Here is a 57671-nt window from a genome sequence, read left to right as displayed (position 1 = left end):
GGAAACGGATCATTGCAGGAAGTAGAAATTCGGTTATCCCTGGGTGACTTCTCCAATCACCACGGGTTGCTCGCCCAGTTCTTGCAGCTTGGCAATCACCCGATCTGCGGCGTTTGGATGGGCCACAATCACAAGGCCAATCCCTAGGTTCATTGCCTGGCGAATATCGTCCTCCGGCACGTTCCCTTCCCGCTGAATCATCGTGAAGATTGCCGGGCGTTCCCATGCTCCCCAATCAATCCGTAGCTGCAACGGCTGGCGAACCACCCGCGCCGTGTTCCCAACAAGCCCCCCGCCGGTGATGTGGGAGTAGGCATGAACTCCATCAATATCACACGTCCCTTGAATGGCATTCAGATAGGAGCGGTGAACCGTTAGCAATGCCTCGCCAATCGTCTGGTCGCTGTCGTGAACGCGATCTTGGATGGTGAAACGGGGGAAAAGGACCGCCCGCGCAAGGGAATATCCGTTGGTGTGAAGCCCGGTGCTGGGCAATCCAATTAGCACATCGCCCGCCGCCGAGTTTTCCCCCACAATCATCTTGGAGCGTTCCACCACGCCAACGATCGTCCCCGCCAAATCGAACTCCCCTTCTTGGTACATCGAGGGCATCTCGGCCGTTTCGCCGCCGATCAACGCTGCGCCGTTTTGGCGGCAGGCGGTTGCAAATCCGGCAATCACATCGGCAGCAACGGAGGGGTTCAGCCGCCCTGTGGCGAAGTAATCCATAAAGAACAGTGGAACCGCGCCGCAGACGGCGATGTCGTTCACGCAGTGGTTCACAAGGTCCTGGCCAACGGTGTCGTAGCGTTCGGCCATGAAGGCAACTTTCAGCTTCGTCCCAACACCATCCACCGAGGAAACCAGCACCGGTTGGTCGTATTCTTTCAGGAAGCTGACATCGTACAGCCCGCCAAACCCGCCAATGTCGGCAAGCACGCGGCTGTTAAATGTGGAGCGAACCATCGGCTTTATCCGGCTGACGGTTTCTTCGCCGGCTTCAATATCAACGCCGGCGGTTTTGTAGGTGATTGCTGATTCGGTGGACATGGTTGTGCGAATATCTGCTGGTTGAATTGTCGGCAAAACTACATGGTTTGCTGGTTCTATCTTCATGCCGGCATTGCCGAACAATCGCTTATTGCTCGGTTGCCTTCAGCCGGATACGGAAGGTTGTTCCGGCGGGGGAGGAATCTTTGATGGTGATCTTCCCTTTGTGGTATTCCTCCACAATCCGCCGCGCCAACGACAACCCCAAGCCCCAACCACGCTGTTTGGTTGAGAAACCTGGGCGGAAAATATCCTTGCGGATTTTGGGATCAATGCCCCGCCCGTTGTCCTGCACGTCAATCACGGCGGACTCACGAACACGGCGCAGATGGAAATGGATGGTCCCCTCGGGCCGGTCAATCGCGTCGGCGGCGTTCCGGACAAGATTCTCCAGCACCCACTCGAATAGCTCCACATTGATTGCCGAATACACCGGCTCGGGAGCATCAAGGCTGATGGTGACCTTCCGCCCGATGTTCGGCAGCCGCCGCTCGAAGTAGGCCATGATGGTTTTCAGCACCTCGTTCAGATTCACCGGCTTCAGTTCGGCAGCCGATCCAATTTTACTGAAACGATGCGCCACCCGGTTCAGCCGCTCGATGTCCCGTTCCATTTCGGCGGCGGCTTCCAGAACTTGCGGCGGGTCGTCGGGCATGTAGCGGAGTAGCTCGATCCACCCCATCAGCGAGCTAAGGGGGGTGCCAAGCTGGTGGGCCGTTTCTTTTGCCATTCCAACCCAGATGTTTGATTGCTCGTTCCGCTTCACGTGGCTGAAGCCGATGTAGCCCACCACAATGAACATCGCCACAATGGTCAGCTCCACGTAGGGGAGCATGCTCAGCTGCTGCAACGCCTTGGAGTCATCGTAGAAGATGTAGTTGCTGATGATCGAGTCGCGCAGCTGGATGGTTTTGGTGATGAAAGGTGGGGCCGATGCTGTGCCGCTTGCTGTGTCGTTGATGGCCGCGTTCGCCGGGGTGGTGGCGGTGTCGGTTGCAAGGGGTGGCGGGGCCGGAACCCGGATAACGGTGTCGCGCAGGGAGAAGGTATAGACAATGATCGGGTCGTAGGCCTCCTCCATATCCTTCACCAACTCCTCGGCCTGCCGCAGTTGCTGCTCGGCAGAAGCGGTGGTGTCGTAGTCAAGGTATTTGCCAACAATCTCACTGCTTCCATCCGGCAGCGTTTGGATGGATGGCTTCTTCTCAGCATCGGTCAGCATCATCGGGAACTCGATGGTGGTGACTAAATCAACCGCAAGGTTCAGCGCGGGGGTGGAGCTTGGGTCGGCGTTCTCATCGTTGATAAGCTCTTGCAGCGTTTTCCCGTACAGCTCAATGGTTTTGCGTTCGGCCTGCCGAAGGTCGTTCACCAACTGCTGCGTGAACCACAGCGTCCCGGTGACAATGGCAAACGCCAGCACCACAAGCAGCAGCTTCAGGTTGGCGCTTGCCGGAAGGCGGATAGATTTCAGCGAGGACAATCGTTGGTCCTTTGGTTGACGGTTGTTAGCTGCACCGGTGGGGCAGTTTCCAAAAAAATTAACGCGCTGCGCGAAGCTCCATCACCACATTCAGCAGTTCGGCAATGGCCACCTCTTTCTGGTCGTGGCCCTGCATATCTTTTACTTGTGCGATTCCGGCGGCAAGCTCGTTTTCGCCGGCAATCACCACGTGGCGTGCGTTGCGGCGGTTTGCTTCGCGCATCTGGGCTTTCATGGAACGCCCAAGCAAATCGCAGTCGGCAGCAAGCCCGGCCTGGCGGAAGGTTCGCGTTGTTTGGGCGGCCCAGCCCCGTGCGGAATCGCCCAAGCCAACCACGAAAAGATCCAAATTGGCCTGCTGGTTCGGGATTGCCCCGGCGGCTTCGGCAGCGATAATCAGCCGGTCCATCCCGAACCCGAACCCAATGGCGGGCGTTGCTGGTCCGCCAATCTGTTCAATCAGCCCGTCGTATCGGCCCCCGCCGCCAAGTGCGTCCTGCGCCCCCAAGTCAAGGCCCTGGAACTCGAACGCCGTGCGGGTATAGTAGTCCAGCCCGCGCACCAGCCGGTGGTCAACAACGTACGGAACACCGGCGGTATCAAGCAATCCCCGCACGCGGTCGAAATGCGCCCGCGAATCATCGGAAAGGAACTCCAGAATCTTTGGCGCGTCGGCGGTTGTGGCAATGTCCTCCTCCTTCTTGGAATCCAACACCCGCATCGGATTGCTCCCCATCCGGCGGACGCTTTCTGGGCTAAGCTGGTCGCGCTTGACCGTAAGATATTCAAGGAGCGCGGTGCGGTAGGCGGCGCGTTCTTCCGGCATTCCCAGTGAGTTCAGCCGCAGCCGGTAGTTGCGGATTCCCAGCGATTCAATTAGGTCCACACCGGCAAGAATCACCTCGGCATCGGCCTCAGGCAGCGGGGACCCAATCAGCTCAATGCCGAACGTGGTGAACTGCCGATACCGCCCCGATTGCGGTTGCTCGTATCGGAACGCCGGGCCAAGGTAGTACCACTTCGTCAGCCCTTGATTCTTCCCAATCTCATGTTGCACCCAAGCGCGTGCCGCGCCGGCGGTAAGCTCTGGCCGAAGGGTAAGCGATTCCGGGGGATCGCTTTTGTCAAGGAAGGAGTACATCTCCTTGCTGACAACGTCGGTGCCTTCCCCCACGCCCCGTGCAAACAGTTCGGTGGCCTCAACCAACGGAAGCCGAAGTTCGCCGTAGCCGTAGCGGCGCATCAGGTCGCGAATGTTTTCTTCTAGCCACTGCCAGCGTAGCGATTCTTCTGGCAACATATCGCGGAAACCTTTCAACGATTGATAACGAGTGGACATTGCGTAGTGAGTTGATGAAGTTCGATTGCAAGGGAGCGCGCAGGCTTGTTCTGTCTTGGCATTCGGCGCAGCGGTTGACCGTTCACCGGTTCCAAATTCCAATTTTCCGCTGCATTCCATACACGCCGATCAGGATGGCGAAGGAGACACCCAGCAAGATCAGCGCGGTCTGGCTGGCGGCGGCGTAGTCCATGGCTTGGACGTTGTCATAAATGGCGATTGAGATGGTACGGGTTTGCCCGGGAAGATTCCCGCCAACCATCATCACCACGCCAAACTCCCCAAGCGTGTGCGCAAAACTAAGAACGATTCCGGCCACCACCCCGGGCGCGGCCAGCGGCAATGTGATTTGCAGAAACGTCCGCAGCCGCCCCGCGCCTTCGCACCACGCCGATTCGATAATGTTCCGGTCCACGCCAGCAAAGGCCGCCGCAAACGGCTGCACCGCGAACGGCAGGCTGTAAAGCACCGAAGCGATCAGCACCCCGTGGAAGGTGAACGGCAGGGTGCCGCCGAACAGGTTCTGCCAAACAACTCCCAGCGTTCCTTGCGGGCTGATTGCCGTCAGGATGTAGAACCCAAGAACCGTTGGCGGAAGGATCAGCGGAAGCGCCACCACCGCCTCAATCAAAAATTTCCAACGGAACCGCGTGGTGCTAAGCCACCATGCCAACGGCAAGCCGATCACCAGCAGGATAAGCGAAGTGAGCAACGATAATCGGACGCTGAGCCAGAACGCTTGCCAATCCATCGGGTCATCCTTCGGGGGCTGAGAAACCGTACTGATGCAAAATTTCCTTCCCGCGTGGACCGGTGATAAATGCCCGAAGCAGCTGCGCAGATTCTGGATCGGCGGCCCAATTCAGGATCACTCCCGCTTGCTCCAATCGTGGATACTGCTCCAGCGGAATCTTCACGTACTTCCCCGCGTTCCGCATTGCCGGGGCAACCACCAGCGACAAGGCAATGATCCCAACATCGGCAGCCCCGGTTTGCGCAAACTGCGCGGTTTGGGTGATGTTGTCGCCGTAGATCAGCCGTGGCTTCACTTGGGCGTAGATGCCGCTGTTGGTAAGGGCGGCAATGGCTGCGCGCCCGTAGGGGGCGTGTTCGGGATTGGCAACCGCAATGTGCCGCACCGATGAATCCAGCAGCGCACGAATCCCCAACGAAAGGTCCAACGGCGACCCGGTAGGAACCCAAATCACCAACTCCCCAACGGCATAAATGAACTGGCTTCCGGGAAGGATCAGCTTTTGCTCGGATAGCTTGTTCGGATATTCAATATCTGCCGACAGGAACAGGTCGAACGGAGCGCGGTTGGAAAGCTGGGCGTAGAAATTCCCGGACGATCCGTAGGATGCCGTGACGGTGATCCCGGGATGCTCCTTCTTGAACGCTGCGGTGATATCCTCGAACGCAAACTTCATGTTCGATGCCACCGCAACGGCGACGGCCTTGCCCCCCTGTTGCTCTTTTGGGGAGAACAGAAACCAAAGGGAAACAGCGGCAACGGCAATGGCAACCGCAGCAAGTGTCCAGCGTGTTCGTTGTTGCATGGCTACAGGTTCCGTGGGCAGATGGAATGGATAGCGCGCAATCCAACACCATACTCCAACCCCGTGATGGAAGTGGTGATGGAAACAGAAAAGCCCTTCGGCTGGAAGGGCGTGATCTTCTTCGGAAGAGCCTGTTGTTGGGGCGGCGGAACGGCACCGCTACCCACCGGCTACGTTGCGAAATATCGTCCTTCTTCTTGCCGGAACAACTCCAACACCTGTTCGGAGCTTGCGGCCTGAAGCAGTTGGCTGCGGAAGGAGTCGCTGTTCATCAGGCGGCTGACGCGACTTAGCAGCTTCAGATGGATTCCAACATGGGAGTCGTTCCCCACCAGCATAAAGATCAGCCGGACCGGTTGGTCATCCAGCGAATCGAAATCCAGAGGCTCGGCAGTGATTGCAAACGCGGCAGCAATGTCCGTGACGGCATCGGTCTTGCCGTGGGGGATCGCAAAACCGTGGCCCACCCCAGTGCTCATAATCTTTTCCCGCTCCAAAATGGCCGTGCGAACTTTCTCCAAGTTGATCACCTTCGGGGAGGACTCCAGCATATTGACCATGCTGTGCAAAGCCTCTTCCTTGGTTTCAGCTTCGAGTTTTGTTGCGATAAACGCGGTGTTCAGTATCGAGGAAATCTGCATATCGGTCCCTGAACAGATGGGAAAAGGGTTGCTTCTACCCGGGGTAGCGGGCTGACAACATACAAAAAAACGAAGGGGGGAAAGTGTGAAGAACAATGTGATGAAGAAAACAATTTTCCATGGCCGATTGCCACGCGGATTGCCACAACGATGGGCGCGTTTTGGGGGCTATCTACCCGTTGCGTTCTGGCCGGCCATCACCCACGATTTCCCTGATGCCGGTTACTGCCAAGGCCGTTGCCAAAATCGGGTCATCCTCCTTCATCAACACGCTGTGGCGGTTGCTGAAACTTCCATCCTGTTGCTGCTCGGCGGTGTAGATGGCTGCGGCTTGCTGGGGCCAATCTCCGCCAATCCCCAACGCGCGGTAGGCCTGGCAGCGGCCAGCAAGATGGTAGTAATGGAGTGCCAAGTGCCACGGCTCGGGGTCCCCTTCGGGGATTCCTTCGGGGCGGTCAAGGACCGGGTGGGCAATCAGCCAGTTGCGTGCGGCTGCAACCCGTTCATCGGTTTGTTGGATGCCGGCGGCCACCAACGCCAACGCGCCGTCGCAGGTTGCCGTGGCGTAGCTTCGGAACACTGGGCGGTGGGTCGCGTCGGCTGGTTCTTGCAGGCCCTTGTTCGCCCCCAACACAATCGGCGAAAAGTAGAACCCGCCGTCGTAGCGGACGCTTCCGGTGGGTTGTTCGTCCAACCGGTCGTGCGGCTGCTCCCGTTGCTCGGATGGATGTTTTTGAAGAAGCCGTAAAAAGGCTGCGGCGTGGTCGTACATCGCTTCGTTCCGCACCCCTGCTTCGCGCATCGCCTGAAGAACCATGCGGTGGTGCGAAAGATCAACATGGCCCGGGCTTCCTTCCGGCAAGTTGGGCGAACCAAACCCCCATGCTCCGTAGGCCAAATGCTCGGGGGGAAATCCGCGCTGCTCGGTTAGCTGTTGGCGTTGCAGGTATCCAATTGCTTGTTCAATCAACGGTCGGTCGGCCGGTTTTGCGGTGCTGGCCAAGCAGCGCAATCCGTAGCTGGTGGCGTAGTTGGGATACTCGGTGATGTCGGGGTCGCCCAGGCCAATGCAGCCATCAGCGTTGATGCTTCCGCGGATGAACTCCAACCCCTTCTCAATCTGCTGCTGCCGCCCCCGCAGAAGTTGCCCAGGAAGCCGAAGCAAAGCATGAAGCACAAATGGAGTGTAGGCCTGGCCGGAACGGAGCATGGCGTATTGCCCGCTTCGCCACGCTCCGTCGGTGGATTGCTGCGCCCAAAGGTAGTCGGCTGCGCGGCGCAAGGTTTGGGCTGGGTTGGCCACGCTGTTGCAGCCACTGCTCAGCAACGCCGGGACGCTTCCTCCAATCAGAAGAAGCGCCCCACCCTGCATTGCTTGCTTCAGAAATTCACGCCGGCTTCTGCCCGATTCTGAGCGGTGATTGATCATTGGACCGTTCCGGTTGTTCCCCCTTTGCCGCTGGTTAGGCGAAGCATCTCGGCATCGCGGTCCGCGGTTAAGCAAAGGATGACGGCGGCGGTGCAGAACACCGGGCTGGTGATGCAATGGTGCCCGCTCCAGCTGCCATCGCCGTTCTGAATCTTCTCCAATCGGGTGTGCATTTTATCGTTCCACTTCCGCCAATCTTCCCCTCCGGTCACCACCAACGATTCGCTGGAAAGCATGTAGCTCAGGAACTCCTCTCCCCCGTTGTTCCCAAATCCAGAAAGCATCTGCTCATCGTCCAGCTTCTCCACAGCAGCGCGGTTTTGGTCGAAGGCACGTGCCAGTTTGGAGGCTTCTTTTGGGCTAACTCCCGCTTTCACAAGATTCTCGGTGGTGACGTCATCTTCATCGCGGAGCTTCCCTTGCTGCTTGGCGGCAACCACAATGTCCTTTGCCCTTTTGGTCTCCTTTGCGGCGGCGCGTTGGCCGCTGGAGTTGGCGTACAGTTCAACCCCCGCACCAGCATCGGCACGGTATGATTTTGTGCTGGCATCGTAGTTCCCTTTTTGATACTCGCGTGAGCGTTCCAGAACGCTGTCGTTCACCGCGCGCCCGTTCTCCTGGGCAATCTCCAAAGCATTGTTGGCCATGGAGGATTGCAGCACCGGGGCCCATCCGCCGTGGTTCCAGCTTCCATCTTCCTTTTGGGAGTTTTCAATTTTCCGCACGCATTTGTCCAGTGCTTTCTCAACGCGTGCTTTCAGCGTTGGCGCGTCGGCCAATGTTGGAAGCACGCGACCAAAGAACTGGGCGCAGAGTGAGACGTCAACAAACTCCCCCAACTTCCGCTGTGGCTGCGTTCCGGTAACGTCGCTGATGCGTGGGCCATCTTCCTTGTAGGTCTCCACCGTGGTCAGCAAGTAATCAAGTGCGCGGCGAAGATTCTCGCTGTACTCCCCTTTCAGCGGGTTGTAGCCCGCCCGCAGCAGTGCCATTGCCGTGAACGCCGTTGTGCCCGGGTCCACCGTGACGGCGTGGGGGTCCCGTTGGTCCTGCTTGGCGTAGCTTCCCGCGCCCCATCCTCCATCTTTGTGTTGCGCATCGGCCAGCCACCGCAAGCCTTTTTGCATGAATGGGTCAATAGCGCGTGGTGGGTCAATAATGTCGCCAGGGTTGGGTGTTGGATTGTTGCGCGGAGCAATGCCACCGTGTGGTGTGTGATGGGGGGTAGGTGTTGGGTTCTGGTTGTCAAAGAAGGAGGTGATGCTGGCTCCAAGAAGCAGTGTGCCAAGTGTGGCAAGCGCCGAAGCCCGAAGCCGATTGATCTGGTGGGAAGTGCGGCGCGCTGGTTTGCGATGATCCTTTTGCATGATGTGGTTCTGATTAACATGGAACATGAAGTCAACGGGATGCGAGCTTCCCACACCCCTTCCACCCCGCTACGATTGCAAGGGGGGAATTTTTTGATGTCCATTGCGCAAGGAACAGCGGGATGACGGCAGGTTGGGAAGGTTGTGACATGGGGCATCAAGGTTCTTGTCCAGGCAGATAAAAATCCCCAAGTTCACCCCGGCGATGATTGATTTTCCCATCATTATCAACCTTCACTCTGGCAGGGAGCAATGATGCGTTCTTTCTGGATTATTCTTCTGGGTTTTGCTGCTGTTTCGGCGGTGGCGTTGGGGCAGGATGTGCGCTTGTCGTCCGATCCCATCAACTACTTGCTGGCAACGGACCTCCGCATCCAATCGGCAGCAAGCATTGGCCCCACAACGCTGGCGGTGTGGGGGACCGCAGTGGCTGGACCGCAGCAGCCAGCAGGGGTGCAAGGCGCGTTGCGATTTCAACTGCTTCGTGGGGGAACGCCGGTGGGCACGCAAGGAACGTTGAACGCCCCGCAGGCCAGCCCCTACGGCGTGGTGCGGGTGCTTGATTTGCTGGATCGGTACGTGGTTCTGTGGAACGATCGGCGTGCAGGGGCGGAAGGAATCTACGCGCAGGTAGTGGATACCGCGGGGAACGTGGTGGCTGGCGAACTTCAACTGAGCAGCGGCGCGATGCAGGCCGATAGCCTTGTGTGGCGGCTCCGCTCTTCCAGCGGTTGGGTGGTGGTGTGGCAAGATTCTTCGGCGGGGGGAAGCCTGAAGGAAATCAGGTTTGATGATGCGGGGAATCCAACATCATCGCCAACACTGCTTCGTGCCGGAGCGCATCGCCGTGGCGTGCAGTTCGCGGATATTCCCGGCCTGCTGTTGCTGCAGGATAACGGGCAAGCTGCGGTTGCCTTCTGGAGCGATAACGGGGTGGATGCTCGGCCCATTCCTGCTGGGCGTTTTTCCGGCCCATACCACCTAAGCCGCGACAGTTCTTTGCTGGTGCTGAAAGATTCCACCCTTGCTTTCTATGATTCCTTCTTTGATTCGGTTCCTGCGAAATCGTTGGCGATTCCGTTCGGCCCCGGGCTGCTACCCGGCACCCAAACCGTGGTGAAGGATGACACAGGCGGGATCAGCATTATCTACATGCGCGAGCGCGTAGGGCTGATGGATGTTTTTTATTTCAGCCACATCTACCGGCAATGGATTGTGGGGGATACGCTTGGCAAACGCGATACCCTTGCGGTGCTGAAATATCTGGATGATCCCCACAGCGGTTTCGCAGGATTTCGAACCAAATTCAATTGGGCAACAATTGACAAAGGGTTCAGCAACACCACCCTTATCACCGTGAAATTCTGGGAAGAGGAGATCTACAACTCCGTCCTCTACAATCGGCTGCCGAGATATTCAACCTTTGCGCTTGCCTCTAATGGGGCTTTCATTGGCTCCTATCAAAACGCTCCCTTGCCGTTGTCCCTTCGTCGTTTGGGGATTGGTGGCTCGCCGGTTGAGCGAAGATTGTTCGACACGATAAGCTCCATCACCGTGGTGGCCTCCGGCACCGAACAAACAGTGGCTGCAATGGTTGCTGAGCAGGTTATCAATATCCCCCAGCTATGCCCCAACGTTATGGAGCGGGAAGGGGCATTGCTGGTGACCTACGACCAATCGGAGAAAAAAGCAACATACCCGCTTGGAGTATGGAATACCCGGGCAACGCCTCCGTTGCAGATGCTCCCTTCGTTGAGCATCGAGACGTACAACAACTACATTCCAACCAAGAGTGATTTGTCGCAGGCGCAGCTTCTGAACGGTATGGATCATACTGTGCTGCTGCATAATCTGTATGAGCGCAAAGAAACCGCGCAGCATGGCCATCCAACCTCCATTTCTTATAAAGGATGGCATCGCTACTATGCGGCAACGGATAGTGGCTGGCGAATGATGGCGCAGTTCTATCATGTGGCTGGTGAGATGGTGGGCATTTCCTCCTCGCGGTTATCGTTCTATGGATTGGATTTCCAGTTCGACCCTGAGCAACAACGCTTTTATGGCAGCGAACTTTTGGAGTTGGATAAATCGTTTCTTCCCATTGACAGCAACCGATTCGTTTATGCAGCGGATCGGTATGGCACTATCCAATGGAAAGTGGTGGACGCACCGCAAGTCTATCACGGACATGGCAACGATAGCGTTAAAGCCATCATCCCAATAGGTGAGCAGGAATTTTTGGCTGTGTACCCCGCCAGCCAACGTCACCTGAAAGACACCGTGGTGATTGCGCAAGCATCCTTTCATCCGGCGGGTCCAAAGGTGAAGTATCAGCGGTATGTTGCCCTCAGGAACAAGCGATACCTCCGCTGCTATTCAACCGAGGCCGCGCCAACCACTGTGCAATTGGAGGTCTTCTCCCACAGTGGAAAATTGTTGGATTCCACCTCGCTGCAGTTTAGCGTTCCGCTGCCGCGCATTGCCATTGTTCAGAACCCTACCGACCGCTCGTTGGCGTTGCTGTATGGCGGGGCCGGCGGTGCAAAACTGACGTTGCTAAGCGAACGCTTGCGGGTGCAGCAAACCATAGATGCTGGCAACCTCCCCTTGCAAGATTCCCCCATCAGTTCCACTCGTGATACTGTTGGGTTGGTGGCAGGGGTGTTCCGCAACGACACGCTGTTTGCTGTGTGGGAGGATTTGCGAAACGGAGCGTCCGACATTTACGGCACAGCATGGCAAGTTCCAGCAACGATGACCGCCCCTACCCTGCCGCCCCCCGCAGCCGCGATTGCCCCAACCCAAGCGGTCGCGATCACCGCCATTGCTCCAATCCCATGCAACGATCAACTAACCGTCCAGCATCACCTTTCCGAAGGGGGAATGGTCACGTTCAGCATCATGGATGAGATGGGGAAAGTCGTCAAGCAGTTCAGCAAAAAACTTCCGCAGGGGCTAAGCGAAAGCACGCTGGCCACCGATGACCTTTTCCCGGGAACATACGCCGTAAAGATCAGCAGCCAGCACGGGGAATCTATCATGCGGTTTCTTGTGGTGCGGTAGTTTTCGCGTTGCTGGAGATAGAGTTCCCCTCCCCTTTTCGCTGTTGCAAATGATTTGCATTTTCTTCTTTGCTGCGCTTGGGCTTCTTCCTACGTTTGCTTCCCAAACGTGAAGAAGCTCTGCACCATAGCCCGTGCCATTGCCATGCTGCTGTTTACGGCGGCGTGGTTGGTGGCATCCACTGCAAGCCTTCTTCATGATGCCATCCATCATGGTGGTGCGCACGGTTCGGCTTCGCATCATCATGGCCAAGAGGTGTGGGATACCGCGACCACCGTTCCCCAAGTTGATGCTGCCGACGCTATCACCCCTGTTTCTACGGTCGCGGGGTGCTTCTTCTGTGTTCATGGGTCGCTGGTGTTGTTGCTGGCAATGGTGGCCACGCTTCCCTTCCTCTCCTTTTTCTTCCAACGCCGTTTCTCCGGTTGCGCTTCGGCAATCGCTTTTCATCGGTTCCTTCTTCCCTCGCTTCGCGCTCCGCCGCAGTTCGGTTAATCTTCACCGCCTCCGTTTTTCGCTCATCGTTTTCCGAACCTGATTCACTGCTGCTGGCTGCAAGTGGGTGGCTTCCTCGTGTGTGGTTGCCACTGCTGCTGCCGTGGCTGTTGCTTGGATAATTAATGAACCGATCAAACCAGCGATTGCCGCAAACCAACAGCGCGGCGATCCCCAATGCTTGCTATATCCTTTTTCTGGTTGCGGCATTTGCGGGATGCTGCGCGATTCCTGCATGGAGCAGGATTCCAACCCCCCTTGCCAACGCCCCCCACGCACGCCTGTATGGCCGCGTGCTGGATAGCCTTACCGAACGCCCGTTGGTCTCGGCCACGGTTGCCATTCCCGAACTGAAACGGGGGACCTTTGCCGCTCGCGATGGATCGTTCCAGCTGACCGGGCTTCCTTCTGGGCGGTACGTGGTGGTGGTGACAATGGTGGGGTATGCCGAGCAACGGCTGCTCCTTGATCTCAGCCATGAGGAAGAACTCACGATTCGACTTGTCCCGGAAACTGTGCAAGGGTCCCAGATTACCGTCACCGATTATGCTGACGGCTCCGGGCTGCTTGGTTCCTCGAACTCGGTGACGGTGCTGAGCGAGGCAGATCTGGAAAAAACTCGTGGCCAAACTCTTGGTGAATCTCTAAAAGGTGTTGCGGGGGTAACGCTGTTGAACACCGGTCCCTCAATCGCCAAGCCGGTGATTCGGGGGCTGCATAGCCAGCGCGTGCTGGTGGTGAATGCTGGGGTCCAGCAGGAAGGCCAGCAATGGGGGGCCGAACACGCGCCGGAGATTGATCCCTTCTCCCCTTCCAGCATTCAGGTGGTGCGGGGGCCGGCGGGGGTGGAGTTCGGAGCCGGAGCAATTGGCGGGGTGATTCGCCTTGAGCCACGTCCGCTTCCAACAACACCTGGTATTGATGGCGATCTTACCCTCAATCTTTTTTCCAACAACAGGCAAGGCTCCGGTTCGCTTCTGTTGGAAGGCGGACTTGGCAGGGGATTGTCGGCGCGGTTGCAAGGGAGCTTGCGGAAAGCTGGCGACTCGCGCACCCCAACATACGTTTTGGGGAACACTGGATTTGAGGAATCGAACGGATCGCTAACGTTTGGCTGGCAAGGGGAAGATGCCGGGGCGGAGCTTCTGCTAAGCCACTTCGGCACCACGCTTGGCATCTTCCGTGGCTCGCACGTGGAGACTGCGGACGATCTGTTGCGGGCAATCGAGCGTGGCCGCCCGGCTGTTGAGCACTCCTTCGGCTACCAGATTTCTGCCCCGCGCCAGGAGGTTGCGCACAACTCTATTTCCCTTGCGGCCCACTACCGTTCCCCATCGGTTGGGAAGTATGAGTTGCAGTATGGGGTCCAGCAGAACCACCGGCAGGAGTTCGATGCTCACAACCGCCGCTACGCCGGGGACACCACCGGCCAACGGGCATCAAGCCGTGCGTCGTTGGATATGACCTTAACCACCTACACCCTGGGACTAAAGCTGCGCCACAACGGAATCGGTCCGCTGTACGGAACCATTGGTGCCGAAGGGATGCGGCAAGGAAATGTGTTGGATGGGAGGATATTCCTAATCCCGCAGTACCGGATGTACAGCGGTGGAATCTTCCTGCTGGAAAATCTTCAACTTGGCGACCAACTGCTACTGAATGGCGGTTTGCGCTACGATTACCGCTGGACGAAAGTCTATCAACTTCCCGCCAAACACATTGCCGACACCACGCTACGCTACAGCAACCTGACCGCAGCGTTTGGCGGAACCTGGAGCTTTGCCGAGGCATGGTCGCTGAATGGGAACATCGGAAGTGCGTGGAGGCCGCCCGGGGTGAACGAACTGTACAGCAACGGCGTGCATCATGGCGCGGCGCAGTTCGAAATTGGAAACTTGGGGATTGGCAGCGAGCGGGCGTACAACGTGGACCTTACGCTGAAGCACGCCAGCGAACAGGCTCGTGGTCAGGTGAGTATCTACGCCACTTCCATTGATGGCTTCATCTACCTTCGCCCCGACACGGTTCCTACCGTCACCATTCGCGGGGCATATCCCACGTTTCGCTATGCCCAGGCCGACGCACTTTTAACAGGCATTGATGGAACGATTGAGTATCACCTTCTGGACCTGTTGCACGTGGGGGCAACCTTCAGCATCGTCCGGGGCGATAACCGAACCACCAACGAACCGCTGATTGGAATGCCCGGCGACAGGCTTCAACTAATGGCCCACATTGACCTTCCAGAGTGTGGCGATTGGTTGGGTTCGCCCTACATTGAGCCATCGGTTCAGATGGTGCGGTCGCAGACACGCACCCCAGTTGGTGCGGACTACGCGCCGCCACCGGCGGGCTACACTCTGTTCAATCTGGATGCTGGTGCGCGGCTTAGGCTCTTCTCCTCCCCCATCACTCTTGCCTTCAGCGTGCAGAACATCTTCAACAAAAGCTACCGTGATTACCTAAGCCGCTACCGCTACTTTAGCGATGACCCAGGAAGGAACCTGGTGCTGCGGGTGGGGATCGCGTTCTGACAGCAGAAACCAAATAACCAACAAGATTAAGGACCTAAATCAATGAAAGGATGTACGCCAATGAAACGATTCCAGAGCATCATCATTCTTGCCGGGCTGCTGCCCCTGCTGGCAAGTGCCTGCAACGATGACCCCAGCACTGGGCCCGATTCGATAGACCACGAAGAAGCGAACATGGTGGTTCTTCAGCTAATCAATTCGGCAAACCCAAGCGACACCATCACGGCCACGTTTTTGGACAAAGACGATGCCGGGGGCAACCCACCAACGATTGATACGCTGCGGCTAACAAGCAACGCAAGCTACAGTGGGGCGGTCCGCCTTTTTCACCAGCATGGTTCAATTGCCACGGAACTAACCGCAGATATTGAGCGGGAGAAGGATGAGCATCAGTTTTTCTTCACGGCGAAGGATGGGGCCGCCGGGCGGGTGTTTATCACCCCCACCGACAAAGATTCCAAAAACCTACCGGTTGGATTGAAGTTCACCGTAGTGGTGGGAAGCGGCACGCCAACAACGGGGAAGCTGAACGTGGTGCTTGGGGATTTCGATGAAGTAGCAAAAGATGGAATCAACCACAGCCCGGAATCGGATGTGGATGTTGAGTTTCCTGTGGTGGTGGACTAAGTCGTGTACACAGTCGGCGATCAACGTGCCGCAGCAAAGAATCCGTTATTCGGGTTGGGGGGCTGCGGCACGTTCCGCTTGCGGGCTGATTGCTGGCGATTCGGCTTCCTCCCGAAGCGTCTTCATTCGCAAAAGATAAGTGGTGGTGCAGCTGGCGGTGCAGATTAGCGCAACGGTTGCTTGCCAGCGGCCAATGCTGTAGATGGAAAGCCCGATGGAAACCCACAGCAATGCAAGCGTGCTGATTTTTGCGCGCATCGGCAACCCGCGCCGCTCCTTGATATTCCTGATGTATGGCCCCAGATGCCGATGATTAAGCAACCAATCATGCAACCGCTTGGACCCGCGCAGATAACACGCCGAAGCAAGCAGCAAGAAGGGGGTGGTGGGGACCAATGGCAAAAAAATGCCGGCCACACCAAGCCCCACAAAAAAGGTCCCAAGAACGTTGTAGAGAATCTTGATCGGTGTCATCGTGGCAATCCATCAGGCTGCTGAACAAAATACTTCGCCCGCAAAATAGCATCGGTTGATACGCCCCGATAGGCTTCGGATGTTGCCGATTATTTCCCGCCATCATCAAACACCATCCCTTTGTTCCCTTTCACCACCGCTTCGCCAGGGCGGACCCGCGGCTCCACGTAGTAATCGCTTCCGTGCCCAAGGTCCAACAACAACCCAAGCGAACCATGCCGGCGCGGGCGATTGAAGTTCCCCCCACCCTGGCTGTGGGTGGTGTCGCTGAGCTTGATAAAGTACTGGTCATCCCCCTTGTAATCCAGCAGCCATGCAAACGAAACGTTCAGGGCGGACCCCTGGCTGCTGGTGGATCCGCGATACGTGTCGTTCCCGCCAAGGTCCTCCAAGCAGCCGCTGGACCAGTCGTGGGCGTTCCCTTGCTCAAGGCCGTGGTAGGCATCGTACATGTCGTCGCCCGCGTCGTCCAGCAGCGCGCCAAACGAAAGGTGGATGCCACTCCCTTGTGAGTATTGCCCGGCGGTGTAGCGGTCGTAGCCGTCGGCATCGTGAAGGATGCCAAGCGCGTACCAGTAGCTTCCCCCTTGGCTGAAGAAATCGCTGGCGTACAGGTCGTTGCCGCGGCGGTCGCTTAGCAGGCCAATCCCGCCGTCGGTTCCAATTCCCGTTGCCCACGGGCGCATCCCGTAGCCAAACCCTTGCGACATGGATAACGAGGCCCTGCCCGGATACCGCGAGTCGGGGATTTTCCATCCGGCGCGGTAGCTGTCGTTCCCGTCGGCCTCCAGAATTGCCCCGTACCCACGTGCATAACCGAACGCTTGGGAGAAGACTTCCGACGAATATTGATCGGCCCCACCCCCTTCCCAAATAATTCCCGCTCCCAAAAAACCAACCCCTTGCGAACACCACCGCGCGGTGTACAGATCATCGCCAGCGTGGTCGGCCAAGATGCCGATTCCCAGAAGCCCTGCCCCTTGCGAGAACATTGCGGCGCGGTAGGTGTCGTTCCCCTGAAGGTCAACCAGCAGGTCCACCGCGCCAATTCCCGCAGCTTGTCCGGTGGTGGTGGTGTGATACCGGTCATCTCCGTTCAGATCAATCAGCAATCGGAAGGAACCAAGCGTTGCCCCGGGAAGCTGATAGATGTCGTCCCCGCCAACATCCATGATGAACACGAACGCTCCGGTGTAGCTGTTTGGCCCCGGCCCACCAATCACGCAACGCCCCTGCGGGGTGCTCCACTCCCGAATCACCGTGCCGGTCACGCCGCTGCCGGTGGCTGGTTGGGGTGATGATGAACCAAGGCTTGCCGCTGCCCCCCGAATCCATCCGGTGTCGGCCAACGCCGCAAGCATCTGCGCGGCGGTGAAGAGCGCGGCCATATCCACCTTGTCGGCATTTGCAAACATCTTGGCCATGCGCTGCTCCTGTGCATTCCGTTCGGTGCGTCGGCGGATTGGGTCGCCGATGGAGTCAAGCACGGTTTCCCAATCATGTTCGATATCCAAGATTCGCATCAGCTGCGCTGGCAACGAGTCAAGATCCTTCCGCACCGGGCCGTACGCTTTGTCCAGCTGCGACTGCACCGCAGCAAATCTTGCCGATAGGTTGCCAAGATCGGTTGCGGGGAATGCCGTTGGCGGCGCAAGCGGAATATCCAGCGCGTGCCCGGCGGCCCACAATGCCCCGGGAAGACCATCGTGGCCAACGGAACCCCATGCTTCTTCCGACAAATAGCGTGAGTAGGCAGCAAGCCGCGTTGGATGGTTGTGCAGGTAGGTGACGGCGTTCAATCGCCACGGGTTGGGGCGGCCCGCAAACGGGACGGTGCAGAAATCTTGGTCGCTAATCACCCGCATCTGCTTCTTGATAGTGTCGCCCCACGGAAGAAGCTGCTGCTGGGCTAACGTGCGCGCCAGCCAGCTTTCCTCCATTGCCGGGAACAGCGGCCGCCCGTTGAATGTTGGCTCCAGAAATGGCATCGGAACACGGGTTGCCGCCGCAAGCGGGATGGGGTGTTCTTTGATCGTTCCATCACGCACAATGCTGAGCCATGCGGTGTCGCCCGGGCGCATATCGCGGGCGGTAATGGCCATGTATTCATCGCCGTGGTAAAGGCTGTCGCCAATCGGTTTCCCGTTCATCCCCACGATGATATCGCCGATAAACATCCCCGATTCATCGGCGGGCCAGTGGGGCATCAGGTGCCAAATCTTGAACCCCTTCCTGCCAGCAGGGAACCCAGGGATCACCGCTGCGGTGTCGTCCGGAACCTGGTTGCTGTAAATGCCAAGCCGTGGGCGAAGCGGGTCCGGAATGCCGGGCCATTCAAACATTGGAAGATCAACCATCCGAAGGCTTTCGCGGATCAGCGAGTCAAGCCGGGAGGATTGGGCAACGGTGGAGATGTTAGGAAGGAGGAAGAAGAGCATCAGCCAGAACATCGCGAAGGGGAACGTGGCAGGCTTGATGGAGCGGAAGAAACGGTTGCGCATTGCTGTGTTGCCAATGATTGGTTGGAAGGACCGGCAATATAACCGCCCACGTGCTTACCCCTTGCAACGGCAGATTGGCCCCCGGGATGTGGCAATGTTGTGGCAGCGGTTTTGTAAGTTCGCCGGTGGAACGATTCATGGTTTGGTATTCCATCCGCTCAACACACTGCATCAACCAATGACTGAAACCGCGCTGAAACGCACCGCTTTTTACGATCTCCATCTGGCCGCCGGGGCAAAAATCGTCCCGTTTGCTGGCTTCGAAATGCCCGTTTCCTATCGGGGTATCCTTGCCGAACACACCGCCGTGCGCGAACGCGTTGGCGTGTTCGATGTCTCCCACATGGGTGAGGTTCTGGTGACAGGCCCGAACGCTTTGGAGTTCGTCCAAAAAATCACCGTGAACGATGCCTCGGTCCTCACCATTGGCCAGGCCCAATACAGTGCCATGTGCCGCCCCGATGGCGGAATTGTGGATGACCTTCTGGTCTATTATCGCGGCCCTGAAAACTACCTGCTGGTGATTAACGGAGCCAACATTGACAAAGACTTTGCATGGATGCAGCAGAACGCAATCGAAGGGGCAACGCTGGTGAACGCCTCGGACGATTACTCACTCCTCGCCGTTCAGGGTCCAAAGTCGCTGCAGGCGTTGCAGAAGCTGACCGCAACGGACCTGAGCGCGATTGAGTACTACCACTTCGTTGAAGGTGAGATTGCTGGCGTTCCGGCAATCATCTCACGCACTGGCTACACCGGCGAGCTTGGCTTCGAACTCTATTTCAGCAGCGATCGCCAGCCAAGCGCAAACGTCTGGAATGCCGTGATGGAGGCTGGCGCGGAGTTCGGAATCGAGCCAACCGGCTTGGGCGCACGCGACACGCTCCGCCTGGAAATGGGCTACTGCCTGTACGGCAACGACATCACCGACGACACCAACACCATCGAGGCCGGTTTGGGGTGGATCACCAAGCTGGAGAAGGGGGAGTTCAACGGGCGGGAAGCACTGGCCGCAGTGAAGGCCGCAAAGCCCTCGCGGAAGCTGGTCGCCTTCCAGATGAAGGAGCGGGGAATTCCGCGCCAGCATTACAAGATTGCAGCCGATGGGCGCGATGTTGGCGAAGTCACCAGCGGAACATCCTCGCCAACGTTGGGGGAAGGGATTGGGATGGGATACGTGGAATCGGCATTTGCGAAAGTCGGAACCGAAATCGCCGTCGTCATTCGCGATAAGCACGTTTCAGCAACGGTGGTGAAACTGCCGTTCGTGAAAAAGGGGTAAGCAATACCGGTGAGCCAACGGAACAACAAGGCCAGCGTGTGGCGTGTGTTAGGGGCGGTCTTCTTCGCGGCACTGCTGTGGGGAATCACCGCCCTTTCCGACACGTACTTTTCCAGCCTAAGCCTTCCGTTGCGTGTGGACCTTCCCCCCGACCAAGCATTGATTGAACCCCTTCCTTCCACCATCCAAGTGACGCTGCGGGCAAGCGGCTGGGCGCTGCTGAAAATGAAGGCCGCTGGCCAGGCAGAATGCGTGCTGCACCCTTCGGCGCGGTCCCAGGAAAAACAGCGCGCGGTGATGGTGGATCGCTCGGCATTGCTTACCGAGGTTCGCGCCGGGCTGCCGGGGGCCGAGCAGGTCACGAACATCTATCCCGACTCGCTGACGATGGTGATTGGGCGCGTGGTGAGCAAGCGGGTTCCGCTGATTCCGGTGGGGGCAATCAACACACGCCAGGGGTTCGAGGTGATTGGGAGCTACCAGATTTCCCCTGATAGCGTCACGGTGGTTGGCTCGGAAAAATCATTGCAGAAGATCACCTCCTGGACCACCGAGCCGATCCAGTTAGAAGATGTCCACCAGCCGGTTTCCCGCATGCGGATTCGGGTCAGCGACACGCTTCCGGGCGTTGTTCGCCCCACGCCGTTGGTTGTTGAATTGAGCGCCGACGTTCAGGAGATTGCCGAGCGTGCCTTCCCCGACATCTCCATCACCAACCGTGCCGCCGCACGCGACACCACGCTGGAACTGGTCCTGCAGCCGGAGCGTGTGGAGATTCTGATCCGCGGCGGCGCGCGCGACCTTAGCCGACTTAATCCCCGCCTGCTTCGTGCCTGGATTGACGTTGCCCACGGGATTGACACCCTGGGCTACGCCCGCCCCCGGTTGCTGAACTTGCCGCCGGGCCTGCGGGTGATCCGTTTCAATCCCGAGCGGGTGAGATACCTATGGAGGAAGGAGCGGTAGCGATTGGGCCACAGTGATTGGGCCGCCGGTTTTCCTTCCCTATCCCCCACTCCCTCATCTTCCAAACACAGACCAGACGTTAGACAGTGCCACGCCATATCATTCATCAGCCGAAATATTTGGGCGAGAACTTGCGCCGTTTGCGGCAATCGCGCGATTGGACGCTGGAGCGATTGGGGAACGCTGCGGGGGTGACAAAAGGGTATGTCTCGCTGGTGGAGTCGGGGAAGCGGACCCCCATTGGGCCACGCTGATGCGGATGGTTCACGGGCTTGGGACCACGCTTTGCTGGTTCTTCACGCGGGCCGAATCGGTTCCCGAACCAGAGGATGGGGTCCGAAGCCGCCGCGCCGATAGGATTGTGGTTGCCGGCCCACCGCTGAACGAAAAAGGGCAATATCCATCACCCCCTTCCGAGCCGTACACCCACATCATCACCCCGTTCCACGAAGGTTTGCTGACGGAGGTTGTGGAGGTTTTCCTGACCCCCCACACTGAATGGAGTCTGGAGCCGATCAGCTTTGGCGGGATGGTGACAGCCTACGGGATGAAAGGGCGGATGCTTCTGGTGATTGAGGGGACGGAGTACATCCTGCACGAAGGGGAGACGCTCCATTACGATGGCTGCCGCCCCCACCAACTTCGCAACTACACGGACCATCCTTCGCTGGCGTTGCTCACCATTGCCCCGGTGGCATTGTAGCTGTGGCGGAAAAAACAACAGGCGCGGGAAGAAGTTGATCTTCTTCCCGCGCCTGTTCGATTTTTTGGAATTAGTACTTCGGCACGTTTGGGTCAATAACGTCGGACCAAGCGCGGATGCCTCCGGTAAGGTTCGCCACGTTGGCGTAGCCAAGCGATTGCAAATACTCAATCGCCTTGGTGGACCGTGCGCCCGAGCGGCAGTGGATCACCACGGTGCCATCGCGTGGGATTTCGGAGTAGCGTTCGGGAAGCTGGCCAAGCGGGATCAGCGTCCCGCCGATGTTGCACAGCTCGTACTCGTGCGGTTCGCGCACGTCAATCAGTGTGTGTGGCGTGCCGCTGCTGCGCAGTTCAGCAAGCTGTTCAACGGTGATTTCTGGTACTGGCATGGTTGTTTTATCTGGTTGTTGGTTGGAAACGCGGTCGTGGGCAGGCACGCCGCAGAACGCTTCGTAATCTATCAACTGTGTGATGGTTGGGCGGTTGCTGCAGATTGGGCAATCGGGGTCGCGGGCAAAGCGCAATTCCCGGAAGCCCATTGCCAGCGCGTCGTACAGAAGCAACCGCCCAATCAGTGGCTTCCCGATTCCCGTCAGCACTTTTATCACCTCGGTGGCTTGCAGCGTGCCGATCACCCCGGGCAACACCCCCAACACCCCTCCTTCGGCACAACTGGGAACCGACCCCGGCGGCGGTGGCTCGGGATACAAGCAGCGGTAACAGGGGCCATGCTTGCTCCAAAACGTGGAGACTTGCCCCTCGAACCGAAAGATGGACCCGTAGATGTTCGGGATGCCGAGGAACACCGCCACATCGTTGCTAAGATACCGCGTGGGGAAGTTGTCGGTTCCGTCAACAATCGCGCTGTAGCCGGTGGCAATCTGCATGGCGTTTGCGCTGGTGAACGGTTGGTCGTGGGTGGCCACCTCAATGTGCCGGTTGACCTCCATCATCCGTTCCTGTGCCGATTCGACTTTCTTCCGCCCAACGTCGGAGCTTCCGTGCAGCACTTGGCGTTGCAGGTTCGATTCATCCACAACGTCGCTATCCACAATGCCGATTTTCCCAACCCCGGCCGCCGCCAAATAGAGGGCCAATGGCGACCCCAATCCGCCGGCCCCAATCAGCAACACGCTGGATTCTTTCAGCCGCTGCTGCCCCGCCATGCCGAACTCCGGCAAAAGGATGTGGCGGCTGTAGCGGCCCAATTCTTCGGGCGTTAATCGTGCTGGCATTGAGATAAACCTTGCGGGTTAGGAAATTTTTGGCCAAGATAGCGGGCAAGATGGCAGACGGGGGGAACCACTGTTCCGTGTCAACGATTGTTCCGTGTCAACGATAATCCGATTGGCTTCGTCCTCCGCTTCGCCTAATTTTGACGCAATGAAAAACCGGCGAGAACAACCGCAAGTTATGCCAAACCGCCTAACCCGCCGCCACTTCCTTGGTGGGGTTGGGATTGGTGTGCTGGGGGGCGCGGCTTTTGCTGCCGATTGCGCGGCAACGTCGGTGGAGGATGCGCCGGTTGCGCCCGCGTATCCATCGGAACCTGTGGCCAACCGGCTGCGCACGCTGATTGTTGTTGGCGATACCCAACGGACAACATGGCCCGAGCGGGTGTTCCTGGGGCGCAAGCAGAACGATGCCGAACGTGCCCAAGTGCTTCGCGCCATTGCCGATGAGCAACCGGACCTGCTGCTTCACTTGGGCGATATGGTGGCACTTGGCGAAGATGCCGACGACTGGGCTTACTTCGACACGTTGGCCGCCACCCTTCGCAAGCAAAACACGCCGGTGCTGGCCCTGCTGGGGAATCACGATTATGGAATGTGGCGGCACGGCAAACGGGTGCTGCATCGTTGCTACAACCGATTCCCCAACACAACCCGGCGCCCTGCGGTTCGGCGGGTTGGCGGAATGGCATTGGTGCTGCTCGATTCCAACTTCACCCACCTTCCCCCCTGGGAGCAGACGCGCCAGCAGCAAGAGTACGTGCAAGCCTTGCGCCAGCTTGACGAGGATCCCGCCATTGGCATGGTGGTTGTGGCCTCGCACCACCCCCCCTTCAGCAACAGCGATCTGGGTGGGGATGCGCGTGTGGAGGCGGAGTTCGCCCAGCCGTTTTTGGATTCGAAAAAGGGGCGGCTGTATCTGTCGGGCCATGTCCATTCCTACGAGCGGTTCAGCCACGGGGGGCGGACGTTTGTGGTAAGTGGCGGCGGCGGCGGACCGCGCCGTGCGGTCAGCAACGCGGCGGACCGGGCGTTCGCTAACGACCAATACCGGGTTGGCGCAATTCGCCCGTTCCACTACCTGCGGATTGCCGTAACCGAACAGACGCTCCGCTGCGAAGTGATGATGCTGAACGGAACCACGTTTGAATGTGGCGACCAATTCCACGTTGGGAAATGAAGAACAAGAGAAGCAACGCAAGATCAATAGCGGCATGGATGATTGCAGCGGCAGGGTTGCTGTTGTTGGCCATTGCAGAATTATGGATGATTGCAGTGGCAAGGTTGTTGTTGCTGGCCATTGCAGAATTATGGATGATTGCAGTGGCAATGCTACTGCTATCAGCCCCAGCATTTTCGCAAGTTCCCACCACCCGCCAGCCGCCAACGCTGGAAGAATTGGCGGCCATGAGCGATGATTACTTCCTTGAAGTAACCACCCTTCCCGGGACCGAGTTAGGGCGCGGGCGGGCAATCATCAGCTCCCGGCTTAGCTACGATCTGCTCAACTTCCGCAAAGCTGGGCGCGCTGCCGATGGCACGGAACTCTACCTTGCCACCCCGGCCTTGTACGTGGAGGCTGTCGGCTCCGATGGTGTGGTGGTGGGAAGCGGAATTTGGAGCGATACCGTTCGGGTTGCTGGATATTCCCAAACGAACTCCCGTTCGGTGTTTGTGTGCGGCGCGGTGGAGCTGTCGCTCCGTCCCGATCGGTACACCTTCAGCTACAACGTCACCGACGGCGGGGTTGAGCCACTGTTCCGCAGAACCACGCCACCGCTGGCGATGGATGACTTCCGTGCCAACTCCCCGGCCATTGGCAGCCCGCTGTTGTTAAGCGGCATCTACGGCGATACGCTGGTGGCGGCAGGGATTGACGGAAACGCAAAGTTTGGCAGCCCGCTGGTTGCGTACGTCCCGCTATCTGCGCGGGAAACGCCGCGATTGTTAGGCTGGCAGTTGCTGCAGGCACCGGCTGGTGAGGAGAACACGAGCAAGGAGCTGGCCAAAGGAAACGGGGAATTGCTGGGGCCGGTAACGGTAAGCCGCGCAAGCTGCAACGAAGGGAACATCACTCTGGTGGCGCGGCGCGATAGCGTTCCTCCGGGAGCCTACGGGGCGATAGTGAACATCCCGAACGCAGAGCTTCTTCCGGCGGATTACCTGTTGGTTTTGACCTTTCAGGCCGGAAGCAGCAGCGCGACCGATACCATCCCGTTTGCCTTGCGGTGGATTGATATGCCCTTCTCCTTGCTTCGCCCGGAGTATGCAATCCGCGCCCTGTACCCGATTGCGCCGGAGGACACGATTGATGAGCTTCTTTCCGGCAGCAAGGAGGACCGCGCCGCAGCCTTGTACCGGTTCTGGCAGCAGCAGGACCCCACCCCAACCACCCGCTACAATGAGCGGATGGCCGAGTACTACCGCCGCGTGGATTATGCCTACCTTACCTTCAAAACGTTGGACCAGCGGGACGGGGCAAAGAGCGATCGTGGGAAAATCTACATCCTGTACGGCCCCCCAACCACGATTGACCGGCAGATGCAGCCTGGCGCACCCCCCCGCGAGCGTTGGACCTACCAGAACGCCGTCAATCGCCAATTCATTTTTGCCGATGGAGAAAGCACAGGGGCATATCGGCTGATTGAGTATCACGATCTGTGAGAGCTGAAGGGCGGTTTGCCGCTTAGGCTCTATATTGCGCCGTGTATGTGTCGGGAAACAACTGAAGTACACGAACGACGACGACTTCTCTTCCGCTAACAGCCTTCAAAGCCGCCTGCCGTATCTGTTCAGCCTGTCACCTTACGGTTCTTCCTGATAGAGTTATCCAGCCATAGCTAACAACAACACTTTCCGTCACGCGACCATGAGCACGTTCGGCCTGAACTCCGCGTATATCAACGAGCTGTATTACGACTTCCTCCGCAATCCCAATGCGTTCGATGCAACATGGCGAACGTTCTTCGCCAGCTACAACCCGAACGAAGAAACCCAGGCAGGGAGAACTTCCTACTACCCCGCCGCGCAGCACGCAAGCAACGGCTCCGGCTGTTGCGGTGGCTCCGCCAGCAATTCCTGTGCAGCCCGCAGCAGCGGCACCAGCACCACCGCCGCCATCGGCTGCGCCAGCGCAGCAGCCCAGCAACGGCCAGCCAGCCGCCGCCGCAGTGCCGCCGGCAAAACCTGCCGATGCCGCCAAACCCTCCCAGCCCGTTCCCGATGGTGCGCGCCAGCTTACCAGCGTGGCGTTGCGAATTGCCCAGAATATGGAGCAAAGCCTGGACGTTCCAACGGCAACATCCTTCCGCGAAATCCCGGTGAAGCTGCTGGAAGAGAACCGGACATTGCTGAACAGCTACCTGAAAATCACCGATAGCGGCAAGCTCAGTTTCACCCACCTTGTGGGGTGGGCCTTGGTGAAGGCGTTGGGGCGGTATCCGTCGCTGAATAACGAATTCCGCGCCGTTGACGGCAAATCGTACCTTATCGTCCGCCCCGATATCAACCTTGGCTTGGCGATTGACCTTGAACGCCCCGACGGCGGGCGCTCGCTGGTGGTTCCGAACATCAAGCGCGCCAACGCCATGGAGTTCCGGGAGTTTTATGAGAGCTATGAGACCCTTGTCCGCAAGGCGCGCCAGGGGAAGTTGGGTCCCGACGATTACGCAGGAACCACAATCTCCCTCACCAATCCCGGCACAATCGGCACCAACGCTTCGGTGCCCCGGTTGATGGTTGGGCAGGGGACAATTATCGCCACTGGCTCCATCAATTACCCAGCGGCCTACCAGGCGATGGATGCCGAGACGTTAAGCGAGCTTGGTGTCAGCAAAGTGATGCAGATGACCTCCACCTACGACCACCGCATCATTCAGGGGGCCGAGTCGGGGTTGTTCTTGGCGTACATCCAGGAGTTGCTGACCGGCGGGCATGGATTCTACGATGAGATTTTCAGCAGCTTGCAGGCCCCCTACAAGCCGTTGCTGTGGCAGCGCGACCGCCACCCGGCTTTGTTCGGCATTAACCGCAACGAGATGATCCGCGAGCAGCAGCGGATTCTGCAGCTTATCAACAGCTACCGCACGCGCGGGCATCTTCGGGCCTATCTGGATCCGCTGGGAAGCGAACCGCAGTATCAGCCCGAGCTGGATCCGGCCACCTACGGCCTATCAATATGGGACTTTGACCGCCGGTTCAGCACCGGGGGGCTGGCGGGATTTGATGAGATGAACCTGCGGGACCTGCTTGCTGTGCTGCGCGACACCTACACCCAGCGGATCGGGGTGGAGTTCATGCACATCCAAGATATTGATGAGAAGAACTGGCTGCAGGAACGGATGGAGCGGACCCATAATCAACCAAAGCTAACGCCAGAGCAACGGCGCAGGGTTCTGCAAAAATTGAGCGAGGCGGAGGTGTTCGAGAAGTTCCTACAGACGAAGTACACGGGCCATAAACGGTTCTCGCTGGAAGGAAGCGAGACGATGATCCCGATGATTAAAGAGCTGGTGTATGCCGCCGCCGAGGATGGAGTGAAGGAGGTGCTGATTGGCATGGCGCACCGTGGCCGCTTGAATATGCTGGCGAACGTGCTGGAGAAAAATGTGGGGAAGATTTTCGGCGAATTTGAAGACTCGCAGGTGACCGATACCGTGTCGGTGCTTGGCTCGGGCGATGTGAAATACCACCTGGGCACACGCGGAACCGTAAAGATTGAGAACGGGGCAACGATTGGGCTGTGGCTGGCACCAAACCCAAGCCACCTTGAAGCCGTGAACCCGGTGATCGAGGGGATGACCCGCGCCCGCCAGGATCGCGACGGTGCCGGCAGCCAGGGGCATTACATCCCCGTGCTGGTGCATGGCGATGCGGCGTTTGCTGGGCAAGGCGTGGTGGCCGAGTGTTTGAACATGAGCCAACTGAACGGCTACAGCACGGGCGGAACAATCCACCTTGTAATCAACAACCAAGTTGGCTTCACGGCCTCGCCGAACGATACGCGATCGGGCGTGTATGCCACCGACATCGCCAAGATGCTCCACGTCCCAATCTTCCACGTCAATGCCGACGACCCGGAAGCCTCGGTCTATGTGATGGGATTGGCCTACGAGTATCGCCAACGCTTCAACCGTGATGTTGTGGTGGACCTGTACTGCTACCGCCGCCACGGCCACAACGAGACCGACGAGCCAAGCTACACGCAGCCGGTGATGTACAAAAAAATCCGCTCCCATCCCTCGGCACGGTTGGTATATACCGGGCGGCTGCTTCGCAACGGCACCCTAACCACCGACGATGTTGACCGGATGGAGCGTGAGTTCCGCGAGAAGTTGGAATCGTTGCTTGCAGCAACCAAAGCCCAGCCAGTTCCGGTTGCCCCAAGCGACCCGCTTGCCGAGCAGCAGATCAACCCGGTGAACACCTGGACCAACCCGAACACTGGCGTGCCGGAGTTTGTGCTGAAGCATATCGCCGAGCAGCTTTCAACGGTTCCGCAGGGGTTTGATATCCACCCCAAACTGGCCAAGATTGTTGAGGCCCGGGTGAAAGCCGTCACCGACGGAAAGATTGATTGGGCATTGGCCGAAGCATTGGCCTTTGGGTCCTTGTTGCTGGAGGGGCATCCGGTTCGCTTGTCGGGTCAAGACTCGCGGCGCGGAACCTTCTCGCAACGCCACGCCGCGCTGATTGACCAAACCACAGGGGAAGCCTTCGTTCCGCTAAATAACTTGGGGGAAACGCAAGCTCCGTTTATGGCATACGACTCCCCGTTATCGGAGTACGCAGTGCTTGGATTCGAGTACGGCTATGCCGTGACGGATCCCCAAGCGTTGGTTCTGTGGGAAGCTCAGTTTGGCGACTTTGTCAACGGTGCGCAGATTGTGATTGACCAGTTTATCTCCTCCAGCGAAGACAAGTGGGGGCAAACCAGCGGCGTGGTGATGCTGCTGCCACATGGCTTCGAGGGGCAGGGGCCGGAGCACTCTTCAGGGCGATTGGAGCGGTTCCTCACATTGGGTGCCGAGGATAACATGCAGGTGGTGATCCCCTCCACTGCAGCGCAGTATTTCCATGTTTTGCGCCGGCAGATGAAGCGGGAAGTTCGCAAGCCACTGATTGTGATGACCCCGAAGAGCCTTCTGCGGGACCCAATGGTTGCTTCCACCTTGAACGAGATCACGACGGGATCGTTCCAAACCATCATCCCCGATGCCGAGATCACCGACCCGCAGACGGTGAACCGAGTGGTGTTCTGCACCGGCAAGGTCTATTATGATTTGCTGCGTGCGCGGCGTGCGGCCGGGCGGATGGATGTGGCGATTGTTCGGATCGAGCAACTCTACCCCTTCCCCTTCGACGAAGTGCTGAACCAACTGACCATGTTCAGCCACGTTCGCGATATCGTGTGGCTTCAGGAGGAGCCAAAAAATATGGGCGCATGGCCAACATTCGCCCACAATTTCTTGGCGTTGATTTTCGATCACCAAAAACTCTCCTTCTTGGGCCGCCCGGCATCGGGAAGCCCGGCATCGGGAAGCGGGCGGTTGCACGGATTGGAGCAAGCAGAAATCATGCGCCGGGCCTTGGAATTCAACAAGTAGCGCGGCGCGGGGCTTTCAGGATTTGCAGCCGGTGGTTATCATCGCTGCCGTGAAGGTCCTCACCGATAAGCCACCAACGGCTTTGCAGCACGCCGATGCCTTCGCTGGGCATCGGCGTGGTTGCATCGGGGGGAATCCATTTGGGAATATCAACGAAACGAATAGTGAGAGCTACGGAGAAGAACGTATGAAAACGGCACACAAAGCAATAGTGATCGCATTGGGCACGCTGCTAACCGCTGGCCTGTTGCTTGCGGCAAACGGGCAAGTGCAATGGAAGACCGCCAGCGAAGCTTTCGCCCAAGCAAAGTCTTCCAAAAAGAAAATCGTTCTGGACGTTTATACCGATTGGTGCGGCTGGTGCAAGCGGATGGACAAATCCACCTACGGCGATGCTGGCGTTGCTGCCTATCTGGGGGAAAAATATGTGGCCGCCAAAATGAACCCGGAGAAAGAAGGGACGGTGGAGTATCAAGGGAAAAGCTACACCCAGGCGGAGTTTGCGCAGGCATTGGGAATCAGCGGCTATCCTGCCACAGCGTTCTTCGATGAAGATGGGGAGCTGCTGACGGTGATCCCGGGGTTCGTCCAGCCCGCCGACTTCCAAAAGGTACTGACCTATTTTGCCGAGAATATCCACAAGTCAAAAACGTGGGAAGAATACGCGAAGACGAAGTAGCCAACGATTGGAAGCAAGGCGTTTGGGATGTTGATCTTGCGTGGGGTCGGCGCGGCGCACGTGACGCCGCCGCCCGTGACGATGTGATGGTGGTGGTCGCCGTCCTCAGTTTCTCCATCGGGGTTGCATCGGTGCTTCGCGAGGGGTGTTTTGTTCGGTGGAACGTAACCTCCGCCAAGTAGCGAGCATAGTTTGGGCGCGCAATTTCTTGCAGAGTTTTTTTGGACAACTGCACCGGTCTATTCTACTTCTGCCAATCTTCTTCACACAATCAATCTTCCGTCATGCCACGTCGCATTTCCTTTTTGCTGGCGGTGCTGCCGCTGCTTGTTGCTGCTTGCGCTGCCCCAAGTAAAATGGCCACCACCAGCATGTCAAGTTCGGCCAGTGCCAGCTACACGGTTGCAATTCCCGATGTAACTGCCGAGCGGTTCCAGATTACCGCCACGATCAAGGGAATTACCGCCGACACCACCACCTATTTCTTCCCAATCTGGGGGCCAGGGGCGTATGATCTTGTCTATTTCGGCAAGTACGTGCGGAATTTCACAGCAACCGGAGCCAACGGCGAGCCACTGAACGTGCGCCAGGTGGATAGCAATTCGTTCCACATCAGCGGTATCCATGGGGTGGTGAACCTTCGGTACGAGGTGCAGGATATTGAGGATGTTCCCAACTCCGCCTTATTCGGCTTAAGCGATATTGAGCCGGATTTTGCGTTTGCAAACACGCCTGCGTTGTTCGGGTATGCGGCTGGGTACAAGGCGATACCCCACACCGTCACCTACGCCCACGAAGGGTGGGACATCACCCTGGGGCTGGACCCGGTTGCTGGCCAGCCGGACACCTATGCTGCGCGTGATTATGATGAATTGGTGGATGCCCCTGTCCACATGGGGAAGTTCCAGCGGTTGGAGTTTATGGTGGATGGGAAGCCGCACATCATCAGTATTACCGCGCCAACTCAATTAAGCAAGTCCGACGCGCAGGCCTTGGTTGACACCGCCAGGCGCGTGGTGAAAATCGTCAGCGGCGTTTTTGGGGAGCTTCCGTACAACCGCTACATCTTTCAGCTTCTTCTTGTTGACCTAAACAATACGAATGCGATGAAGGCATTTGGGGCGTTGGAACACGCCAACAGCTCAACCTACCTGATGCCGTATGTGGAAGGACGGGTTGCCCAATCACTGGCCGAAGTTCTGGCACATGAATACTGGCACCTTTGGTCGCCGAAACGGATACACGTTGCCGAATTGGGTCCATTCGATTATCAGCGTGGCCCGCGCACGCGGTCGCTATGGTTTGCCGAGGGGCTAACGGAGTATTACGCGCAAGCACTTCTGGCGCGGAGCGGGATGGTATCGCCGGAGAAAATTATTGGGGATTTGAACCAAGCGGCTGGCTCGTTTGGAGTGCGGCGGCAGCGGGAATCAATCACCGATTTAAGTCTGCGCGTTGCCGAAGCTCCGTTGTTTGAGATTATTGGGCTGTACTCCAAGGGGCCGATGATTGGCTTCTTATTGGATGCCGAAATCCGGCTGCAAACCGGCAACCGGAAGTCGCTGGATGATGCCATGCGGTTTTTCAACGAGAAATATGGGAAAACAGGAGCCACCTTTGGTGATGATGACATTATTCCAATAATGGAGGAAGCCACGGGTGCGAAGCTCTCGGAGTTTTATAAACGCTACATCGCTGGGCGGGAGCCGCTTCCTTTTGCGGAGTACCTTCCTCGGCTAGGGTTCACTTCGGTGGTAACGTACGACACTGCCACAACGCTCGGAGCCACGTTCAGTGCTGACGAGCAAGGTTGGGTCGTGGAAGAGGTTGCTCCAAATGGAGCCGCATCGTTAATGGGCTTGCAGAAAGGGGATATTCTAACAAAAGTGCAAGGTCCGGATAATGAATTCCCGTTGACAAGCATCCCACCTCAGTTTGCCGATATGCTGGCAGGTCAATTACCACCAGGGCTGACCGTAGTTTTCTTACGCAATGGCACCTCCAAAAAGACTCAGGTACAAGTAAGAACAGTAATCAACGAGGAAAAACAGTGGGGAATTGATCGAGCAGATTCCAGTCTTGGTGCGCAAATTCGTAAAGCCATGATTGGAGCCTAAGGGTTTGGCAAATGAGCGTAGAAGAAGGCTTGTGGGTTAAGGAGAATCCGTATATTCGTCGGCCTTTCTTGGGAAAAACCGCGAAAAAACGATTTACAACGGCAAAGTAAGCATCATGCAGGATCGGTCACCGCTTGTGGGAATCATCATGGGAAGCAGTTTTGACCTTCCAACCATGCGCCCGGCCGCTGAAATTTTAGAGGAATTTGGGATTCCCTTCGAGATGCGGGTGGTATCGGCACACCGGACACCGGATGACATGGCGAATTATGGGAAAACGGCTCACGAGCGTGGAATTCAAGTAATTATCGCTGGTGCTGGTGGGGCAGCTCACCTTCCGGGAATGATCGCTTCCCACTCGCCGCTGCCTGTTATTGGAGTTCCTGTGAAATCCAGCAACCTAAGCGGCTTGGATTCTCTGCTCTCGATTGTACAAATGCCGAAGGGGGTTCCGGTCGCCACGGTAGCAATTGACAGTGGTAAAAACGCAGGAATTTTGGCTGTTCAAATTCTCGGAAGCTCTCGCCCTGAAGTTTTACATAAAGTGATAGCCTATAAACAAAGAATAGCCGAGGAGTCACGAAAACAGAATGAGGAGATTTGAACGTGACAAGACTTCACGCCTGGTGATTGTGATTCACAGAATGATGAATGATGGAGAGGAAATTCGCTTAAATTCAAGCGAAATTCCCTCCGTGGCACTATGATTGCAAGAGATATACTCCCAGGCTTGGTGCGCAATGCCATAAAGCCGGGTTCTTTGAAACGCGGGAAACGGAATCGGAAGGATAGATGCTGGCAAGCAATAGCCTTTTGAAGAAGAAGATTGCCGAAGTGAATGCCAGACGGTATATTTGCCGACCTTGCATATCGCCACCAAACTGGTGGCTTTCACCGACGCACTTCGATTGAGGGAGGGGGCGTCTCGCTATTTTTGCGTCCGTGGCTCAATGGATAGAGCATCAGATTCCGGTTCTGAGGGTTGGGGGTTCGAGTCCCTCCGGGCGCGCCAAACAAATGTCGCACGCTATGGTTTTTACATAATTCGCGGCATTCCAGTTACTGATAACGATATAGAGATTACAATACGACTACATGGCTCAGCAGCCTGATAACGCAGCAGAACTACTGACTGCTGCCGACACAACCGAAACAGGTGAGCGTTGGGGAATCCTCCGCAATGCTCGCCTATTGGCTATTATTGGCGTTGTTCTTCTAGCAGTTGGTGGGGGAGTGTTCTACTTTCTAAGTAGCCGTGCCGAAGCCCGTGCCGAAGCCCAACTTCAGCTTGCGCGTGTTCGCCCTTATTATGATCAAGGTGAGTACGCAGCGGCGATTACTGGCGATTCTGTGAAGAAAATCGGCAATACTAAGCCGCTTGGCTTGCGTGCCATTGTGGAAGAGTATAGTTCAACACCTGCCGGAAAAATTGCTGCCTTGTATTTAGGGAACGCATATTTGGCAACATCCCAAGCAGCAAAAGCAAAGGAACCGTATGAAATCGCTACCAGCGCGGATGATGATTTAGTGCGTGCTGCGGCTCATGCAGGTTTGGCGGCGGTGTATGAAACAGAGAATGCATATGAGAAAGCAGCCGACGAGTACAAAAAGGCCGCAGATGAAGATCGGTTAGAGCTTCGTTCGGCGGATTTTTTGCTTGGAGCTGCAAGGAATTATGAGAAGGCAGGAAAAAAGGAAGAAGCTATCCGGCATTACCGAATGGTTGCCACGATACAAGGGGGCGAGGCATCGGGAACTTCTGATGCGGCATTACAGGCAAAACTTGCTTTAGCGCGCAACAAGGTGGAATTGTAAGTCTGGGGTGAACAAACAAAGCGAATCTCACATTAACGATACTGAACAGAAGTTACCTATGAACATTGGAACCCCTTCCGAATCGCTTTCTGGCGGCTCATATCTCCATAGAGAAAAAGCTAAAAACACAATACATCGGTTAATCAATGATACTCTCATCGCAGGAGGAAACATGCAACGTTTGTTGAAGGCATTGCTCCTCTCGGCAGCGTTCGTGCTTGTCGGTCAAAGCGTTCTCGCGCAGACGCTTCCGATTGTGCAAGTAAGCGGACGTGTGTCGCAGACAGGGCTACGAGTATTCACCAAGGATACGCTGTATCAGATATCTGGTGATTACCACGTTGCCGGCATTCTGCTCATCGAGCCGGGAACAACTGTAGAATTTCTGCCTAATGGCCGACTGATTGACTCGGTTGGCGGCAGGATCATCGCCGACGGCGATCTCCAAGCAACTTGGAATCGCTCGACCCCTGACCTGACCGCTTATCCGGACGGATTTGCTGACATCAGCTTTATCCGCGACAACGTCTTTGTCGGTGGTAAGCCAGAAATCACGGCACCGGGCCTTAGCTGGTCCAACTACGCGCCGTATCTCTTCTTCTACTACGGAAACTACCTTGATCGCTACCCTTCAGATCCAAATCTGAAGAACGTCGCGTATCGTCGCGACGTTACGCGTGCGCCGATCATCTTCCGTGGTCGCCCAGTAAACAAGTTCTCGCGCGAGTGGGGACATATTGTGGTTCTGCCAGGTGCAGATACCGCTGTGTTCCGTAACGTGCAGTTCGTAAACTTCCGCAAGGACACCGCAGCCGTGAAGACAACGTTCTTCTACGCTCCAAACGGTCAAAATCTTGGCGGACTATACAACAACGGTCAGATCATCGCAGCCGACCGTTTGAACAAGCAACTTCGCACCCTTACCACTGGTGGTGGTGGTGCTCTTACCGTCTTCTCCTCGAAGACTTGGTTGCTGGATTGCCGCTTCGATAGCAACTTCGCTCGCTATCATGGTGGTGCTGTGCAGTTCTTGCAAGCACCGTTCGACAACACGATCACTGACCCACAGTACACATCGTTCTATCCGGTGGATACAAGCCTTGCGGATCGTCCGCAGCATGGGCAATTCGTGTATCCCAGCTTCGACCCCGAAAACTACGACCATTACACGCACTCGATCAGCACGCCATTCGGCATTATCCCGATTATGACGATGACCGACCCACGCGTGAATTGGGTTGTGGGGCCATACACCCCAGCACCGCCATACGACATGACCGGTATTATTCAATACCGCCAAACGTATGACGACGGACGTCAAGCGATCAACAAAGGTCGTGTGCGCCGCGTTTCGTTCCGCGACAACCGCGTTGTGGTGAGCAACTTCACCGAAGACTTGGCTGGCTATCGCGACAACATTGATGAAGTTCCGATTATCAGCAATAACCTCCCTGGCGGAGTCGCTAAGAACGAAGCCTATGGTGGTGCTGTGTATATCTCTGGTCGCCGTCACGTGACGGTGTATTGGGGACGTGCAATGGGCGACCCAATGGATACCGTGGTTGCCGAGCGCAACTATGCTGTGAACTTCCAAGGTCCAGTTGTTGGTTCACAAGGTGCCCGTGGTGGTGCTATGTACGTGAACGACAGCACCTCCATGGTGTTCCAGCTTGCCCGCTTTGAGAACAACTTCACCGCTGTGCCAAACGTCCCGATGGAGGATTATATCCAACGCGGCCGGATGTCGCAGGGTGGTGGTATCTACATGGGCAAAACATCGCCGCAGCTTACTGTCCGCGATGTGATCTACTTCCGCAATAACAAAGCGGGTCGTGGTGGTGGTATCTACGTTGCCGCCATTGACAATCCGTTTGGCAATAACATCCAGATCTTCGATCCGTTCCTCTCCCCCAACCTGTTGGGTGATAGCGTGTACTTCATTCGCAACATCGCCGAATACGACGGTGGTGCAATCTACACGCAGCGGAACATGACGATTGACGCCCGGTATCTGACGTTAAGCGACGGCAGCGGCCGCTTGGTTGACCATCGTATCCTGCTGGATAGCAACGCTGCTGGCTTGGCCGGTGGTGCTATCGTTATTGACAACCAGACGAACATGATGAAGAGCAACGCACGGATTACCCGCGCACTCTTCAGCAATAACTCTGCTGGTGACTCGGCAATGGCTTCGGATCTGCGCCTGATCAAACTCTATGATCCGGTCAACAATCCTGCCAACCCGATCAACCCGTACAGCGTTCGCACCTACAGCGATTCCTTCCGTCTGCCACGTAGCATCACCCAGCATATCCTTGGTGGTGGTGGTATCTACTCACGGTTTGGCAACACCAACTTCTATCAAGCAGTTGAGTTCAACCACAACTGGACAAAGGGTGGAAACGGTGGTGCTATCGCAATGGTGACACCAGTAACGGCCAACCGCTACTTCTTGGCCGAAGGGGATGTTGCCTACAACTTCTATACGAATCAAGCGGTTCCATTCAACGATGGCCCAGAGCCAAGCGATATGCGCCAAATGACGCGCTTCCTCCGCAACTATGCGATGAAGGATTCGCTGAATGCCGAGCTGAACGTTGACCCACGCTACAGCGAGAACATGCTTCTCGATCCGAAGCGTAATGGAACGGGCTTGGGTGGTGCGGTCTATATCAACGATCGCCAGCCGCCAGGACCGAACCCAGGCTACGCCCGCACCGACTCAGTGATCTCGCACCGTGTTCGCATGGAGCAAAACTGGGCATGGTCCGGTGCAGCAGTCTATTCCGATAACTACGAGCTTCGCTTCCTGCTCAGCAAATCGCTGGTTGCTGGAAACCGCGCAGTGTCGGATGAAGGTCGCAACGTTGACACGATTGACAACTACAAGACCTCGCCGGCCGCAAATCGCACCGCTGGAACAATCTTCTACGGTGATATCTCCGGCCCATTGCCGCAGCAGGAGTACCATATCGGTGCTAACTCCATCTATGATAACGATGCACGTTTCTTGCTGCGCTTGCCAGATGTCCCGCAAGGCCTGGTTGGCAGCGGACGTAGCGGCGTGGATACTCTGCGCGGTAACTATTGGGGTCAGACTGAGGCTCCGATCACAACCGTTCTTGCAACTGGAACACATCAGAACACCTTCTACGTGATGGGCAACGGCTGCACATTGCCGCTGAAAAACCCAACGAAGGTGAACGAGCAAGGTCCGTTTGAATCACGCTGGGCTGGCTACAACTACACGCCAATTCCAGTTGGCTTGATTCCAGGATTGGATACCCTTCTGATGCAGGGTCGCGTTTATGACCTGTTCGACAAGGGTGTTGACATCAACAGTGCCGATTACTCAATCCCACGGATGTCCCCAATCGAGGACTTCTCGGTTGGCCTGCCCGACCGCCTGCGCACCTTCGGTACGCTGGGTGGCCCGAACAGCCCATACATGGACAAAGTCGTCCGTCGCCTAACCCGCGATCCATGGATTGCTGACGTTGACGAGATCAACAACAAGCTCCAGCGTGAATGGGTTGGCGATCATCCAATTGGCTATCCGCTCTTCCTTGAAGCATTGGCCAACTACTTGGGCGATCCAAACACCGATAACAACGACCAGTATGCCTTGAATCACACAGTCTTCTTTGTGATCAATGCTGAAACGGGCGAGTTCGTCCGTGCAAACCTGAAGCAGATTCGTGAAGGAAGCGACCTCTTCCGTTCGCGGATTGAGTTCGTGCCAGACTCCATCAACCGCGACATCCTGATGCGTCGTGCATTGGAAGGCCGCGCTGGATTCTCCATCGGCGAACTCCATCGCTTGGCTCCACGCTGGTATGTTGAGCAAGGCTATAGCTTGGAGCAAGCACGTCTTGCCGCAGCCAAGTACGAAGATTCGGTTGCCGTTGCTGGCCGCCGTTACGGTGGCTTGGTCAGCGAGCTTGGCGGGGTGAACTTCCGCTACATCAACCGTGTGAACCCAGTCACGTTTGCTGATGTGTATGGTGGCGAACGCTACCACGCACTTCCAGTGTTGACTGGCGACCGCATCTGGGTTGTTAGTCGCACAATGTTGTGGGATGTCAATGACGACATCACCACCGTTGTCAACAATGCTCGTTTCGCTGGTCTGGAATTCCAGATTGACGACGATAACAGCGTCCTTGCGCCAATCATCTACGGCGACAAGACCGCGTTGGAATCGAAGCAACCAGCAGAGCTGCGGAACACGCGCTTCTTGATTGAAGATGCGAACTATCCAAGCGATAAGACTGGCCGCACGAAGTCGCAAATCTTCGACATCACGGCTGTTGACATCAATGGCTTCTACGATCCACGGTCGTTCTACTTCCCGGATCGCTACACCGGTCTAGAGTATGCTTGGACTCCATTGGTTGAGTTCCCGAACTCTTCGCTGGTGGTGCCAAGCACCAACCCAGCCGAGATTCGTTTGGCATCGTGGTTGAAGGCCGACACGGTCTTCCCATCGGCAGTGCATCCAAATGCCATTGCCCGCGACAGCGCACATCGCTACGGCTTTGTTCGCTTCTACGGCCAGCCGCACAACCCGGACGTTGTTCCTGGTGGTGAGTTGTTCGAGATTCGCGTGACGAACTATCCGCCAAGCGTTCGCACGGTGGATTCGTTGAAGGGATTGGTGCCGGATGATACCGTCGCCAAGTACATCTACCTCTACCCGCCATACTACAACTGCCAAGTATATGATCCACAGACGGCTCGTTACTTGCAGCAGGATACGGTGGACGTAACGGGTGCTGCAACAGCAACCTACCGCTTCCGCATCTTCGTCCAGGACACGCGCCCGAACTTCTTGGGTGATGTGGCCAAGTGCCCAGGCCGGGGTATCTACAATGCCGTGGCACAGGTTACCGACTCGCTCCGTTTCGACTTCGATGTCAACACGGACGATGAGAACGAAGACAACGACGCAGCAACCCGCGACAGCTGGACCTTCCCGTACGGACGCACGACCTACGGCTTCATGTTCACCGATCGGAACAGCGGGAACAACCCGAATCCAGTTCCGACCGAGACCGACGATGCTAAGGAAATCCGTCCAGTGTGGATGGGCGACAGCTACCTCCACGATGTCAATCGTGTGGCAGACCAGGGCGCGACCGTTCTTCAGACCGGCAACGTGATCGTTCGCATGACCGAGACGGTTGCCTTGAACTTGCTGAAGAATCCAGCCCAGTCGAACAACCTTTACAACACCGACACAATCTTCACGGTTGTGGCGAACGACGGCCACACTGGCCAAAACCAGCGTAACGTTCGGGTGTATGTGAACATTGCTCCTTCACTGCTTGCGCAAAGCCTGCCAGGCGCGAAGGAAGATATTGACTACAACCCAACGTTGTTGGATTCGAACAAACGGATTAAAGCTGAGGATCTGAACAAGGGTGATCGTGTTCGGTTCACGCTCGTCTATCGCGACGACGCACTGAACCCAGCGAACCTGCGCGCAGGTCAGCAGACGGTAGATAAGAATGGTGCGCCAATCCAGCACACCTCCACCATCGCCTTCGTCCGTCGCGACCCATGCTACTTCGAGGCAGGTGTCTATGACGCACCGAAGACAACGCCAAGCTGGCTGAAGATCAACCCGATCTCCGGCATTCTGTTCGGCACACCGGGCTTGGACGATGCTCCGCATCTTTCAACCAACCCGAACTTCCCGCCGCAGTTTGGCCCAGACACGGTGACGGTGATTGCCGAGGACGAGTATGGATTGACCGACGTTCAGACCTATATCTTGGAAGTTGACTCCACGAACCACAAGCCAAAACTGTTCGGTCGCCCGGCAGTGAAGTGCGTGTTCGCTGGCGAAGCCTACAAGGATAGCCTCTGCGTCCGCGACCGTGACCTTGCTCGCTTGGATCTGCGGTTTGCAGAAGAGTTGACACTTCGTGCATACTCTGAGAAGGATCCATATAAGAACTTGGTGACCTTTACAGTCACGCCAAACAAGATCAAGGGACCATTGACAGGAACGCCAAAAGACACGGCTTGCTTCGAGATCACGGCAAACATTCCGGCCAATGCTCCGGCTGGCAAGATGCCGATCACGGTGGAAGTCACCGACCTGGGTGGAAACAAGGACTACTTGACCTACGAGATTTCCATCAGCGAAGGCTTGATCTTCAGCGTGCCGGTTCGCGTTCAGAACACGAACTTGGGTGAGCAAAGCGTTGCTTACCAGGATATGGTCTTCGGTATGGCACGTAATGCAACCACTGGCGAAGAGCCAAGCGCATACGGACATCTTGACTCGCAATACTGCGAATATGAGATTCCGCCGAAGCCGCCAACCGACGTGTTCGACGCACGCTGGACGGTTCCGAATGTGAACGGTGTGTTGCGGAACATCTTCCCGCAAAACCCAAGCCCAGGTCAAGGCGAGATTGCTTGGAAAGCCAGCTACCAAACTGGTCACCAAACCAATAGCAGCCCGAACCTGCCGATTATGATCTGCTGGGCGAAGAAGGACGTTGACACAGCCGTTAGCCGCAGCGGTGGCAAGAAATTGCACATCATGGATCTTGGCGGTGGTTCAATCTACCGTGTGGATATGCAGAACCCGACTGGCCAGGGCGCGAAGCTGACACAAGGCATTGTGGTGCAACAGCGTGCCAATGGTGATACCATCTGCTTGGTCATCAACATACCGACGTTGGATGGGTTCAAGATCGCCTACGGATTGACCTCGGACGCACCAGAAGAGCCAACGACCGGTGGCAGCATGAACCTTACCAATTACATGCTGGCTCCGAACGCGCCGAACCCATTTGCTGCAACAACGCAGATCGGTTTCTACGCACCGAAGAGCGGTTCAGTGAATCTTGACATCTACAACGTCAACGGTGAACTGGTCAAGACGCTCATCAACGGAACTGTGGATGCTGGCAACAACATTGTGGAATGGGATGGCACCGACAACAGCGGCAAATCCGTTGCCAGCGGAGCCTACACCTACCGCCTGACCGCAGGCGCAGCAGTGTTAAGCCGAACCATGATCCTGGCGAGGTAACGACCCCGGCGTAATCTATCAACATGACTGTATGGATGGCGGGCAGCATCGCCCGCCATCCAACAGTAACCGAACAGGACGTTGATGGGTTGTGAAAGCGAGAAAGAGAACAATGATAGAAAACAGGATATAGGAGAAACAGCATGAAACTGAGTCGAACAATTTTCGGAGTTGCTGCCGGGGTGGCTCTGTTAGCAGCGGGGGCTGCGCAGACTGCTCAGGCACAGCACATCGCCGATCAATTCACGATCAGTACTCAGAACGTGCTGTACCAGCCACAGGCCGGCAAGGGAATTATCATCCCGCGCAACGCGTTCTTGGATGTGTACAGCAACGTTGTGAACCCTGATGACGGTGTTGCCGGCCCAATCCCCATCGGATTCCCGTTTGAATTCGATAACCAGTTGTTTACCGATGTCTATATCTCGGTAAACGGCTGGCTGAACTTCGAAGGCCGCTTTATTACCAGCGATCCGTACACGTTGTTCAGCGCAAACAACGGTCCAAACTTGACGGTGGCACCATACTTTGGTGACCACTACCTGCGCACCCCAGGCTACGATCTTACCGATCCGCAAGGGCGCACGTACACCCCAAGCTACATTCGCTACATCCAAGAAGATGGCGGATTTGATGCCCAGGGAAATCCGCTTCAAGATCGTTTTATCGTTGAGTGGGAAAACCTGAACATCAACTACTACTTCGATCCGAATTACCCGGATGATCCGTTCTCACCGAACCGTCAGCCGCAAGCTCCATCTATCGCTTCGTTCCAAGCTCACTTGGTTGAAGCTCCATTCAACGAGCCATCGCGCTCAGGTGATATTGAATTCCACTACGGTCCTGCAGGCACCAGCAGCGGGGTCAGTATCGTGAAGATCAGCGGTGCTTCGGTTGGCTTGGAAAGCGCACCATACGTGCCAAACGGTTCAACCACTTGGATGAACGCTGTTGCATGGTTGGAGAGTGGGTTCGACAACGACAGCTTGCGCAAAAGCACACGCTTGACAGCAAACTGGCCACCTTCTGGCTTGCCAGGGCGCATCTTCCTCTTCTCATCCCGCCACGTCCGCCGCATCGGCTCGTGGGGTGATGGCGATGCAAACTTGACGCAATTGGATGTTGCTCTTCCAGGCGACATTCGTGGTGATCAACGCCGCTTTGTGACTTTTGCCGACGTCATCCGCATTCTGCGTCACTCGGCAACCCGCAACTTGGCCAGCACCCAAACCAGCACGGTTGATTTCGATTCAGTGTTCGGCCGTCATGGCTTCCACGGTGACGTGAACCACAACGGACGTTTCTACTACTCTTCCAGCAAGTACAACAACAGTGGTGACTCGTTGGATCAGTTTGGGCAGATCGTCTATTACAAGGTTCTTTTCCCAACCAAGGACGTGAACCCAGCACTGCCGTTCCCACAAGACAACACCTTCAACGGCTTCTTGTTTGATGCCGATGAGTTCGACGCAGCCTTGATTATGACCTACTTGGCAGCCAAGCTGCCGGTGCTCCCATGGCTGCCCGATACGTTGCCACCATTCACCGGAAAAGTCATGCCAGGGTTGGCAAACAATGTTGACCTTCGCATCGGTGGAACGGTGACGGGAAATACTGTGGAAATCCCGGTTCGCTTTAACGGAGTGGTGAACGGAGCGCAAAGCGTTGCCTTCGATGCCGCCCCGGGAACCAAGATTGTTGACATCCGCTTCAACGACCGCAGCGATAACAAGTGGGTAACGGGTTACGCTACCGAAAACCGTGCAGCAGTTGCCGTTAGCGGCCACTTCGAGCAGGGCGATGTTGTTGCAACATTGGTGGTGGAAGCCAACCCACAGGGTGACGTGGTCTTCCGCAATGTTCGTTTCAGCGAGAAGGACAAGGGGCTCTATCGTCTTAGCCCGAACAGCACGGTGGAAACGGGATCGGCCACGTTGGGCTTGTCGCAAAACACGCCAAACCCATTCAATGCAAACGCCAAAACCAGCATTAGCTACACCACTCCAGTTGATGGAGCAGTAACGCTTCGCGTGTTCGATGTTTTGGGTCGTGAGGTTCGCACGCTTATCAGCAGCGATGTGAAAGCAGGAACCTACACCACCGAGTGGGATGGCCTGAACGGCGAAGGGAAGCAGGTGGAATCCGGTATCTACTACTACCAGGTTCAAGCTGGCGGCAAGAGCGTGACCCGCTCGATGCAGGTGCAGAAGTAATCTCTGCATTGCATCAAGGTTGAGTATCTGGAATAACCGGTGAGCATAGATGCGATTAGCAAAGACGATAGTGGCGATGGGAATGCTTCTTGCTCTGTGCTCACCGGTTCTCCGGTCCCAGACGGTTCGTCCATTAACAATCTGGATTGATACAACAGTCATCCATCCCTGCGACCAGAAGAAATTTCTTCTGAAAATCTGGTCAAGCTACCAAAGCGACACTGGGCGGGTGGTTGGCTTCACGAAAGAAGACAGCTTGTTTGTGGTGACGTTATCGTTGCAGTGGGATCGTTCAAAGTTTGATATTAACCCGAATCCTCCGGTATCCGGCCATATTGCCGGGCGAGCATTTCGACGCTCGATTACGAAGGATTCCAAACAGGGGAACCTGTACATTGAGTTTGGCGGGATTGATGACAACCTTCAGCTTCGCCCTTTCTTTGGAACAGGAATCCCGTTATTGACATTCGAGGCAACCGTAACCTCACCCGACGTTTTTTCCGGATTGAACGGGTGGGCCGAAGTCCTTGGCAACTTGACAATTGAGGCAGCAAAGCCATTCAACGTGGCGACGCGCCGAACAGGGTTTGTGCACGTGGCGCGAACGCTGTTGCCGCAGTATATCGCCAAAGCACAGGTGGAATCTGCGAACTTCGACACGCTACGGCAAACCACTGTGGCGTTGAAGATTGAAAATGTGAAAGATCAAGGGATAAAGCAGATCGCCTTTACCCTGCGTTCCGATACGGCATGGTATCGCTTTGCCGATACTGCTACACAAGGAACAATCATTGCTGAGCCAGGCTGGAACGTTCGGCAGCTTCATATTGCTGCCGACTCGATAGCCGGATTGCTGCAACGGGATTCTGCGCTGGCCACCGAGGGCACATTGCTGAACGTGGTCCTGCAGCGAACAACCGATAGTGCTTTCAGCAAAGCGATCGTCATCGAAGAATTTAGTGTTGATACGGCATCATGTATTAGCCGAGCGGATCGTGAGAACGGAGTTGTGACGGCCAATCGCATTGTGAAGCCTGACACAACCGACACAACGACAGTTGGTGTTGATGAGCAATGGAAGGAAGCAACGCCAACCGTACAAATCGTCCAGCACGTTGATAACAACGAGGTTGTGGTACGAACGGAAGGAATGATGGCAAGCAGCGTTGCTGTTGTTGACATACTGGGGCGGCAGATTCCGATAACGATCGTAGCAGCCCCAGATGCTTGGACAAGGATTATTCGATTTGAGGAGGGCATGGCCAATGGCTGCTACCTCATTTCGGTTTCCGACTCCCAAAGGAATGCAAACAATCAGTTCACAGTCATAAAGTAACATCTCTCAAACCAAGGAGATATGATCCATGCGTAAACGTTATTGGTTAGCAGGGATGCAAGCGTTGATGGTTGGGGCTTTGCTCCTCATCTGCGCAGGCCAAAGTCTTGCACAAGGGCTAGGCAAAAAGCATCTCCCCACAATCACACTGCAGAAGTGGGCAGGACAGCCCAATGGTGTTCTGGCACGGGACACAAATTATGTTTCCGAGCCAGGCCCCGGGGAGAAACGGTTCTTCCTTCTCCCAATCTTCATTAAGAATTGCTTGGATACATCCAACGATCCCATCAATGGGTATCCGGGGGAGCATATCTATAGCTTCCGCATGAAGCTGCAATACAACAACACCTTGCTGCGTGCAGTAGGTGTCCAGAAACGTGGCCAATTCCCAAATGACAACGACCTTGTTGTCGCTCGTGATTTCAACATGAGCTGGGATGTTGACCAAGATGCCGATTACAAACTTGAGACCGTCGGCGGACCATCCGCATACGGCGAGCGAATCATGGTGACTGGTAGCTCTTCAACACCGCTACCACTGCCATTGGCTCCGAACGCTCCTCCAGGTGCGAAGGGATGCCAGTGGGGGGACACAGCTGTGTTCTTCTACGTCCTCTTTGAAGTTGTCGGTGACGCGCAAGGAACAGCTTCAGGAATTAACACGGATCAGATGATCCTGACGCTTGACTCGCTTCGGTGGAACGAATACGCTCCAGGCAATGTGACTCCTGAGATGGAAGCTCGTGGATTCGAGAAGTTCCAAGAGGGTGTTGCGCCAACGCGTATCCTTGACCCGAATACTGGCGAGCCGTTCATTCCGAACACCTACGGCACTTCCTATATCTCGATTACACCGCGTCCGCGTATTGACCTGCTGCCAACCAGCCAGGTAGAGAAGATTAATGACGACCCGTCGAACTATGAGTTGGTGTTCCCGCTGCAAACACAGTATGGAAACCCCAACCGTATTTTCCGCAATATCCTGATGGTGAACGGTGTGCAGGGAACAAAACTGCGCAACATCACTGTCGAGACCGATGCTCCGTGGCTCCGTATTGACTCGAATGATGTTGTCAATCCAGGTGTGGGCGGAGGCGGTGATGGTACCGGCCGTGGCCTGTTCTTCCGCGAAATCGGATTGCAGCAGAACTTCAACGTTGTTGCGAACCCGTCGCTGTTGCCAACAGCGGATGGGTCGGGATATCCAACGCCAGGTATCTACATCGGCTACGTCACGCTCCGCTCGGTTGACGCTTTGAACAGTGCTGTTCGCTTGCGCGTCGTGCTGATCGTGAACCGTAACCCGTTGGAGTCTGGCCTTGATACTTCCTCCGAGCCAACAGACACGAAAGGCATTCGCCTGATGTTCCGCAACTCTGCCGCAAGCCCAGACACTACGTATCTGACCTTCGGTACCGGTATCGGCGCATCGGATTCATCCGACTTGCTGTTTGGCGAGGCTGAGGCTGCAACGCCAGGAACGCCGAACCAATTCTACGCACGGTTCTATCCCCCAGCATTGGGTGCAGGCTTCAATGGCTTGGTTGATACCCGTGGCTTGCCACCAATGGCAACAAACCCAGCCTTTAACTTCAAGAGCCTTGATATTCGCGAGTACCGTGTGGATACCACCATCGTGTACTGCGTGAAATTCAGCGCGGGTGCGCCACAGAACTACCCAGTGGTGGTTGAGTATGATACTCGTGACTTCCCACCAGGTGCGCTGCTCTATCTGCGCGATAACCTGAACGGAACGGTCTTCAATTACGATATGCGCGGAACCACAAACGTGGGACCAACCACCCGCACCATTGTGATTCGCGACCCGAACGTCACGGGCTTCTGCATCGAGTACACCTTGCCAAGCGTGATCCAGTTCCCAGAAGTCCGTGAGCGCGGCTGGAACTTCGTCTCGTTGCCAGTGGTTCCTTCGAATCCTGCATCTGGAACGGTCTTCCCGAATATCTCTTCAGGATTGCCGATAACCTTCAGCAGCAACCAATACAATACAGCGGATACCGTTGCTCCAGGCATTGGTTACTTCGTGAAGTATGCTGATGTGGTGGACCGCACCGTCTCGGGTGTTGCCGTCAAACGCATTGACCCAACGCTGCCCCTCTACCTTACTGTGAAGGTCTTCCCAGGCTGGAACACTGTTGGTGCGTTGGCCGTGCCAACCTACGTTGATGATAACTACATGAGCTTCCGCCCAGTCGGTAGCGGGCGTTCACCAGGTCGAGTTGGTGAAGTCTACTCCTACAAACCACAGCGTGGATACGAGCAAACCGCTCGCATCCTGCCAGGGCTTGGCTACTGGTTGAAGGTGGATGGAACAGGCTACTACGTCCTGACCGCTCCGGCAAGCGAGCTGAATGGAAAGGTTGAGCCAAAGATTGCCGACGACTACAAGGTGCTTAACCAACTTCGCATCAGCGATGCTGACCAAAAAGTTGGAACCGTGTACTTCGGACGCAATGGTTCGATCAGCAACCAACGCTACGAACTGCCGCCGGTTCCAGGCGAGTCAATGTTCGATGTCCGCTTCAGCAACAACGGGTTCGTCAGTGCCAGCAAGGAATTGAACGGAGCGCACGTTGTGAACTTCCAGGGCACTGAGTATCCAGTGGTTCTGTCGGTCAACAATGCTGATGCTGACTACGTTGTCACCGATGCCCTTACTGGCTACGTTTTGGGCACGTTGAAGCAGGGTGAAGCTGGTGCAATTCGCATCAACAACCCGCTGGTGAAATCGGTGAAGCTGACAGCAACCGGAGCATCGGCCACCATGCTTGGCGCAGCCTATCCGAACCCAGCTACCAACAGTGCTTCGTTCGAGTTCGCTGTCCCAGCCGAGCAGGCGGTGACGATCAGCTTGATTGATGCGTTGGGTGTTGAGGTGAAGAGCCTCTACAACGGCGTTGCAAAGGGTCTGAATCGCGTTGAAATCTCCACCGAAGGCTTGGCCGCCGGTGTCTATTTCTACAAGATGACCACCAACGGACGCACCGAAACGCGCCAACTGGTTATCGCCAACTAATCAACGCAAGGGGAAGCAACCTTCCCCCTGCCGAAGAACAGAAATGGGCAGGTTCTCCTAAAGAGCCTGCCCATTTCATGTTCTTGTAACGCCCACAATTGTTGGGGGTTCTGTTTCCGCAACACAACACCTATAAAAACCTACTGATGATGCACCGCATATTCACTATTGCCAGCCTGTTCTTTCTTGCGGCGGCCTCGCTATCGGCACAAGTCACCATCATAGACTCCATGAATGTCCGCAGCGAACACCCCTCCGATATCCCTATCTATGCTCGCTTTGGCGTGGGCCAGCAATACCACGATTGGGTAGATGGAAGAACAGATTACGAAGTCCCATTCTTCCCCCCTTCTGGCCTCTATCTCCTTTTTCAACATCAGATAGATTCCGGCTCCCCGGCCGAGGGATTGTGCATTGCCGACGTTCGCGGAATCCCCGCCGCCGCGCTTGAAGGGGAAGGCGATACCTTCTCCGTCACCTATCGCCTGCGCATCCAACGTGGCGTTGGGCGGAACCTCATCTTCAGCTTCCCTCGCCCTTTTGCACGTGGCATTGATTCGATCGTCGTCACCGATCTCAACAACGTCTATTATGCCCACACCTTCACCGCTGGCGTGGCCGAAGACACCCTGAAGAACGATGGAGTGAGCAGCGTCTATCTCAAAGCCTACTTTAACATCCGCCGCTACAACTCGGCGGTGGAAGAACGGGGAGTGCTGGCCGCCGGAAGGTTTGCGCCAAACCCCACCAACGGGCGGCTACGATACAGCGAACCCTTGCCAATCGGAAGCCATATCCAGATCTGCAACATGATGGGAGAAATGGTGGAAACGGGACAGGTCAACAACCCTGCCGAAGCGGTGGAACTCACCAACATCCCCGCCGGAAGCTATGTGGTGACCGTGCTTACCCGCGACGGACGGCTGTGGGATCGCGAGCAGATCGTGGTGGTCCGGTAACCTTCCCGAACATTGGCAGCACCAATCGGTGAGCAACGAAACAGAACAGGGCAGTGGCTCCAGAAAAGCCAATGCCCTGTTTGCGTTCAGATAGAGAGGGGATTAGAGATGTGATTGCGCGAGGCTTACGGAGCCTGCCGAATCTGCAATCCCAACACCTTCAGCTGGTCGTCGGGGACTGGGGAAGGGGCTTCGTCCATCAGCGATGCGGCGCGCATGGTTTTCGGGAATGCCACAACGTCGCGGATGTTATCGGTCCCCGCAAGAATCATAATCAGCCGATCAATCCCCGGGGCCATTCCGCCGTGCGGTGGCGCGCCGTAGCGGAAGGCATCAAGCAGGAACCCGAATTTCTTCCGCGCCTCCTCCTCATCCAAGCCAATCAGCGCGAACACTTTTGCTTGCGTGTCGCGGTCGTGGATACGGATGCTTCCCGATGCCAGCTCGTACCCGTTAATCACCAAATCGTAGGCGTTGGCGCGAACCGCTAACGGGTCGGTTTCCAGCAGATGCTCATCCTCCCGCTTGTAGGAAGTAAACGGATGATGCGCCGGAACCGGCATTCCCGTCTCCGGGTCAATGCTCTCGAACATTGGGAAATCAACGATGTAGAGAAGGTCGTCAATGTGCTTCGGGATCATCTTCTCGCGCCGGGCAATCTCCAGCCGCAGCGCGCCGCAGACCGTGTGGGCGGTGTTCCAGCGGTCGGCCACAATCAGCAGCAGATCGCCGTCGGCGGCCCCCATCCGCTCCTTCAGGTTTGCCTTCTGAGAATCGGTCAGGAACTTTGCGGCACTCCCCTCAATATCGTTGGCCGTCACCTTCAGCCACACCAACCCTTTGGCTCCGTAGCGTTTGGCGTGCTCGGTAAGCTCGTCAATCTGCTTGCGGCTGTAGCTGGCCCCGCGAATGAAGTTGATGCCGGTGATGGAACCGTTGCTATCCAACGCGCTTCGGAAAACCGCGAACTCGGTGTCGGTGAACAAATCGTTCAGCTCCTGAAGCTCCAATCCGAACCGTGTGTCGGGCTTGTCGCTTCCGAATCGGGTCATCGCCTCGCGGTAGGTCATCCGGCGAAGCGGCAACGAAAGCTCCACCCCTTTCACCTCTTTCCAAAGTCGGGCAAGGTATCCTTCCACCATCTGCAGCACGTCCTCCTGCTCAACAAAGGACATCTCCAAATCAAGCTGGGTGAACTCCGGCTGGCGGTCGGCACGCAGGTCCTCATCGCGCATGCATTTGGCGATCTGCATGTAGCGGTCGAACCCCGCCACCATCAGAAGTTGCTTGTAAATCTGCGGCGATTGCGGCAAGGCATAGACGCTTCCGGGATGAACCCGGCTGGGGACAATGTAGTCGCGCGCGCCTTCCGGAGTGGAGCGCACCAGCATCGGCGTCTCAATCTCCACAAAACCGTTCTCGGCAAAGTAGTGATGGGTCACTTGATAGACTTGGTTCCGCAGCCGCATGATCCGCTGCAACTCCGGGTCGCGAAGGTCCAAGTAGCGGTACTTCAGCCGAAGCTCCTCGTTGATTGCCTCGCGGTGGCCAATCTCAAACGGGGGAACGTCGGCGCGGTTCAGGATCACCAGCTCATCAACATAAAGTTCGATTTCCCCGGTGGGAAGAAGGTGGTTGGGGTTCTCGCGGCGGCGAACGTGGCCGCTAACGGCAATCACAAACTCGGACCGAAGCTCGCTGGCGCGCTCCATCAGCTCCGGTAGATATTGGGGCGAAAAGACAAGCTGGGCAATGCCGGTGTGGTCGCGAAGGTCAATAAAAATTAGGCCGCCAAGATCGCGCCGGGTGGCCACCCAGCCATTTAACGCCACAACGGTTCCGATATGGCTATCATTCAGTTTCCCAGCGTAGTGCGTGCGCGCAGGATAAGGATGCATAGAAGAATCAGCAATGTGAAATGTTGGTGGTCCCCCGATGCTGGCATGGCAGCCCCGCCACCGCGAACCACAGGATATTGTGCTCGCGAAGCTAACACAGGGGCGCGACCTAACCAGCAGAAAGGGAGTGTTGGTGTGTTGCTGATGAAAACCGTCCCAACTCGTTGATGGGAACGCAATGCCCACCATCAAACTCCACCACCTGCACGGCTTTCCCGGCGGACTGCAATGCGGTGCGCTGCGCCTGCAATTCCTCGCGGTTCACAAACGCATCCTCGCGGCCAATAAGGAATGCTGCGCTGGTTTGGCCAAGCTGCTGGGGCAAGAATTCCGGGGGGAGCAAACCCCCGCACAGCAGTAACTGGGTCGCCGCAATTCCGCCGCTTGCCAGCCACCGCCCCGCGGTGGCCGCCCCCTGCGAGAAACCAAGCAGAGTGATGGCAAGGGTAGGGTTGGAGAGCTGCGGAATCAGCCGGGAGTGGAGCAAGTTCAGGAACCCCAAGTAATCGCTGATCTCGTTCAGCCGGTCTTCGCTGGTCATCCACGACGCGCCGATGGTGCCATTGCCGCCGCGCAGGTACATTCGCGACAGCCCTTCCGGGGCCACCACCAGCGTTGCGCCGTCGTCCAACACCTCAAACTCCCGAAGGAACCGCTCGGCCAGTTGGCCATATCCATGCAGCACGTACCACAAACGCCCAATCTGCGCCCCGGGCGTTCCAATGGTGAAATAGCGCGCCGTGCGGGGGACGGCAATGTGATGCTCAACCATGAGTTAATCAGGTAGCAAGGATGGATGGAAAGGATATTCAGAAAATGAAATCGGCCAGGGGAGAAGCCGGAAATCCTACGAAGAGATATGGGGGATTGGATGGAGGAAAACCCGCCGCACGGAGAGCATCACTCCACACAGTTTCCAATCCTTCCCCAACGGACCTCCCCTTCCGCATCGCGTGACCAATAGATGAACCATGCCTGGCCAACAAGGTTATCGTACCGAACCGGGCCGAACATCCGGCTGTCGCGGCTGTTGCCGGAGTTGTCGCCGAACGCCAAAAAATAGCTGTGGCGGAAGGCGTAGCGGGTGGCGGGAAGCCCGCCCAAAAACGGAATGTTGTTCCGGAATTCCACGCTGACCCCTTCGGATTGAATCAACCCGCCCCACTGGGCGATGCTGATGGAGTCCACCGTGATCTCATCCCCTTCGCGGGGAAGCACAATCGGCTGGCGCAGGCGGAACAGCGGGTGGACCCGTGCGCTGTCAACCGGTGCGCGGCGTGCGGTGGCGTGGGGAACCGCCAGCGTGGCCAGCGGGTCGTTGGGGCTGGGGGGAAGCTCCTCTCCGTTGATAAAAAAACGCCCGTCGCGGAACTGGACGGTATCGCCAGCAATCGCCACGCAACGCTTCACGTATCGCTCCGGCTTGGTCCCCGGGGAATCGAACACCACCACCTCCCCCCGCTCAAGCTGGCCCAACCCGGCAATCTGGAAATGTGGGATGGAGATTGTGGTGAACGGAATGGTTTGCGGCGAACGAATCACGTACGGCAGCTTGCCCACCAGAATCGCATCCCCTTCAAGAAGGGTGGCGTTCATCGAGCCGGTGGGGATGGTGTATGGCTCCAGCACAAACATCCGAAGCAGCAGAACAACCGCAACAAGCCCCACCAGCACCCGCGCCCCAAACCGAAGCAATCCCCGCTCAGGTGGGGCCGCCGCCGCCGGTGGCGTTGCCAAAGAAGCAGTTGGCGATATGGTCGGTTGTTGGTCAGGCATTTGGATGCAGAACAATGGGAAGCAACCACGGCAACGCACAACCACGGGTGGGCAAAATGCACAATGGTTTGCGGGCAACACCGGTGGTGGATTCCGCAAACCATTGTGGTTGCTTTCAACAGATCAAGAACCTCACCTTCGCCGCACCTTCTGCCGCACGGACAGCCGCGGGATTGCTGGTTATGCTTCCTGCTCCTGCGGTGCGGTTCCGTTTGGCTCAATCATGTGGCCCAGCTTTTCCTTTTTGGTTTGCAGATAGCGTGCGTTGAACTCGTTCGGCATCACCTCGATCGGGACCCGCTCCACGATGTTCAGGCCGTAGCTTTCCAGCCCGACAACTTTTTTGGGATTGTTGGTCATCAGCCGCATATCGCGGATTCCAAGGTCCACAAGGATTTGCGCCCCCAAGCCGTAATCGCGCAGGTCGGCCTTGAAGCCCAGTGCTTCGTTTGCCTCCACGGTGTCCTTCCCCTGGTCCTGCAAGGCGTAGGCTTTCAGCTTGTTGGTCAGCCCAATGCCGCGCCCTTCTTGACGCATGTACAGGACCACGCCATTCCCTTCGCGCTCCACTTGGCGCATTGCCGCGTGCAGCTGCCACTGGCAATCGCAGCGGAGCGAGCCAAGCGTGTCGCCGGTGAAGCACTCGCTGTGGACGCGCACCAGCACCGGGTCGCCGGTGTGGATATCCCCTTTCACCAACGCCATGTGCTCCTTCCCGTCCAGCAGGTTGTGGTACAAGTGAAGCCGGAAGCTGCCGTAATCGGTTGGCAGGTTCACCTCCACCACTTTCTGGACCAATTTCTCGCGCGAGAGGCGGTAGCGGATTAAATCGGCAATGGTGACGATGGTGAGGTCGAAGCGTTTGGCAAGCTCCTCCAGCTGCGGCATCCGCGCCATTGTTCCATCCTCGTTCAGGATTTCGCAAAGAAGCCCGGCGGGGTACAATCCCGCAAGCCGCACCATATCCACCACGGCCTCGGTGTGGCCTGCGCGGCGCAGCACCCCTTCATCCACCGCCCGAAGCGGAGCAATGTGGCCCGGGCGAACGAAGTCGTGGGCGCGGGCGTTGGGGTTGCCAATTGCGCGTATTGTTGCGGCGCGGTCGTCGGTGGAAATCCCGGTGGTTGTTCCGTGGCGATAATCAATCATCACGGTGAAGGGGGTTTCGTGCAGCGAGGTGTTCACCGGGGACATCATCTCCAAGCTCAACTCTTTTGCCCGCCCCTCGGTAATCGGCGCGCACAGCATCCCCCGGCCATGATGAAGAATGAAGTTGATCATCTCCGGCGTGCACTTTTCGGCAGCGGCAACAAAATCCCCTTCGTTCTCGCGGTTCTCATCGTCAACAACGATAATCACCTTTCCGGCGCGAAGGTCTTCAAGGGCTTTTTGGATAGAGTTCATCATAGCATAACCGGTTGTTGGGTTGCGCGTGTGGTCCGTTGCTGTTGTGGCAATCGGGGCCGCACGGCGTGTTTGTTCGTGCGGGGAAGCGGGGGGAGCTTCTCTTCTACGCCTCGTCGCCTCGGGTGACAATGGTTTGGATTGCCCCTTTGTCGAATTTCACTTGGGTGTTCCGTGCAATCTCGATCAGCACTGTTTTTTCCTCCACTTGTGCCACCTTGCCATACATCCCGCCGCTGAGTGTCACCTCATCGCCGCGCCGGACGCTGGCCAGCAGTGCTTGTTGTTCTTTCATCCGCTTCTGCTGCGGGCGGATTACCAGGAAGTACATGATGGCAAAGATCAGCACGAAGGGAATCAGCATTCCCAGCAGCCCACCACCCGCCTGAAAAGCAAGGATTGAAATGTTCATGGTTGATGTTGTTGAAAAGGTTTTGGTTGGTATTGGTTATTCGGGACGTTCCATGTGCGCGATCGTCTGGCGCATCCAGGCGCCGAACTGGCCGCTCTCAATCTTCTTCCGTGCCATCTCCATAAGGTTCAAGTAGAACGCCACGTTGTGGATGGTTGCCAGCGTGCAGCCGGTCATCTCATCAACGTTAAGCAGATGACGGATATAGCCGCGTGAGTAGTTGCGGCAGGTCTCGCAGGTACATTCTGGATCAATCGGGGAGCTGTCGGTGCTGTGGCGTGCGTTGCGCAAGTTCACCCGCCCGCGCCACGTGAATGCCGTGCCGTTGCGTGCGTTCCGCGTGGGCATCACACAGTCGAACATATCCACCCCCCGGGCAACGCATTCCAGCAGGTTTTGCGGGGTCCCAACGCCCATCAGGTAACGGGGTTGATCCGCAGGAAGCTGCGGGGCGACTCGCTCCACAACCTCATACATCACCTCGGTGGATTCCCCCACGGCCAGCCCCCCAATCGCGTAGCCGTCGAACCCGATTTCCATCAATGCTTCGGCGCTTTGGCGGCGCAGGTCGTGGTCCAATCCCCCTTGGGCAATCCCAAACAGAGCTTGGCGCGCACCGTACAAAAATGGAGTTCGGTCGTGATGCTCCTTTGCCCTGCGTGCCCACCGCATCGAGCGTTCCATGGAGTGCCGATGCTCGGCAAGGGTGCTTAGTGCCGGCGGGCATTCGTCCAGCACCATCGCGATGTCCGAGCCGATGACCCGCTGCGTCTCCACAACATTTTCCGGAGTGAACGTGTGGCGGGATCCGTCAATGTGCGACTGGAACTCCACGCCATGTTCGCGAACCTTGCAGAGGTCCTTCAGCGAAAAAACTTGGAAGCCGCCGGAGTCGGTAAGAATAGGGCGATCCCAGTTCATAAACTGGTGAAGCCCCCCCATCTTCCCCATCGTGTCGTTGCCGGGGCGAAGGTACAAGTGGTAGGTGTTCCCCAGGATAATCGCCGCGTCCAGGCTTTTCAGGTCCGCCGAGCGGAGGGCCTTCACGGCGGCGCGGGTTCCCACCGGCATGAAGATTGGCGTGGGGACAATCCCGCGGTCGGTTTGGAACCACCCCGTGCGGGCTTGGGTGGTTGGGTCGGTATGGAGAATCTGCAGCTTCAAGTGGCCCCAAACTTACGCCCCGCAATGCGTCCCTTCTGTGTTGTTTGGTGAACCCCCCCCCCTGCCCCGCTGGCGCAATGCCACGCTTGGCGCCGCGGGGTTCGGCAACCTCACGTCTTCTGCTTTTTCTTCTTTGCCGAAGGGAACAGGATGTTGTTCAGGATAAGGCGGTAGCCTGGGGAGTTTTTGTGGAGCGATAAATCGGTGGGGGGATCGCTGACGGCGTGCTGGTAATCCTCAGGGTCGTGGCCGCCATAAAAAGTGAAGGTTCCGCGCCCGTAGTTTCCGGTCAGATATTTCACCTCATCGGTTCCCTCCTTCTCGGCCAGCACAATCACGTTTTTCTTGATGAACTCCTTGTGGTAGGCGGTGGTCTGGCCCATGAATCCGCCAACCACACCAACATGGCATTGGGTCAGCATCGAAGGGACCGGATCATGCTTTGCCGAGAAGTCGAACAGCGTGAAGAAGTCGGTTTCGGCGGTGGAGTTGAAGTTCGGCTGCACATCAATGTCGGCGTACTCGTAGATGTACGGGTTCATCTCCAACGTGAAATTCTGGAAGGCCAGCGTCTGGCTGAAGTCCAGCGCGTTTTGGGCGTTGGCGGCTGGCGGGTCGCCGTCGAACATCACGTCGCAGATGTCGGTGTTGCGCGCGGCAAGGGCGATGTCGTAGCTGTCGGTGGCCGAGCACATGGCGAACAGGAATCCCCCATTGCCAATGTACTTTTTCAACTCATCGGCCACCGCCAACTTCAGCTTGCTCACCTTGCTGAATCCAAGCTCGGTGGCGGTTTGCTCCAGCATCGCCACCTGCTGCAGATACCACGGCGCGTTGGCGAAGCTGGCGTAAAATTTCCCGTACTGCCCCGTGAAGTCTTCGTGGTGAAGGTGGATCCAATCGTACTTTTTCAGTTGATCGTTCAGCACCTCCTTGTCCCAAATTTTGTCGTAGGGGATTTCGGCGTACTGCATCACCAGCGTCACCGCGTCGTCCCACGGCTGGAACGTTGGGGGAACATAGACGGCGATTTTCGGGGCTTGCTCAAGCCGCACCACGTCCATGTTGTTGCTTTCCGATTGCACCTCGCTGTAAATGGCCGCCGCCTGGGATCCGCTAATCGGCTGGAAACTGACCCCACGGATGCGGCATTCGGCAGCGATGAAATCGGCATAATCAATCATAAACGATCCGCCACGGTAGTTCAGCAACCAATCGGCCTGCTGCCCTTTCGATAGGGTCCAATAGACAATGCCGTAGGCCTTCAGGTGGTCATCCTGCGAGTTGTCCATCGGGATCAGGAGCTTCGACTGCGCGGCGCAGAAGGTGCTAACCGCCACCATCATCAAAGCAAAGGAGAGGGAGAGTTGTGTCATCAGAAATCGGCAAAGAACATTCAGCGAAAATTCCCCGTGCGCGTGCGCTACCCGATGACGGCAAAGCCCGCCGGCATCGTGTGTTGCTGCGGCCAGCAAACAACGGATTTCGGCGCGTTGATGCAAGGGGGGGAAGAAAGGAGAAGTGGAAGGAAGATGGCTTGGCTGCCAATCGGTGGGTTTCTACTTTTGCCGCGTGGGCAACTCATCTTACGCAGAATTTGTGGCGTGAATCCTTGCCGATTCGGTAGCTTCGCCTATACTTTAGTGATAGATCTCCGCATAAGCGGAAGGTGTTCTTGATAGAAAATCATCGTTTATTTACAATTGATGAATATCTTTGCAAGGCTTTTGACAAGCACCTGCTGTGAATCATGAATCCGTAAAAATGATACAATGAACCCGTTTTCCTAAAGATGGAGTATGAAGGAAATATCAAATCAAAGCAACAAAAAATACCAAATCAATGCTACGGCTGTTGACCTTTTCTGTGGTGCAGGTGGCCTGACTCGTGGGCTCTTGGATGCTGGTATCTCTGTGGTCGCAGGTTATGACATTGATAGCGCCTGCTGTTTCCCATACGAATTCAATAATCATGAAGCAAAATTTTATCAAAAAAATATTGCGGAAATCACTGGAGAAGAAATTGAGAGGCATTTCCCAGATAATCATATACGTGTCTTGGTTGGATGCGCTCCATGCCAGCCATTCTCGAAGTACACACAAGGAATTAATGCTGAAAATGATACAAAGTGGGGATTGCTATCCGAATTTCAGCGATTAATAGAGGAATCACAGCCTACAATCATTAGTATGGAGAATGTTCCAGGGCTATATATGCATCAAGTTTTTCAAAGATTTATCAAATCACTTGCTGATAATGGCTATTACTGTGCTTCTCGCCTTCAGGAATTGCTGGTGTATTGCCCTGAGTATGGCATTCCGCAGCATCGCAAGCGATTAGTCCTCCTTGCTTCAAAACTTGGCCATATACGACTGATCTCACCGACGCATCAAGCTGAAAATTACCGAACTGTTGCTGATGCCATTGGTAAACTTCCACCGCTGGCCGCTGGCCAAGC

At 56.6% G+C, this 57671-nt stretch carries 40 protein-coding genes, 1 tRNA gene and 1 pseudogene (2 of these 42 cut by a window edge); 23 read left to right on the top strand and 19 right to left on the bottom strand.

Features of this window, described 5'->3' with window-relative positions:
* From IPM61_05885 to IPM61_05845, 9 genes are all read right to left on the bottom strand, one after another.
* Positions 1 to 13, bottom strand: the 5' end (the start) of a protein-coding gene (locus tag IPM61_05885; protein ID MBK8910841.1) for a metallophosphoesterase. It extends 869 nt beyond the left edge of the window; the window shows 13 of its 882 coding nt (coding positions 1-13); its start codon is at positions 11 to 13; its stop codon lies off the left edge, out of view.
* A gap of 20 nt (positions 14 to 33) precedes the next feature.
* Positions 34 to 1050, bottom strand: a complete 1017-nt coding sequence (locus IPM61_05880) for a phosphoribosylformylglycinamidine cyclo-ligase (protein ID MBK8910840.1) — start codon at positions 1048 to 1050, stop codon at positions 34 to 36.
* Between the two features lie 88 nt (positions 1051 to 1138).
* Entirely contained in the window at positions 1139 to 2533 is a 1395-nt protein-coding gene (locus IPM61_05875) for a HAMP domain-containing histidine kinase (protein ID MBK8910839.1), read from the bottom strand.
* A 58-nt stretch (positions 2534 to 2591) separates the two neighbouring features.
* Positions 2592 to 3872 (bottom strand): histidine--tRNA ligase, encoded by a 1281-nt coding sequence (locus tag IPM61_05870; protein MBK8910838.1) that lies wholly within the window; start codon positions 3870 to 3872, stop codon positions 2592 to 2594.
* Between the two features lie 82 nt (positions 3873 to 3954).
* Positions 3955 to 4623, bottom strand: coding sequence for a molybdate ABC transporter permease subunit (gene modB, locus IPM61_05865; GenBank protein ID MBK8910837.1), 669 nt, complete (start codon positions 4621 to 4623; stop codon positions 3955 to 3957).
* A 4-nt stretch (positions 4624 to 4627) separates the two neighbouring features.
* Positions 4628 to 5431, bottom strand: coding sequence for a molybdate ABC transporter substrate-binding protein (gene modA, locus IPM61_05860; GenBank protein MBK8910836.1), 804 nt, complete (start codon positions 5429 to 5431; stop codon positions 4628 to 4630).
* Positions 5432 to 5601: 170 nt separating this feature from the next.
* On the bottom strand, positions 5602 to 6072 hold the full coding sequence (locus IPM61_05855; protein ID MBK8910835.1) for a PTS sugar transporter subunit IIA: 471 nt from the start codon (positions 6070 to 6072) through the stop codon (positions 5602 to 5604).
* Between the two features lie 172 nt (positions 6073 to 6244).
* Complete coding sequence (locus IPM61_05850) at positions 6245 to 7501, bottom strand: terpene cyclase/mutase family protein (protein MBK8910834.1); 1257 nt, start codon at positions 7499 to 7501, stop codon at positions 6245 to 6247.
* A complete protein-coding gene (locus tag IPM61_05845) occupies positions 7498 to 8868 on the bottom strand; it encodes a hypothetical protein (GenBank protein ID MBK8910833.1) in 1371 nt (456 codons plus the stop codon). Before IPM61_05845 ends, IPM61_05850 begins: the two co-directional genes overlap by 4 nt.
* A gap of 252 nt (positions 8869 to 9120) precedes the next feature.
* On the opposite strand from IPM61_05845, the gene IPM61_05840 reads away from it, so the two are divergent.
* The 4 genes from IPM61_05840 to IPM61_05825 all read left to right on the top strand — a co-directional run bounded on the left by IPM61_05840 (position 9121) and on the right by IPM61_05825 (position 15587).
* Positions 9121 to 11931, top strand: a complete 2811-nt coding sequence (locus IPM61_05840) for a T9SS type A sorting domain-containing protein (protein MBK8910832.1) — start codon at positions 9121 to 9123, stop codon at positions 11929 to 11931.
* Between the two features lie 108 nt (positions 11932 to 12039).
* Positions 12040 to 12426, top strand: coding sequence for a hypothetical protein (locus tag IPM61_05835; protein MBK8910831.1), 387 nt, complete (start codon positions 12040 to 12042; stop codon positions 12424 to 12426).
* Between the two features lie 125 nt (positions 12427 to 12551).
* Positions 12552 to 14960 carry a TonB-dependent receptor gene (locus IPM61_05830; GenBank protein MBK8910830.1) on the top strand — a complete coding sequence of 803 codons (2409 nt, stop codon included), beginning with the start codon at positions 12552 to 12554 and terminating at the stop codon, positions 14958 to 14960.
* A 60-nt stretch (positions 14961 to 15020) separates the two neighbouring features.
* Positions 15021 to 15587 (top strand): hypothetical protein, encoded by a 567-nt coding sequence (locus IPM61_05825; protein MBK8910829.1) that lies wholly within the window; start codon positions 15021 to 15023, stop codon positions 15585 to 15587.
* A gap of 45 nt (positions 15588 to 15632) precedes the next feature.
* Here IPM61_05825 and IPM61_05820 read toward each other — a convergent pair whose 3' ends face one another.
* Both IPM61_05820 and IPM61_05815 read right to left on the bottom strand, forming a co-directional pair.
* Positions 15633 to 16061, bottom strand: a complete 429-nt coding sequence (locus IPM61_05820; protein ID MBK8910828.1) for a YbaN family protein — start codon at positions 16059 to 16061, stop codon at positions 15633 to 15635.
* 89 nt (positions 16062 to 16150) lie between these two features.
* Entirely contained in the window at positions 16151 to 18562 is a 2412-nt protein-coding gene (locus IPM61_05815; GenBank protein MBK8910827.1) for a PDZ domain-containing protein, read from the bottom strand.
* 178 nt (positions 18563 to 18740) lie between these two features.
* On the opposite strand from IPM61_05815, the gene gcvT reads away from it, so the two are divergent.
* From gcvT to IPM61_05795, 4 genes are all read left to right on the top strand, one after another.
* On the top strand, positions 18741 to 19844 hold the full coding sequence (gene gcvT / locus IPM61_05810; GenBank protein ID MBK8910826.1) for a glycine cleavage system aminomethyltransferase GcvT: 1104 nt from the start codon (positions 18741 to 18743) through the stop codon (positions 19842 to 19844).
* A gap of 9 nt (positions 19845 to 19853) precedes the next feature.
* Positions 19854 to 20810, top strand: a complete 957-nt coding sequence (locus IPM61_05805; GenBank protein ID MBK8910825.1) for a YbbR-like domain-containing protein — start codon at positions 19854 to 19856, stop codon at positions 20808 to 20810.
* An 86-nt stretch (positions 20811 to 20896) separates the two neighbouring features.
* Positions 20897 to 21064, top strand: a complete 168-nt coding sequence (locus IPM61_05800) for a helix-turn-helix transcriptional regulator (protein MBK8910824.1) — start codon at positions 20897 to 20899, stop codon at positions 21062 to 21064.
* The gene (locus IPM61_05795) at positions 21064 to 21513 is read left to right on the top strand and encodes a cupin domain-containing protein (protein MBK8910823.1); all 450 of its coding nucleotides are present in this window, start codon (positions 21064 to 21066) and stop codon (positions 21511 to 21513) included. The genes IPM61_05800 and IPM61_05795 overlap by 1 nt, the downstream gene beginning before the upstream one ends.
* A gap of 70 nt (positions 21514 to 21583) precedes the next feature.
* On the opposite strand, the gene moeB is transcribed toward IPM61_05795, so the two are convergent.
* Complete coding sequence (gene moeB / locus IPM61_05790; protein MBK8910822.1) at positions 21584 to 22750, bottom strand: molybdopterin-synthase adenylyltransferase MoeB; 1167 nt, start codon at positions 22748 to 22750, stop codon at positions 21584 to 21586.
* 178 nt (positions 22751 to 22928) lie between these two features.
* On the opposite strand from moeB, the gene IPM61_05785 reads away from it, so the two are divergent.
* The 14 genes and pseudogenes from IPM61_05785 to IPM61_05720 all read left to right on the top strand — a co-directional run bounded on the left by IPM61_05785 (position 22929) and on the right by IPM61_05720 (position 48559).
* A complete protein-coding gene (locus IPM61_05785) occupies positions 22929 to 23927 on the top strand; it encodes a metallophosphoesterase (GenBank protein MBK8910821.1) in 999 nt (332 codons plus the stop codon).
* Positions 23924 to 25411, top strand: coding sequence for a GWxTD domain-containing protein (locus tag IPM61_05780; GenBank protein ID MBK8910820.1), 1488 nt, complete (start codon positions 23924 to 23926; stop codon positions 25409 to 25411). The genes IPM61_05785 and IPM61_05780 overlap by 4 nt, the downstream gene beginning before the upstream one ends.
* 205 nt (positions 25412 to 25616) lie before the next feature.
* A pseudogene (locus tag IPM61_05775) lies at positions 25617 to 29352 on the top strand (multifunctional oxoglutarate decarboxylase/oxoglutarate dehydrogenase thiamine pyrophosphate-binding subunit/dihydrolipoyllysine-residue succinyltransferase subunit).
* Between the two features lie 187 nt (positions 29353 to 29539).
* Positions 29540 to 30031 (top strand): thioredoxin family protein, encoded by a 492-nt coding sequence (locus IPM61_05770; GenBank protein MBK8910819.1) that lies wholly within the window; start codon positions 29540 to 29542, stop codon positions 30029 to 30031.
* Positions 30004 to 30213: a hypothetical protein gene (locus IPM61_05765; protein ID MBK8910818.1), complete on the top strand. Its 210-nt coding sequence runs from the start codon at positions 30004 to 30006 to the stop codon at positions 30211 to 30213. The genes IPM61_05770 and IPM61_05765 overlap by 28 nt, the downstream gene beginning before the upstream one ends.
* Positions 30214 to 30315: 102 nt before the next feature.
* Positions 30316 to 32148 carry a hypothetical protein gene (locus IPM61_05760; GenBank protein MBK8910817.1) on the top strand — a complete coding sequence of 611 codons (1833 nt, stop codon included), beginning with the start codon at positions 30316 to 30318 and terminating at the stop codon, positions 32146 to 32148.
* A 115-nt stretch (positions 32149 to 32263) separates the two neighbouring features.
* Complete coding sequence (purE, locus tag IPM61_05755; GenBank protein ID MBK8910816.1) at positions 32264 to 32752, top strand: 5-(carboxyamino)imidazole ribonucleotide mutase; 489 nt, start codon at positions 32264 to 32266, stop codon at positions 32750 to 32752.
* Positions 32753 to 33084: 332 nt separating this feature from the next.
* Positions 33085 to 33160 (top strand) — tRNA-Arg (locus tag IPM61_05750).
* Positions 33161 to 33243: 83 nt separating this feature from the next.
* Positions 33244 to 33963 (top strand): hypothetical protein, encoded by a 720-nt coding sequence (locus tag IPM61_05745; GenBank protein MBK8910815.1) that lies wholly within the window; start codon positions 33244 to 33246, stop codon positions 33961 to 33963.
* A 172-nt stretch (positions 33964 to 34135) separates the two neighbouring features.
* The gene (locus IPM61_05740) at positions 34136 to 41014 is read left to right on the top strand and encodes a T9SS type A sorting domain-containing protein (GenBank protein MBK8910814.1); all 6879 of its coding nucleotides are present in this window, start codon (positions 34136 to 34138) and stop codon (positions 41012 to 41014) included.
* Positions 41015 to 41157: 143 nt separating this feature from the next.
* Positions 41158 to 43227 carry a T9SS type A sorting domain-containing protein gene (locus tag IPM61_05735; GenBank protein ID MBK8910813.1) on the top strand — a complete coding sequence of 690 codons (2070 nt, stop codon included), beginning with the start codon at positions 41158 to 41160 and terminating at the stop codon, positions 43225 to 43227.
* 49 nt (positions 43228 to 43276) lie between these two features.
* Entirely contained in the window at positions 43277 to 44563 is a 1287-nt protein-coding gene (locus tag IPM61_05730; GenBank protein MBK8910812.1) for a hypothetical protein, read from the top strand.
* A gap of 325 nt (positions 44564 to 44888) precedes the next feature.
* Positions 44889 to 47600, top strand: a complete 2712-nt coding sequence (locus IPM61_05725; protein ID MBK8910811.1) for a T9SS type A sorting domain-containing protein — start codon at positions 44889 to 44891, stop codon at positions 47598 to 47600.
* 146 nt (positions 47601 to 47746) lie between these two features.
* A complete protein-coding gene (locus IPM61_05720; GenBank protein ID MBK8910810.1) occupies positions 47747 to 48559 on the top strand; it encodes a T9SS type A sorting domain-containing protein in 813 nt (270 codons plus the stop codon).
* Positions 48560 to 48684: 125 nt separating this feature from the next.
* Here IPM61_05720 and aspS read toward each other — a convergent pair whose 3' ends face one another.
* From aspS to IPM61_05685, 7 genes are all read right to left on the bottom strand, one after another.
* Positions 48685 to 50457: an aspartate--tRNA ligase gene (gene aspS, locus IPM61_05715; GenBank protein MBK8910809.1), complete on the bottom strand. Its 1773-nt coding sequence runs from the start codon at positions 50455 to 50457 to the stop codon at positions 48685 to 48687.
* Between the two features lie 109 nt (positions 50458 to 50566).
* The gene (locus IPM61_05710) at positions 50567 to 51229 is read right to left on the bottom strand and encodes a phospholipase (protein ID MBK8910808.1); all 663 of its coding nucleotides are present in this window, start codon (positions 51227 to 51229) and stop codon (positions 50567 to 50569) included.
* A 128-nt stretch (positions 51230 to 51357) separates the two neighbouring features.
* Positions 51358 to 52194 (bottom strand): signal peptidase I, encoded by an 837-nt coding sequence (lepB, locus tag IPM61_05705; protein ID MBK8910807.1) that lies wholly within the window; start codon positions 52192 to 52194, stop codon positions 51358 to 51360.
* A 219-nt stretch (positions 52195 to 52413) separates the two neighbouring features.
* On the bottom strand, positions 52414 to 53640 hold the full coding sequence (locus tag IPM61_05700; protein ID MBK8910806.1) for a bifunctional 3,4-dihydroxy-2-butanone-4-phosphate synthase/GTP cyclohydrolase II: 1227 nt from the start codon (positions 53638 to 53640) through the stop codon (positions 52414 to 52416).
* A 103-nt stretch (positions 53641 to 53743) separates the two neighbouring features.
* Positions 53744 to 54049, bottom strand: a complete 306-nt coding sequence (gene yajC, locus IPM61_05695; GenBank protein MBK8910805.1) for a preprotein translocase subunit YajC — start codon at positions 54047 to 54049, stop codon at positions 53744 to 53746.
* Positions 54050 to 54085: 36 nt separating this feature from the next.
* Positions 54086 to 55213, bottom strand: coding sequence for a tRNA guanosine(34) transglycosylase Tgt (gene tgt / locus IPM61_05690; protein ID MBK8910804.1), 1128 nt, complete (start codon positions 55211 to 55213; stop codon positions 54086 to 54088).
* Between the two features lie 110 nt (positions 55214 to 55323).
* On the bottom strand, positions 55324 to 56559 hold the full coding sequence (locus IPM61_05685; GenBank protein MBK8910803.1) for an asparagine synthetase B: 1236 nt from the start codon (positions 56557 to 56559) through the stop codon (positions 55324 to 55326).
* 453 nt (positions 56560 to 57012) lie between these two features.
* On the opposite strand from IPM61_05685, the gene IPM61_05680 reads away from it, so the two are divergent.
* Positions 57013 to 57671 carry the 5' portion of a DNA cytosine methyltransferase gene (locus tag IPM61_05680; GenBank protein MBK8910802.1) on the top strand. It continues 436 nt past the right edge of the window, so the window shows 659 of its 1095 coding nt (coding positions 1-659); its start codon is at positions 57013 to 57015; the stop codon falls past the right edge of the window.

It is taken from the genome of Chlorobiota bacterium (assembly GCA_016710285.1).
GTDB lineage: Bacteria > Bacteroidota > Ignavibacteria > OLB7 > OLB7 > OLB7.
The sequence above is the reverse complement of the archived record's forward strand: the minus strand, read 5'-3'. Positions and strand labels throughout refer to the sequence as shown.

What these genes read in the sequence shown, in the direction of transcription:
- IPM61_05880 (MBK8910840.1), bottom strand. Translation starts at nt 1,050, where the DNA reads ATGTCCACCGAATCAGCAATCACCTACAAAACCGCCGGCGTTGATATT.
- IPM61_05870 (MBK8910838.1), bottom strand. Translation starts at nt 3,872, where the DNA reads ATGTCCACTCGTTATCAATCGTTGAAAGGTTTCCGCGATATGTTGCCA.
- modB (MBK8910837.1), bottom strand. Translation starts at nt 4,623, where the DNA reads ATGGATTGGCAAGCGTTCTGGCTCAGCGTCCGATTATCGTTGCTCACT.
- modA (MBK8910836.1), bottom strand. Translation starts at nt 5,431, where the DNA reads ATGCAACAACGAACACGCTGGACACTTGCTGCGGTTGCCATTGCCGTT.
- IPM61_05855 (MBK8910835.1), bottom strand. Translation starts at nt 6,072, where the DNA reads ATGCAGATTTCCTCGATACTGAACACCGCGTTTATCGCAACAAAACTC.
- IPM61_05850 (MBK8910834.1), bottom strand. Translation starts at nt 7,501, where the DNA reads ATGATCAATCACCGCTCAGAATCGGGCAGAAGCCGGCGTGAATTTCTG.
- IPM61_05845 (MBK8910833.1), bottom strand. Translation starts at nt 8,868, where the DNA reads ATGCAAAAGGATCATCGCAAACCAGCGCGCCGCACTTCCCACCAGATC.
- IPM61_05840 (MBK8910832.1), top strand. Translation starts at nt 9,121, where the DNA reads ATGATGCGTTCTTTCTGGATTATTCTTCTGGGTTTTGCTGCTGTTTCG.
- IPM61_05830 (MBK8910830.1), top strand. Translation starts at nt 12,552, where the DNA reads ATGAACCGATCAAACCAGCGATTGCCGCAAACCAACAGCGCGGCGATC.
- IPM61_05825 (MBK8910829.1), top strand. Translation starts at nt 15,021, where the DNA reads ATGAAACGATTCCAGAGCATCATCATTCTTGCCGGGCTGCTGCCCCTG.
- IPM61_05820 (MBK8910828.1), bottom strand. Translation starts at nt 16,061, where the DNA reads ATGACACCGATCAAGATTCTCTACAACGTTCTTGGGACCTTTTTTGTG.
- IPM61_05815 (MBK8910827.1), bottom strand. Translation starts at nt 18,562, where the DNA reads ATGCGCAACCGTTTCTTCCGCTCCATCAAGCCTGCCACGTTCCCCTTC.
- gcvT (MBK8910826.1), top strand. Translation starts at nt 18,741, where the DNA reads ATGACTGAAACCGCGCTGAAACGCACCGCTTTTTACGATCTCCATCTG.
- IPM61_05795 (MBK8910823.1), top strand. Translation starts at nt 21,064, where the DNA reads ATGCGGATGGTTCACGGGCTTGGGACCACGCTTTGCTGGTTCTTCACG.
- moeB (MBK8910822.1), bottom strand. Translation starts at nt 22,750, where the DNA reads ATGCCAGCACGATTAACGCCCGAAGAATTGGGCCGCTACAGCCGCCAC.
- IPM61_05785 (MBK8910821.1), top strand. Translation starts at nt 22,929, where the DNA reads ATGCCAAACCGCCTAACCCGCCGCCACTTCCTTGGTGGGGTTGGGATT.
- IPM61_05780 (MBK8910820.1), top strand. Translation starts at nt 23,924, where the DNA reads ATGAAGAACAAGAGAAGCAACGCAAGATCAATAGCGGCATGGATGATT.
- IPM61_05770 (MBK8910819.1), top strand. Translation starts at nt 29,540, where the DNA reads ATGAAAACGGCACACAAAGCAATAGTGATCGCATTGGGCACGCTGCTA.
- IPM61_05760 (MBK8910817.1), top strand. Translation starts at nt 30,316, where the DNA reads ATGCCACGTCGCATTTCCTTTTTGCTGGCGGTGCTGCCGCTGCTTGTT.
- purE (MBK8910816.1), top strand. Translation starts at nt 32,264, where the DNA reads ATGCAGGATCGGTCACCGCTTGTGGGAATCATCATGGGAAGCAGTTTT.
- IPM61_05745 (MBK8910815.1), top strand. Translation starts at nt 33,244, where the DNA reads ATGGCTCAGCAGCCTGATAACGCAGCAGAACTACTGACTGCTGCCGAC.
- IPM61_05740 (MBK8910814.1), top strand. Translation starts at nt 34,136, where the DNA reads ATGCAACGTTTGTTGAAGGCATTGCTCCTCTCGGCAGCGTTCGTGCTT.
- IPM61_05735 (MBK8910813.1), top strand. Translation starts at nt 41,158, where the DNA reads ATGAAACTGAGTCGAACAATTTTCGGAGTTGCTGCCGGGGTGGCTCTG.
- IPM61_05730 (MBK8910812.1), top strand. Translation starts at nt 43,277, where the DNA reads ATGCGATTAGCAAAGACGATAGTGGCGATGGGAATGCTTCTTGCTCTG.
- IPM61_05725 (MBK8910811.1), top strand. Translation starts at nt 44,889, where the DNA reads ATGAAGCTGCAATACAACAACACCTTGCTGCGTGCAGTAGGTGTCCAG.
- IPM61_05720 (MBK8910810.1), top strand. Translation starts at nt 47,747, where the DNA reads ATGATGCACCGCATATTCACTATTGCCAGCCTGTTCTTTCTTGCGGCG.
- aspS (MBK8910809.1), bottom strand. Translation starts at nt 50,457, where the DNA reads ATGCATCCTTATCCTGCGCGCACGCACTACGCTGGGAAACTGAATGAT.
- IPM61_05710 (MBK8910808.1), bottom strand. Translation starts at nt 51,229, where the DNA reads ATGGTTGAGCATCACATTGCCGTCCCCCGCACGGCGCGCTATTTCACC.
- IPM61_05700 (MBK8910806.1), bottom strand. Translation starts at nt 53,640, where the DNA reads ATGATGAACTCTATCCAAAAAGCCCTTGAAGACCTTCGCGCCGGAAAG.
- yajC (MBK8910805.1), bottom strand. Translation starts at nt 54,049, where the DNA reads ATGAACATTTCAATCCTTGCTTTTCAGGCGGGTGGTGGGCTGCTGGGA.
- IPM61_05685 (MBK8910803.1), bottom strand. Translation starts at nt 56,559, where the DNA reads ATGATGGTGGCGGTTAGCACCTTCTGCGCCGCGCAGTCGAAGCTCCTG.